This window comes from Lelliottia sp. SL45, assembly GCF_026672535.1.
Taxonomy (GTDB): domain Bacteria; phylum Pseudomonadota; class Gammaproteobacteria; order Enterobacterales; family Enterobacteriaceae; genus Enterobacter; species Enterobacter nimipressuralis.
Map to the genome: position 1 here is coordinate 1 of NZ_JAPPRH010000015.1, position 54,964 is coordinate 54,964.

Sequence of the window (54,964 nt, forward strand, 5' to 3'; positions counted from 1 at the left end):
GCCAGACGCCGTCGACTAATTGTCCCATTAATTCCTCCGTCGTTATTCCGTCTTCAAATAGCAAAAGCGAGGAGATATCTCCTCGCTTTTTTATTCAGTATAGCGTGCTTACCACTTCTTATTCAGAACACGGTCGATGCTGAAGGCGCCAGGACCGGTGATAGCCAGCAGCAGGAAACCGCCTGCGATGGTCAGGTTTTTCATGAACATCAGGGAGTTCATCCCTTCCGCAAAGTTGCTGTGGAAGATGAACGCGGTCAGCAGGGTGAAGCCTGCGGTGAACAGCGCCGTGGTACGCGTCAGGAAACAGAACAGAACCGCCAGACCGCCGCCAAACTCAAGCAGAATGGTCAGTGGCAGCAGGAACCCTGGGACGCCCATGGCTTCCATGTACTGTTGCGTACCTGCATAACCGGTGATTTTGCCCCAGCCCGCGGTGATAAACAGAATTGGCATCAGAATGCGTGCAACCAGTAAACCAACATCTTCTAATTTTTTCATTTTACTCTCCAGAAAACCACTTACGCGGCTGACGATTTTTTGTGTGCAAATCCGGGTGGATACCGCGTGTTTGCTGTCGATGGAGAGGATAATAAACGTGACGAATGACAATTGTTAGCAAGGAAAACTGTCAATCTTCTTCAAAGATATTGAGTGAGAGTTGCGAACGAAGGGAAGAGGGAAAATAGAAGCCGGGTAAGACGGAATCGCCACCCGGCATAAAGAGCAGTGGTGTCAGGAACGTAACTGCTGCTGACGTAGCGTTGATTTGACCAGACGCCATGCACTCCAGGCGCCAAAGCCACGTCTGGCCCAGCGGACCAGCATGCTGGGGTGACGAACGGACCAGACGGCCATCACGCTACTGCCTACCAGCACCCATGAGCGCAAGCTCAGCAACGTGTTCCAGCCATGATCGTACGAACGGGTCACTTCCAGCCAGTCGCGACGGCAGGCAGTCAGATCCAGCCGTTGCTGCTGGATCTGGCTTAGCAGATACGCTTTGCGCTTGCGACGCTCTGTTGTGCTACTCACGGCTTGTCATCCTCCAGCAGTGCGCGATCGTTGGCCAGCTCCTGACGGGTATGACGCAGCAGCGTAGAACTGCGCGCTTTATGCATCGTCCAGATCCCGCCAATCAGTGCGGCCACCAACAGCACAACCGTTGTGGCGATCATCGCGTTGAGGCGATACTGCGGATCGATCGCCCAGATGATTAACACCATCAGGCTCATCAGCCCAAATGCGGCGAAGAGCATGGTGAGCCCCAGCATCAGCAGCATCTGGAAGAGATTCGCTTTCTCCTCTTCCAGCTCCACCACTGCCAGTCGAACTCGCGTTTCGGCAATACCCACCAGCGTCGTCAAAATACGCTGGCCGATGCCGAGGACGTTTTTAGCCGGCCCTTGTGCGTGACGTGGATCGTCCATAATTAACGACGCGTCAGCAGAACGCCCAGAACCACGCCCACCGCGGCGCCAATACCTACGCCGGTCCATGGGTTATCGCGCACATACTCGTCAGCCTTCGCAGCGGCTTCACGGGTCTGTTTCGCCAGCGCATCACCGGTTTCACCCAGGCGATGACGGCTCTCTTTCAGCGCGCTTTCCGCTTTAGAGCGCAGCTTGCTCAGCTCTTCTTTGGATTTGTCCGTTGAAGAGTTCAGTACCTCTTCCAGGGTATCCGCCAGGGATTTCAACTCAGCGCGCAGATGTTCTGAAGTAGTATCTTTAGACATGATTTTCTCCTGTTGAGATTTCCGTTAACTCAATAATCGCGAGCTTCCAGGGCTTTCAGTTCTTCCTCGGCCTCTTTCAGCTTATCTTCACGCTTAGCAATCTTCTCCGCATCCCCTTTCTCTTTCGCTTCTTTCAGGTCTTGACGGCGTTCAGCAATCTCGTCCTTCTGTTCAGCGATTTTCTTTTGGTGATCGGCACGCAGCTTGCTATCCGAGCAGTTGGCTTTCACTTCGCTCAGCGCTTTTTTCAGACCGTCGATACGGTGCTGGTTGTTATGCTTTTCGGCATAACTGATTTCGCGCTGGATGTCCTTTTCTTTCTCCTGACAGAGAGTGTTCGCAAAGGACGCGGTGCTCAAAGACAAAAGGGCCAAAGCCAGAGTGATGCGGTATTTCATTGTAGAAACCTTCCATTGTGTTACGGCAGTCCGAAGAGTATGCCGCGTTTCCAGTGTCATGCGGAGAACATCTGAGGGGTGCTCCGCGTACTTAAGCATAGTAAGTAAACGGGGTTATCACCAAAGTGAGTGAAAAGATTCAGAATCCTGGTAATTATCCAAACCGGTGCGAGGTGTCTCGCAGGCGCGTTAACCACAATGCGGTCTGACTCTCATCGTCCTGCAGTGCAACGATATAACCCCGCGGCAGGGAGCGGTCGAGCACCTCTTTCGCGGCGGCGCTTTGAGCACTGGAGTCAAACTTAATCAGCAAAACGTCGTCCTGCGGCGTAATGCTTTTAAAACGAATTCCGTTGGCATCAAGGTGGTGCCAGACAGAAAAACCGTCCGGCACGCTGGCACCCTGGTTCATCGGGCGAATGGCCAGCGTCGATTCCTGATGCTGAACCGCCGTCCAGATAAGCACCATCGCGCTGAGGATCATCAGCGCGATCAGGGCGTAGGACAAACGGCGCAGGGAATGCGGCGAGATGACCATATTAATCCCTGGCCCCGTATTTTTTCTTCAGCAGCACGTATACCGAACCGAGCAGACCAAAGACCAGCAGCACCACCGGCAGCAGCATCAGGCAGGACATCAGCTGATCTTCATATTTCAGGAACACCGGCGTTTTGCCCAGCAGGTAGCCGAGGGTCGTCAGAATCAGCACCCACAGCAGGCCGCTCATCCAGTTGAAGAACTGGAAACGGGTGCTGCTCAGGCCAGAAAGCCCCGCGATGGTTGGCAACAGGGTACGGACGAAAGCGATGAAGCGCGCAATCAGCAGCGCGGAGAGGCCATGCTTGTGGAACAGATGGTGTGCGCGCTGGTGATAGTGGGCCGGCAGATGAGATAGCCAGTTCTGAACGATCCGCGTATTGCCAAGCCAGCGTCCCTGAATGTAGCTCAGCCAGCAGCCAAGGCTGGCTGCGATAGTGAGCAGTAACACCGTTTGCGGAAATGCCATGGCCCCTTTGGCGCATAATACGCCGACCAGCACCAGAAGGCTGTCACCCGGCAGAAAGGCGGCAGGAAGCAGTCCGTTCTCAAGGAACAGAATCATAAACAAGACGAAATAGAGCATGCCTATCATGGACGGATTGGCCAGGGTTTCGAAATCCTGAGCCCATAAGGCGTTCAGTAATTGGGTCAAAAGTTCCATTCAGTGTTCCTGGAAATCGGTTAACGTCTCGCCTGTTATTCGGGGTAAACAGCTCAGCGACATCGTTTATGATTTCATTATGGTCGCTCGCGGACACATTGTGGTGGCCAGAACTGATCCCTGTTTAATGGCTAGGTAAGCAAGCACTAACTAAAAAATGCAATTTGCATCCAATTGTAACAAAGCCCAACGTAATACGTCACAGATTTTGCGATCGGCCGGGGAAATGATTTTGGCCTATGGAGAGGAAGTGACGCGAGGGTATTTACACAGGCTGACACTATATATGTTTACTGACTCACAGCGAGCCGGAAGGCGCAGCGGTGCGCCTGCTAGCGATAAGGGGAACTATTTTGCCTGACTGGTTGCGGTATCGAGATGAACCACCGGATTATCGGCAAAAAGATAGCGGTCGGCATTAAATTCAAAGTCGTCGCTGGTTTCGTTGAACAGCATCAGCTTGGTGTTTTCCAGATGCTGCCACATCGCCAGTTTCGCCGCATGCGGGTCTTTACGAATCAGCGCTTTAAGGATCTGATCGTGATCGTCGCACCAGTTGTCGACGGTACGGGAATCAATGTGATCGTGTAATTTCTTCCAGTACGGGTTGTGAACGCGCTGAGTCCACATTTTTTCGACGATTGCTGCGAGGGCGGTATTTTGCGTCGCCAGCGCCACCTGAACGTGGAATTGCAGGTCCCATTCGGAGTCGCGGAAACATTTTTCTTTGCGCGCCTGATCCTGGATTTCCATCAGTTTCATGATGTCCTGCTTGGTCACCTGGGTCGCGGCAAATTCTGCAATGTTGCTTTCGATCAGCTGACGGGCCTGGAGCAGTTCAAACGGACCGTAGCTGGCGAACTCCAGACTTTCATCCGGCACCGGTGAATGTTTTGGCAGATTGGAAATCACATGAATGCCGGAGCCTTTGCGCACCTCAACGTAACCTTCTACCTCGAGCATGATGATCGCTTCACGCACCACGGTGCGGCTGACGCTCTTTTCATCAGCAATAAAGCGTTCGGCTGGCAGTTTATCACCGACGAGATAGACACCTTGCTCGATGCGATCTTTCAGCTCGGCAGCAAGTTGCTGATACAAACGACGTGATTCGGTGATTTCCATATGCGCTCCAGGCAGGGTACGGCGGATGATTTGTTATACCACTTTTGCGAGCCAGTCTCCAGATTTCCCCATGAAAAAGCCGCCCGGAGGCGGCTTTAGTTGATCTCAGATCAAACCCTAACTTTGTTCGGCGGGTCCACCCACCGAGCTATTGAGTAGCTCCTCGGCAGACTGGTTCTTCAGTACCGTCCAGATCACCACGGCACCCATCAGGTCGAAGATAGCCAGCACGGCGAACAGCGGGCTGAAGCCGATGGTGTCAGCCAGTGCACCGACCACCAGAGCAAACAGGGTGCTCGCAGTCCAGGCGGCCATCCCGGTCAGGCCGTTGGCGGTCGCCACTTCGTTGCGTCCAAAGACGTCAGAAGAGAGGGTAATCAGTGCGCCAGACAGAGACTGGTGCGCAAAGCCACCGATACACAGCAGGCCAATTGCCACGTATGGGCTGGTGAACAAGCCGATCATCCCAGGGCCAATCATCAGCAGTGCGCCCATGGTCACCACCATTTTACGGGACACGATCAGGTTCACGCCAAACCAACGCTGGAACAGCGGTGGCAGGTAGCCGCCGACGATACAGCCGAGGTCAGCAAACAGCATTGGCATCCAGGCGAACATCGCGATTTCTTTCAGGTTAAAGCCGTAGACTTTAAACATGAACAGCGGGATCCAGGCGTTAAATGTGCCCCAGGCCGGTTCTGCCAGGAAGCGCGGCAGTGCGATACCCCAGAACTGACGGGTACCCAGAATCTGCCAGACGGACATTTTTTTACCGTTGTTGGTCTGGTGATGGGATTCCTGACCACCAATGATGTAGTCGCGTTCTTCGTCAGACAGTTTCTTCTGATCGCGCGGGTGTTTGTAGAAGATCAGCCACGCCATCGCCCAGGCAAAGCTCAGCACACCGGAAATAATGAACGCTAACTGCCAGCTGTGCATCACAATCGCCCACACGACCAGCGGCGGAGCAATCATCGCACCGATAGAAGAACCGACGTTGAAGTAGCCTACAGCGATAGAACGCTCTTTTGCCGGGAACCACTCAGAGCTTGCTTTCAGACCCGCAGGGATCATCGCCGCTTCTGCCGCACCGACCGCACCACGTGCCAGTGCCAGTCCACCCCAGCTGCCTGCCAGCGCTGTCGCGCCGCAGAAGATAGCCCAGGTCACGGCGAAGAAGGCGTAGCCCACTTTGGTACCGAGGATATCGAGAAGGTAGCCCGCAACTGGCTGCATGATGGTATAAGCCGCGGAGTAGGCCGCGATAATGTAGGAATACTGCTGAGTGGAGATGTGCAGCTCTTCCATTAGCGTTGGCGCAGCCGCCGCTATGGTGTTACGCGTCAGGTAACCCAGCACGGTGCCGAGCGTCACCAGTGCAATCATGTACCAACGTAACCCTTTAATTTTACGCATGTAAAACCTCATCGTTATAGTATTGCCGCGCCGGGGCACGGTACATCTCGACCGTTGCCGGGAGCTGTCTTGTAACGGGAGGGCGTAACCGGGAGTGACTCCCGGAACGGCCCGAACCTTGCCAGTTGTAATCGTGCATAAGTCGGTATCCGTACCGCTAATTCCGATGATTTCACACCGGTAATGCATTCCGTCGGCTTATATGTTGCGACGGCAAAAAGATAACTTGTCATACAACTTTAAAAGGTGAGTGACATCACAAAAGTGTGAATCTTTGTAGGGACATTATTCACCCCACGCAAAGCCAAGAGTGGCGCGGGTTACGACGGGGTTTGCTCCTTTAGGGGTAATTTATTTGTCGACGTTTATTGATCTAACTCACGAAAAAAACATCGGTCTCTGGAAATTGGTGTGATAACTTTGCAGCATCTGAACATAAGCAATAGCTTTCTGACGCTCTCGTTATAGAGGAAGACGATAATGACGCCGTTTATGACCGAAGATTTCCTGTTAGATACCGAATTTGCCCGCCGTCTGTACCACGACTACGCAAAAGATCAGCCGATTTTCGACTACCACTGCCATTTACCACCGCAGCAGGTTGCCGAAAATTACCGTTTCAAAAACCTGTATGACATCTGGCTGAAGGGTGACCACTACAAATGGCGCGCGATGCGCACCAACGGCGTGGCCGAGCGCCTGTGTACCGGCGACGCCTCGGACCGCGAGAAGTTTGACGCCTGGGCCGCGACCGTGCCGCACACTATCGGCAACCCTCTCTACCACTGGACCCATCTGGAATTGCGTCGTCCGTTCGGTATCACCGGCAAACTGCTTTCGCCTTCAACTGCTGACGAGATCTGGAACCAGTGCAACGAGCTGCTGGCGCAGGATAAATTCTCCGCGCGCGGCATCATGAAGCAGATGAACGTGAAAATGGTCGGTACCACTGACGATCCGATTGATACGCTGGAACACCACGCGGTAGTCGCTAAAGACACCTCTTTTGATGTCAAAGTGCTGCCAAGCTGGCGCCCGGATAAAGCGTTCAACATTGAACAGGCGACCTTTGGCGACTACATGGCGAAGCTTGCCGAAGTGTCTGACACCGATATCCGTCGTTTCACCGATCTGCAAACGGCGCTCACCAAACGTCTGGACCACTTTGCGGCTCACGGCTGTAAAGTTTCTGACCATGCGCTCGACGTCGTGCTGTTTGCGGAAGCGAATGAATCTGAGCTGGACAGTATCCTGGCGCGTCGTCTGGCGGGTGAGTCCCTGAACGAACACGAAGTGGCTCAGTTCAAAACGGCCGTGCTGGTCTTCCTCGGCGCGGAATACGCGCGTCGCGGCTGGGTGCAGCAGTACCACATCGGTGCACTGCGCAACAACAACCAGCGCCAGTTCAAACTGCTGGGTGCCGACGTGGGCTTTGACTCCATCAACGACCGCCCGATGGCGGAAGAGCTGTCAAAACTGCTGAGCAAACAGAACGAACAAAACCTGCTGCCAAAAACCATTCTTTACTGCCTGAACCCGCGCGACAACGAAGTGCTGGGCACCATGATCGGTAACTTCCAGGGCGAAGGGATGCCAGGCAAGATGCAGTTTGGTTCCGGCTGGTGGTTCAACGATCAGAAAGACGGCATGGAACGTCAGATGACGCAGCTGGCGCAGCTGGGCCTGTTGAGCCGTTTCGTGGGGATGCTGACCGACAGCCGTAGTTTCCTCTCTTATACCCGCCATGAATATTTCCGCCGCATTCTGTGCCAGATGATTGGCCGCTGGGTGGCTGCGGGTGAAGCGCCAGCCGATATCCAGCTGCTGGGCGAAATGGTGAAAAACATCTGCTTTAACAATGCGCGCGACTACTTCGCCATTGAACTGAACTAAGGCCGTTTGAGGTTGATATGCAATACATCAAGATCCATTCGCTGGATAACGTTGCCGTAGCGCTGGCGGATCTGACCGAAGGCGCGGAAGTCACCGTGGAAAACCAGACCATCACCCTGCGTCAGGCGATTGTTCGCGGGCATAAATTTGCCGTGTTCCCCATCGCGAAAGGCGAGAATGTGGTGAAGTATGGTCTGCCGATCGGTCATGCGCTGGCGGATATTGCGCCGGGTGAACATATTCATTCCCACAATACCCGCACCAATCTCAGCGATCTGGACGAGTACAGCTATCAACCTGATTTTCAGGCTGAAGAAGGGCAGGGGGAGGATCGCGATGTTCAGATCTACCGCCGCGCCAGCGGAGAAGTCGGGATCCGCAACGAACTGTGGATCCTGCCAACCGTCGGCTGCGTAAATGGGATTGCGCGTCAAATACAGAATCGTTTTCTGAAAGAGACCAACAATGCCGAAGGCACCGACGGCGTGTTCCTGTTCAGCCACACTTACGGCTGCTCGCAGCTGGGCGACGACCACATTAACACCCGCACCATGCTGCAAAACATGGTGCGCCACCCGAATGCGGGTGCGGTGCTGGTGATTGGCCTTGGATGTGAAAACAACCAGGTCGACGCCTTCCGCGAAACGCTGGGGGATTTCGACCCAGAGCGCGTGCACTTTATGGTGTGCCAGCATCAGGATGACGAAGTGGAGGCGGGTCTCGAACAGCTGCATCAGCTGTATGAGGTAATGCGTCACGACACGCGCGAGCCGGGCAAACTGAGCGAGCTGAAGTTCGGTCTGGAGTGCGGCGGTTCCGACGGTCTGTCGGGCATCACCGCCAACCCGATGCTGGGCCGCTTCTCGGATTACATGATCACCAACGGTGGGACCACCGTGCTGACCGAAGTGCCGGAAATGTTCGGCGCGGAACGCATTCTGATGAGCCACTGCCGCGACGAAGCGACGTTTGAAAAAACTGTCACCATGGTGAACGACTTCAAACAGTATTTCATCGCGCACAACCAGCCGATTTACGAAAACCCATCACCGGGCAACAAAGCGGGCGGCATTACCACGCTCGAGGAGAAATCCCTAGGCTGTACGCAAAAAGCCGGTGCCAGCCAGGTTGTGGACGTGCTGCGCTATGGCGAACGCCTGAAAACGCACGGTCTGAATCTGCTCAGCGCGCCGGGGAACGACGCCGTCGCGACCAGTGCGCTTGCGGGCGCGGGCTGTCATATGGTGCTGTTCAGCACCGGACGCGGCACGCCGTACGGCGGTTTTGTGCCAACGGTTAAAATTGCCACCAACAGCGAGCTGGCGGCGAAGAAAAAGCACTGGATTGATTTTGACGCCGGGCAGCTGATTCACGGTAAAGCCATGCCGCAGCTGCTGAATGAGTTCATCGACACCATCGTGGAGTTTGCCAACGGCAAGCAGACCTGCAACGAGCGTAACGATTTCCGCGAGCTGGCGATTTTTAAAAGCGGCGTAACGCTGTAAGTCCATTAGCGTTAGCATAAGAAACGGCGCTTTCACTCTGAGGCGCCGTTTGTTTTTGTCTGAACAGGAAATTTTCATGACCACGTATTGGCTTGCCCAGGGCGTTGGGGTCATCGCCTTTCTGGTGGGAATCACCACCTTCATCAACCGCGACGAGCGGAAATTCAAAAAACAGCTTTCGGTCTACAGCGCCATTATCGGCGTGCATTTCTTTTTGATGGGTGCGTTTCCGGCCGGATCGAGCGCAATGCTCAACGCGGTACGAACGCTCATCACTCTGCGCACGCGTAGCCTGTGGGTTATGGCGATTTTTATCGTCCTGACCGCCGGACTGGGGCTGGCGAAATTCCATCATCCCATCGAGCTGCTGCCGGTGGCCGGCACGCTGGTGAGCACCTGGGCGCTGTTTCGCTGTAAAGGCCTGACCATGCGCTGCGTCATCTGGTGTTCAACCTGCTGTTGGGTGATCCACAATTTCTGGCTGGGCTCGATTGGCGGAACATTGATTGAGGGGAGTTTTCTGCTGATGAACGGTCTGAACATTATCCGCTTCTGGCGGATGCAGCGGCGGGGAATCGATCCGTTTAAAGTGGAAAAAGCGGTGCAGGAAGAGAGCCCCTCCGTCCGCTGACGGAAGGGCGAGGGCGCACTTACTGCGCCTGTTGTTTCTTATCGTTCTGGTGATTCACCCAGGCGTTAATGATCAGCGTCAGCGCCAGAATACCAAACACCACGCCCAGCGAGACGGCGATCGGGATATGGTAGAAATCGACGATCAGCATCTTGATACCGATAAACACCAGGATGATCGACAGCCCGTATTTCAGCATCGAGAAGCGCTCCGCCACACCGGCCAGCAGGAAGTACATCGCACGCAGACCGAGGATCGCAAACAGGTTAGACGTCAACACGATGAACGGGTCGGTGGTCACCGCGAAGATAGCCGGAATACTGTCGACCGCGAAGATCACGTCGCTCAGTTCAACCAGAATCAGCACCAGCAGCAGCGGCGTGGCAAACAGCAGGCCGTTCTTACGCACGAAGAAGTGCTCGTTGTCGATGGTGTCGGTCATGCGCAGATGCCCACGGATCCATTTCACCAGCGGCTTCTCGCCAATCCCCGTTTCATCCTCTTTCGCCAGCGCCATTTTCACACCGGTGAAGAGCAGGAACGCCCCGAAGACATACAGCAGCCATTCGAACTGCGTAATCAGCCAGCTACCGGCAAAGATCATCACCGTACGCAGAATAATCGCGCCCAGCACGCCGTAGACCAGCACGCGACGCTGCAACGCAGCAGGCACCGCAAAATAGCTGAACAGCATCAGCCAGACAAAGACGTTATCAACGGCGAGGGCTTTTTCAATCAGATAGCCCGTGAGGAAGGCCAGCGCCTGCGGGTCGGCCACCGCGCGGCCTTCCGTTGACGCCAGATACCACCAGAACGCGGCGCAGAACAGCAGAGAGAGCGTTACCCACACCAGCGACCAGGCCGCGGCCTGTTTCATGGTCATGCCATGTGCGCCGCGACGGCCCTGTAAAAAGAGGTCGATCGCCAGCATGATGACCACCACGACTGCGAAACCGCCCCATAACATTGGAGTGCCGACAGAGTGCATAGAGATTTTTCCTTCCATAAAAACAAAAACGGCCAACGTCAGAAGACGATAGCCGTTGCGTTATTTATGCAGGGACCTCGCCTTCCGGCAAGGTCTCACTTACAACCAAAAAGAACACGTTTCGTGACTCTTTTTCGTTGCCCGGCGACCGGATGCGGTATTGCACGCATCGTAATGACGACCCACCGGCAATGAAGTTACTCCCCTTTGCAGGTAACAAAATATGTCAGGACACGGTTTTCGTCAATGCCCTTAACGATTCTATTACACAGCTTTACGCGAGCGCTGTCGTGCTCACGTCATCCGCAGGGAACACCACGCCGGTTTGACGGCGGATTTCGGTCTGGAGTTTCGCCGTCGTGCGGCTTACGGCAAGCCCTGGGTGGTTCACTTCATTGGTCTCTACCAGACGTGCGAACACCTCTGCCTCATACAGCATAGTGTTAATATGCTGAGGTTGCGTAAGCTCCTGGGCCTTACCGCCACGCGGGATAAAGCTGACTTTCTGACACTCCGAGATCTTCTCAACCACCAGTGCGCCATTTTCGCCCTGAATCTCGCTCGGCAGCACAGAATCACTGACTTTGGAGTGCTGGAGCGTGACGCTGAAATCGCCGTAATCCAGCACCACGACGCCATGAGCATCGACACCGCTGTCGAGCAGGCTGGCGGTCGCGATCACGCCGTGCGGCTCGCCCCACAGGGCCACCGCAGAGGCCAGACAGTAAAAGCCAATATCCATAATCGAGCCGTTCGAGAAGGTCGGATTAAAGGTATTAGGGTTTTCGCCGTCGAGATAGCGCTGGTAGCGTGAGGAGTACTGGCAGTAATTGATAAAGGCTTTGCGCACTTTGCCAAGCTTCGGCAATGACTGCTGCAACAGCAGGAAGTTAGGCAGGCTGGCGGTTTTAAACGCTTCGAACAGCACCACCTGGTTTTCCCGCGCCAGTTGAATGGCAGCTTCCACTTCCTGAATATTGGACGCCAGTGGCTTCTCGCAAATCACATGTTTTTTGTGAGCGAGGAACTGCAGCGTTTGCGGGGAGTGAAGCGAATTCGGGCTGGCGATATACACCGCGTCAATGGCATCGCTCTGCGCCATCTCCTCAAGGGAGGTAAACAGATGCTCGACAGGGTAATCGTTAGCAAAAGTCTGCGCCTGTTCAAGGCTGCGGGAATAGACGGCGGTGAGTTTGAATTTGCCGGTTTCATGGGCGGCGTCGACGAACTGGCGCGTGATCCAGTTCGTGCCTATAACTGCGAAACGTATCATAAACGTTCACGTACTCCGTAACGGGGAACCTTTTGTCACTTTAGCACGCACACATGACAAAACCAGTGCGTTAACCCTCATTACTCTTTAACGATAAATGCGTAAGCCACAGGCGCGTATCAAACTCCAGCTGGTGGTATTGCGGTTCCATGTGGCAGCACAAGGCGTAGAAGGCTTTGTCGTGCTCTTTTTCTTTCAGATGCGCCAGCTCATGCACCACGATCATCCGCAAAAAAGCCTCCGGGGCATTGCGAAACACGGTGGCGACGCGGATCTCGGCTTTGGCCTTCAGCTTTCCGCCCTGCACGCGGGACACGGCGGTGTGCAAACCCAGCGCGTTTTTCAGCACGTGGATCTTGTTGTCATACATCACTTTATTGATGGGCGGGGCGTTACGCAGAAACTGACTTTTCAGATCCTGGGTGTACTGCCAAAGCGCTTTATCCGTCGCGAAGCTGTGTGTTCCTGGATAACGTTTTTCAAGAACGCTGCCCAGGCGCTGTTCGGCAATTAAGGTGCGGACCTGGGAAAGTAAATTCTCCGGATAGCCCTGGAGATAACTAAGATTGCTCATCAACGCTCCACCTGAATAATAAAAAGGGTATACTCACGCACCCTTTTCAGGGATAACGCCAAATTTTACCACTCAGGAGGGCCGATGAGCCACTTAGACAACGGTTTCCGTTCACTCAATCTTAAACGTTTCCCGGAAACGGACGACGTTAACCCGCTTCAGGCGTGGGAAGCGGCGGATGAATATCTGCTGCAACAGTTGGATGACACTGAAATTGTCGGCCCGGTTCTGATCCTGAATGACACCTTTGGTGCGCTGGGTTGCGCGCTGGCCGAACACACACCTTACAGCATCGGCGATTCCTATTTGAGCGAGCTTGCGACGCGTGAAAACCTGCGTCACAACGAGATTGCGGAATCGAGCGTTAAGTTCCTCGACAGCACGGCAGAGTACCCGCAAGCACCGGGCGTTGTGCTGATCAAGATCCCTAAAACGTTAGCGCTGCTGGAGCAGCAGCTGCGCGCGCTGCGTCATGTGCTGACACCGGAAACGCGGATTATTGCGGGCGCCAAAGCGCGTGATATTCACAACTCGACTCTTGAGCTGTTCGAAAAGGTTCTGGGTCCTACCACCACGACGCTGGCGTGGAAAAAAGCCCGTCTGATTAACTGCACATTCAGCAATCCTGAGCTGAAAGACGCGCCAGAAACCCTGAGCTGGAAGCTGGAAGGAACGAACTGGACCATTCACAACCATGCGAACGTCTTCTCGCGCACGGGGCTGGATATCGGCGCTCGCTTCTTCCTGGAACATCTGCCTGACAATCTGGAAGGCGAAATCGTCGATCTCGGCTGTGGTAACGGTGTTGTCGGCCTGACCCTGCTTGAGAAAAACCCGGAAGCCAGCGTTATCTTCACCGATGAATCGCCGATGGCCGTGGCCTCAAGCCGCCTGAATGTTGAAACCAACATGCCGGAAGCGTTGGATCGCTGCGAGTTTATGATCAACAACGCGCTGTCGGGCGTCGAGCCATTCCGCTTTAACGCGGTGGTGTGCAACCCGCCGTTTCACCAGAAACATGCCCTCACGGATAACGTGGCCTGGGAAATGTTCCACCACGCGCGTCGCTGCCTGAAAATTAACGGTGAGCTGTATATCGTGGCGAACCGCCACCTCGACTACTTCCACAAGCTGAAGAAGATCTTCGGTAACTGCTCTACGGTCGCCACCAATAACAAATTTGTGGTGCTGAAAGCCGTGAAACTGGGGCGTCGTCGCTAAGCTGGCTCTGCTGCGACGATTATGCCCGGTAGCGCTATGTTTACCGGGCGTACATGACCTAGATTTCCAGCGCCAGACGGGTTCCCTGCGCAATCGCGCGCCGGGCGTCCAGCTCCATCGCCACATCGCACCCGCCAATCAAATGCACCGTTTTCCCGGCCTCGCGCAGCGGATCGGCCAGATCGCGTTTCGGCTCCTGCCCGGCACATAAAATCACATGATCCACGCGTAGCACCTGCGGTTCACCGGCAAGGGTAATATGCAGCCCTTCATCGTCGATCTTCTGATAACTCACCGCCGGGATCATCTTCACGCCGCGTGAAAGCAGCGTCGCGCTATGGATCCAGCCGGTAGTTTTCCCCAGCCCATCGCCCGGTTTGCTGGCTTTGCGCTGGAGCATCACAATCTGGCGCGGGCTTTTCGGCAGCTGCGGCCCTTCCGGACGCAACCCGCCGGACTGTTTCAGGCTGGTGTCGATACCCCATTCCACGCAAAACTCGGCGATGTTCTGGCTGGTCGCTTCGCCCGGCTGGCTTAAATACATGGCCGTATCAAAGCCGATGCCGCCGCAGCCGATAATTGCCACCCGTTCGCCGACCGGAACTTTGTCGCGCAGCACGTCGAGATAACTCAACACTTTTGGATGATCGACCCCTTCGATCGCGGGTGTGCGTGGGGCGATCCCGCTGGCGAGGATCACTTCGTCATACGCCGCCAGATCCTCCGCGCGGACAAACTGATTAAGCCGCAGATCCACGCCCGTCAGGGCGATCATTCGGCGGTAATAGCGCAGGGTTTCATAAAACTCCTCTTTGCCGGGGATCTGTTTGGCGATATTAAACTGCCCGCCAATCTCCGCCAGCGCGTCAAACAGCGTCACCGAATGGCCGCGCGACGCGGCATTTACTGCGAACGCCAGTCCCGCAGGGCCTGCACCGACCACGGCCAGTCGTTTGGTTTTCACCGCAGGCACAATCGGCATTTTGGTTTCATGACAGGCGCGCGGATTGACGAGGCACGAGGTGACTTTACCGACGAAGATCTGATCCAGGCACGCCTGGTTACAGCCGATACAGGTATTGATCTCATCCGCGCGGCCGCTCTGCGCTTTGGAAAGCAGCTCGGCATCGGCGAGGAACGGACGCGCCATCGACACCATATCCGCATCGCCTTTTGCCAGCACATCATCTGCAACCTGCGGATCGTTAATACGGTTGGTGGTGACCAGCGGGATCGACACTTTGCCCTTCAGTTTGCGCGTTACCCAGCTAAACGCTGCGCGCGGGACCGGTGTGGCAATCGTAGGGATACGCGCCTCGTGCCAGCCGATGCCGGTGTTGATGATGGTCGCGCCTGCCGCTTCGATGGCCTGCGCCAGCTGGAGGGTCTCCTCGAATGTGCCACCGCCTTCGACCAGATCGAGCATCGACAGGCGGAACACGATAATAAAATCAGCCCCGGCGCGCTCGCGCACGGCGCGTACCACTTCCACGGCAAACCGCATCCGGCGGGGATAATCGCCGCCCCATTCGTCGTCGCGCTGGTTCGTACGGGCGGCCAGAAACTCGTTAATCAGATAGCCTTCGGAGCCCATGATCTCAACGCCATCGTAGCCTGCTTCACGCGCCAGCGCGGCGCAGCGGGCGAAGTCATCGATCAAGGCGAGGATCTCTTCGTGGGTGAGGGCGTGCGGCTTAAAGCGATTAATCGGCGCCTGTATGGCGGAAGGGGCCACCAGATGCGGCTGATAGCTGTAGCGCCCGGTGTGCAGGATCTGCAGGGCGATTTTACCGCCCTCTTTGTGCACCGCATCGGTGACAAGCCGGTGATGGGGCAACTGGCTGGCATCGTTCAACACCGCACCGCCTTCCATGCCAACACCCGAGGGGGCAGGGGCGACACCGCCGGTGACAATCAGCGCCACGCCGTGACGCGCACGTTCGGCGTAAAACGCCGCCAGACGCTCTGCGCCGTCAGGATGCTCCTCCAGACCGGTATGCATAGAGCCCATCAACACGCGGTTTTTGAGCGTAGTAAACCCCAGATCGAGGGGGGCAAAAAGCGACGGATAGCGGCTCATAATCTCTTCCAGTGTAAAATTATTGTTATGTGGTCGGATGAGTTACTAATTTAGCCACTCGCAGGCAAAAGAGGAAAAGAGGCGTGTGATGATTGTGATGGGATTCAAAGATTCGGAGTGCTGTTACTCATTCGGAAGTATTGTAACAACATACAAATGCACATTCAGAATGTGAGATTGGGTACTTTTTTTTTAGAAAAACGTGATTAAATGTACTTCATGTGATGGTGATAACTTGTTGTTATTCAAGGATGAAATCATAATGGAGTATCCATCAAAATTATCAATAGATTGTCCCTGTACTCTGTTTAAAACGATCAACCCATTTAATGATTATTCTGCGGATGATATGCAATGTGGGGATATGAATGAGCAGCAGTTAAGATCACTTGGGTTGCACGATATCTCAGGCCAGGTGGACCCCTATCGGCTAATTTGCTACGACGTTCCGAACGCTCCAACGATATTTGGTGGGTACACTACCCCCTCCGATGGAAGAAAAGTGTCTCACGAAGAATGCGTAAATATTTTATTCAATGAAATGACTGAACTTTCAAATGAATTTTCGCGCATAGGAGAATATCAGCATCTAATTAAAGAGATGATCTCTCATTTTAGATATGGTGATGGAAAACCTTTTTATAGCACATCTCTTAATGTTGCGTTCGAAAACCGTGTGAATGACCCAAAACCTAACAGTTCAATATCAATAATAAAGAGCACCATTGAGGATAAATCTGGTGCTGGTTTTTTCTGGAGTGCATATACACCACTCGAGGATAGTATTGCATTAGCACTTCATGATTCAATTTTACCAAAATTCAATCAAGTGCAAGACAACATTAATGGTCTTGAAATAACGGTGCATGATATCCATGCTCAGAAGATAACGCTTCTATTCATTGAAAAATATGCAATAGGATGGGAGGCTGAAATCCTCTTTGAGGCACAGGACCACTTTGGTCTTGATTGTATTGATATTAAAAGTGAATTTTATAGCCAGTTCCGTTTTTTTCGCATCTGGTTCTTTCTTCAACGGCACAAAGACTTCGCCTTTCGACCTTTCTTTACGAATTTTTCTGCGTTTGCAAGAATTGGAAGTTATCAATGAAAAACAAAAAAAAGCGATTAATTGGCATTTTTGTTATTATTGCAATGTGTAATCTTTGGTCGCTTCGACCAGTTAAAATATTACATGTTTATTCTGACTTCAATTCTTCGGTCTTCGTTGTAGTCGATCATTTACCATGGGCTGACAGTGATAAAATTGGTTGGTTTTTATCACGAAGGGAAAAATTAATGAATGATTATCCCTTAATCGATGGTATTCCTCATTCTTATTATATTATGGATGTAGGTGAAGGATTTACAAATTATAAAGAGAACCCGAAGGAAGATCTGTTGTGTTTTTCAATGGGAAAGAATGAGCATAATTGTATTATTAAAAATTATCCGATGGTTATGAGTGAACGGCCCTATGAAAATATTCATTTTCAAATATCTTCTGAATGGGCAGTTTATAATTATGAATTAACTCACGAAGGCAAAATTGAATATAGCCATAGAGAGAGGTAGGCCGGATAAGCGCATCGCCATCCGGCCCGTTTTTATGGTGCAACAGCCCGCACAAGCCCCGGAGCCTGCCACATTGACGTGGTCAGCCCGCTGTCGACCAGCCCTAGCTGGTCGGCGTACACCGCCTGCCATTTCTGCATCATGCCGTCGTACAGTTCGCGGTGTTCTGGGTTGGGGGTAAATTCCCGGCTCCAGCGCACCAGTTTTTCCCCCGTCGATGCCATATCGGCATACAACCCGGCACCGGTGCCTGCTGCAATGGCGCAGCCCAGCGCGGTCGCCTCTTTGACTTCCGGCACGCGCACCGGCAGTCCGGTGACGTCGCTTAAAATCTGGCTCCAGAGCGCGCCTTTTGCGCCGCCGCCTGCAAACACCAGGCTCTCAAACGTTACGCCGGAAAAGTGCGAAATCTGTGCAAGATTACAGGCGGAGACAATCGCCGCATTCTCTTCCAGCGCGCGGAACAGCGTGGCTTTATTGCATTTTTCCGGATCGATGGAGAGATTAATAAACGACGGTGCGGCGTGGTACCACTGCTTAAAATGCATCGCATCGGAAAAGATTGGCATCACGCCGTGCGATCCCGCCGGAACGCGGGCTGCCATCTCTTCAAGCAGGGCGTAAGTGTCCATCCCCATCCGCTCGGCAATGAGCTTCTCTTCGGCGCAAAACGCGTCGCGGAACCAGCGCATCGTCAGCCCGGTGAAGAAGCTGATGGATTCCGCCTGCGCCATACCGGGTATCACGTGCGGATTAACGCGAATATTCATCTCCGGATCGGTGCGCACCTGCGGCAAATTCACCACCTGCTGCCAGAAGGTCCCGCCCAGCACCGCGGTTTGCCCGGCGCGGACCACGCCCAGCCCCAGACAGCCCAGCTGCACGTCGCCACCGCCCATCACCACCGGCGTGCCTTCGCGCAGCCCACTCTGTTGCGCCGCTTCACGGGTCACCGCTCCCAGCACCGTACCCGTCTCTTTGACAGGGGAGAGAATATCGGCCCGCAGCCCGGCCATATCCAGCAGAGCAGGGCGCCAGTCGCGGCTGAAGAGATCGAGCATCCCGGTAGTGCCTGCATTGGAAGGATCCACCGCCAGCTCGCCCGAAAGCTTCGCCGCCAGCCAGTCGCTGATCATGGTGATGGTCGCCGCCTTGCGATAGATATCCGGACGATGGTGCGCCAGCCATAACAGGCGCGGCATGGCGCTCAGGGCCAGCGTCTGGCCGGAGACGTCATACACTTCGGATTCAAAACGATAGTCGTGGATCTCTTTGAGTTCAGCCACTTCCCGGCTGGCGCGGGCATCGACGTTAGCGCAGGCCCAGATGGCATCGCCGTTGCGGTCGTACAGCACGATCCCCTCGCGCATCGAACAGCAGGCGACGGACTGGATATCCGCTGCGTTCAGGTGCGCGCGCTCCAGCGCCTGGTGAATGCACTGGCAGGCCAGCCGCCAGTTGGTGTCGAGGTCGAACTCCATCGAGCCTGGCACGTTCTCCACGCTCAGGTGTTTCCACTCCGCCTGGCCGACGGCGACCTGGTTCCCCTGCAAATCAAATACAACGGCGCGAACGCTTCCCGTCCCTGCATCTAACGCTAAAAGGTAACTCATGAGCTTGCCTCGTGTTGGCACGGGGCACGTGGCTTATTTCGCCAGGGCAAGCACCGCGCGGGCTGTCGTCTCTTCCGTCACCAGGCCATTAATAAGGCGACCTTTCAGTGCGGCGTAAATCGCATCTGCTTTCTCTTCCCCTCCTGCCACGCCGACGATGGTTGGCAACTGCGCCAGTTCCTCGAGCGTGACGCCGAGCAATTCCTGATGAATCTCCAGGTCGGGCACCCGTTCGCCTGCGGCATTGAGGAAATAGCCGAGGATGTCGCCGACCGCGCCTTTGCGCGCATACATGAGCTGCTCGCCTTCGCTGATATAGCCCGAGCGCAAAATGGTGGCGTCACGGCGCTGATTCACGGAGCCAATACCCACCACGGCGGCGTCGGCGGCGGTGGCGGCGAGGATCACGTCCCGCACGCTGGCTTCGCGTTTTAAAATGCCGGCAACGTCTGCCGATGAAACCCGCAGCGGAGCCGGGATCATGCTGATGCTACAGGCCGCATCCAGCTGACCGATGCCGGTCATATAAGGGCCCACGCCGCCGGAAAGCGTCACCAGCCGCACCTGCTGTGAGCTAATAAAGCCGCTTAAGTGCTGAATGCAGCTCATGGTCGCTTCACCAAATCCCACCGCCAGCAGCTGTCCCGGTTCCAGTAACCCCATCAGCGACTGCGCTGCGCCAATCCCCAGCCGCACGTTCATCGGCGCAGTATTCAGGGCTGGCACCACGCGAACCATTTTCAGGTTAAAGCGCTGCTGCAGCTCAGTCTCCAGCGCCAGACACCCCTCATAGCGGGAATTTATCTGTACGCGGATCACCCCGGACTGACGCCCTTTTTCCAGTAAACGGGAGATCTTCAGGCGCGGCAGCCCTAAGCGCTCGCCAATATCGTTCTGCGTCAGGCCGTCGTGGTAGTAACACCACGCCACCCTGGCGACCAGTTCTTCCTCTGCCAGCGCCAGTCCGGCAAACCGACTCTCTTCGGCAGTGCGTTTATCGCCCATATTTGAACTCTTATAAAAATTTAGATCATATGTTCGCTCAGACGCGGGCAGAAAGTGTGAGCCACGCGGCAAAACGGATCTTTAAAGAAACAACGCAGAGTTATCAGGATCTGAATCGATAAAACTGTGATCCCTGCACGGTTGTAAATATAGTTCACCGTCTACGCTTTTGAACATTATTAAATCAAAAAATCATTTGTTCAATAGCGGAGCGATGATGACAGTCCTGATCGAAGCGCGTGATATCCACAAGCAGTTCTCCGGCGTACCGGTGCTGAAAGGCATTGATTTCACGCTGCTATCCGGTCAGGTCCATGCTCTGATGGGCGGCAACGGCGCGGGAAAATCGACGCTGATGAAAATAATCGCCGGGGTGGAAACGCCCGACTGCGGTGAACTTTATGTTGAAGGCAAGCCATTTGCGCGCCTCAAGCCCGGTCAGGCGCACCAGCTGGGGATCTACCTGGTGCCGCAGGAGCCGATGCTGTTTCCCAATCTCACCGTGCGCGAAAACATCCTCTTTCGTCTGCCGCGCGGAACGCAACACGAAAAACGCCTCGCCGACAAACTCCAGCAGTTGCAGTGTCAGCTGAATCTCGACGCCGCTGCCAGCACCCTCGAAGTAGCGGATCAGCAGATGGTGGAGATCCTGCGCGGATTAATGCGCGAGGCGAAGATCCTGATCCTCGATGAACCGACCGCCTCACTCACGCCGGGGGAGACGGAACGCCTGTTCCGCCAGATCCGCGCATTACAGGATCTCGGGGTCGGCATCGTGTTTATCTCTCATAAATTGCCGGAGATCCGCCAGCTCGCCAGCCATATCTCGGTGATGCGCGACGGGGCGGTGGTGTTGAGCGGCGAAACCTCGGCCTATGACGACAGCGCCTTAATCGCCGCCATGACGCCGGTCAGCCGCGAGCACGCCTTAAGCGACACGCAAAAACTGTGGCTGGCGCTGCCGGGCAATCGCCGCACGCAGGCGCAGGATTTCCCGGTGCTGCGGGTGGAAGATCTGACGGGCGAAGGCTTTATCGATCTCAATGTCGAGATCTACGCCGGGGAGATAGTCGGCCTCGCCGGGCTGGTGGGATCCGGGCGCACCGAATTCGCGGAGACGCTCTATGGGCTGCGGCCTGCACGCGGCGGGCGGATCTGGCTGGAGAACCAGGAGATCGGCGGCGACTCCGTCCTGTCGCGTCTCGCCAAAGGGCTGGTCTATCTTCCGGAGGACAGGCAGGTTTCCGGATTGTTTCTCGATGCGCCGATCCGCTGGAACACCGTGGCGCTGAACGAGCCGTCTCTCTGGCAGCAGCGCAAGCGGGAAGCGGCGGTGGTGGAGCGTTACCACCGGGCGCTCGGGATCAAGCTCAACCACCCGGATCAAACCGTGCGCACGCTCTCCGGCGGCAATCAGCAGAAGGTGCTGCTGGCCCGCTGTCTGGAAGCCAATCCGCTGCTGCTGATCGTGGATGAGCCGACGCGCGGCGTCGATGTTTCGGCGCGCGCGGACATTTATCAGCTGATCAAAAGCGTGGCGGCGCAGAACGTGGCGGTGCTGATGATCTCCAGCGATCTCGATGAATTTCCGGGTCTCGCCGACCGCGTGCTGGTGATGCATCAGGGCGTGCTCAGCGGTGAACTGCCGCGCCACGCCGTCAGCCTCGATCGGATGATGGCGCTGGCCTTTGGAGGACAATCATGAAGACGTTACTGAAGAACCGCGAGCTGAGCGCCTTTCTCGCCATTCTGGCGCTGTTCGGCGTGCTGGTGGCGCTCAATCCGGCGTATTTGAGCTTTCAAACGCTGGGGATGATTTTCGCCAGTTCGCAAATCCTGATCCTGCTGGCCCTCGGCGCGACGCTGGTGATGCTGACGCGCAACATTGATGTGTCGGTTGGCTCGACGGTCGGGCTGTGTGCGATCGCCGTCGGCGTGGCGCTTAACAACGACTACAGCCTGCCGGTGTCGATGCTTTTTGCAGTCGCCATTGGCGCGCTGGCCGGGGCCTTTAACGGCCTGCTGGTGGTTGGGCTGCGTATTCCGGCGATTGTCGCCACTCTCGGCACGCTGGGGCTATATCGCGGGGCGATGCTGTTGTGGACCGGCGGGAAGTGGATCGAAGGATTACCGTCGAGCCTGAAAGCCCTGTCGGAACCTGTCGCCGTCGGTGTTTCGCCGCTGGGTATGGTAGTGCTGTTTCTGGCGCTGATTGGCGCGTGGACATTATCACGCACCGCGTCTGGCCGTGATTTTTACGCCGTGGGCGATAACCTGGCCGCTGCGCGTCAGCTCGGTGTGGCGGTAAACCGCACCCGGATGATCGCGTTTACCCTCAACGGCGTGCTGGCCGCCTGCGCCGGGATCGTCTTTGCGTCGCAGATCGGTTTTGTACCGAACCAGACCGGCAGCGGGCTGGAGATGAAAGCCATCGCCGCCTGCGTGCTGGGCGGAATCTCCCTTCTGGGCGGAACCGGGACCCTGATTGGCGCGTTTCTCGGCGCCTTCTTCCTCACGCAAATCGACACCGTGCTGGTGCTGTTCAAGCTCCCGGCCTGGTGGAATGACTTTATCGCCGGGCTGGTCTTGCTCGGTGTGCTGGTCCTCGACGGGCGCCTGCGTCAGGCGCTGGCGCGTCATCAGCGCGCGCTGAAGTACAGCCGTTTCCAGCCCGGCAACAAAGGGGGAAAGCACGTCACCCCGTTTCCGAAACGCAAAAAAGAGGTGGCGTAAATGAAGCTTAACTGGGAAAGCGCGCTGCTGATTTTACTGGTGCTGGAGATCCTGCTGTTCGGGGCCATCAACCCACGGATGCTGGATATCAACATGCTGCTGTTCAGCACCAGCGATTTCATCTGCATCGGTATTGTGGCGCTGCCGCTGACGCTGGTGATCATCAGCGGCGGGATTGATATTTCGCTCGGATCGACCATTGGCCTGTGCGCGATTGCGCTGGGCGTGATGATGCAGGCCGGCTGGCCCATGACGCTGGCGATACCGCTCACGCTGGTACTCGGCCTGCTGTGTGGCCTGTTTAACGCGGCGCTGATCCACTACACCGGCATCAGCCCGCTGGTGATTACCCTCGGTACGCTCTACCTCTACGGCGGCGGGGCGCTGCTGCTCTCCGGCATGGCAGGCGCGACCGGCTACGAAGGCATCGGCGGCTTCCCGGACAGCTTTACCGCCTTCGCCAATCTGACGCTGTTCGGCCTGCCGATTCCGCTGGTGTTGTTCGCGGTGATTTCCTTCTTCTTCTGGCTGATCACCCATCGCGGGCGCTTTGGTCGGCACCTGTTTTTGATTGGGCAAAACCCGCGTGCGGCGCGCTACGCCGCCCTGTCGGTGAACGGGATGCCGTATGCGTTGTACGGGCTGGTGGGCGTGGCGTCGGCGATCGCCGCGCTGGTGATGGTCTCCTATTTCGGCTCGGCGCGCTCCGATCTGGGGCGCGATCTGCTGATGCCCGCGCTCACGGCGGCGGTGCTCGGCGGGGCGAATATTTATGGCGGTTCAGGTTCGGTTGTGGGTACAGCGCTGGCGGCATTGCTGGTGGGGTATCTGCAACAGGGTTTACAGATGGTCGGCATCCCCAACCAGGTGTCGAGCGCGCTGTCAGGGGCGCTGTTGGTTGTGGTGGTGATGGGACGTTCGCTGAGTCTGCACCGTGAATGGCTGCGCACTCTTCTCACAAAAAATACCCGGAGCGTAAGATGAAAACAAAACTGATAGTCCTGGCGATGGCGTTAAGCTTTGCCTCGGCGCAGGCCGCCGAACGGATTGCGTTCATTCCTAAACTGGTGGGCGTCGGCTTCTTTACCAGCGGCGGGAACGGCGCAAAAGAGGCGGGTAAAGATTTGGGCGTGGACGTTACCTACGATGGCCCGACCGAACCGAGCGTCTCCGGCCAGGTGCAGCTCATCAACAACTTCGTTAACCAGGGCTTCAACGCCATTATCGTCTCCGCCGTATCGCCGGACGGACTCTGCCCGGCGCTCAAACGCGCGATGCAGCGCGGCGTGAAAGTGCTGACCTGGGATTCCGACACTAAACCCGAATGCCGCAGCATCTATATCAATCAGGGTACGCCGGAGCAGCTCGGCAGCCTGCTGGTGGATATGGCCGGAAAACAGGTCACGAAACCGGACGCCAAAGTCGCGTTCTTCTACTCCAGCCCAACCGTGACGGACCAGAACCAGTGGGTGAAAGAGGCGAAAGCCAAAATCGAGAAAGACCACCCGCAGTGGCAAATCGTCACCACCCAGTTTGGCTATAACGACGCGACCAAATCCCTGCAAACCGCCGAGGGGATCTTAAAAGCTTACCCGGATCTGGATGCGATCATCGCGCCGGACGCTAACGCGCTGCCAGCGGCGGCGCAGGCGGCGGAGAACCTTAAGCGCGAAGGGGTGGCGATTGTCGGTTTTAGTACGCCGAACGTGATGCGTCCGTACGTCGAGCGCGGCACGGTAAAAGCCTTCGGCCTGTGGGATGTGGTCCAGCAGGGCAAAATTGCGGTCAATGTCGCCGATCATTTGCTGAAAAAAGGCGATCTTAACGTGGGCGACAGCGTGGATGTGAAAGGCATCGGCGTGCTGAAAGTCGAGCCTAACAGCGTGCAGGGTTATCAGTATGAGGCGAAGGGGAATGGCATCGTGCTGCTGCCGGAGCGCGTGGTGTTCACTAAAGAGAACATTGATAAATACGACTTCTGACGGGGGAGAACATGGCTGATTTAGATGACATCAAAGACGGAAAAGATTTCGGTATCGGCACGCCGCAGCAGAACGTGCCCTTTACCCTGAAGGGCTGCGGCGCGCTGGACTGGGGGATGCAGTCCCGGCTCGCGCGCATCTTCAACCCGAAAAGTAACCGCACCGTGATGCTCGCCTTCGACCACGGCTATTTCCAGGGGCCGACTACCGGGCTTGAGCGTATCGATCTGTCGATTGCTCCGCTGTTTGCCGAAACCGACGTGCTGATGTGTACCCGTGGGATTTTGCGAAGCACCGTTCCGCCAGCTACCAACAAACCGGTGGTGCTGCGCGCGTCGGGCGGTAACTCGATTCTGGGCGAGCTGTCGAACGAGTGCGTGGCGGTGGCAATGGAGGACGCGCTGCGCCTGAACGTCTGCGCGGTGGCGGCGCAGGTGTATATCGGCAGCGAGTTTGAGCACCAGTCTATCAATAACATTATCAAGCTGGTGGATGCGGGCAATCGCTACGGCATTCCGACCCTGGCAGTGACCGGCGTCGGGAAAGAGATGGCCCGTGACGCGCGCTATTTCTCGCTCGCCAGCCGAATTGCCGCCGAAATTGGCGCGCAGTTCGTCAAAACCTATTTCGTGGAAGAGGGCTTCGAAAAAGTCACCGCCAGCTGTCCGGTGCCGATTGTGATCGCCGGGGGGAAAAAATTGCCCGAACACGAAGCGCTGGAGATGTGTTTCCGCGCCATCGATCAGGGGGCGTCAGGCGTGGATATGGGGCGCAACATCTTCCAGTCCAGCGCGCCGCTGGCGATGCTGAAGGCAGTGAAGAAAGTGGTTCACGAGAACATGAGCGCCCGCGAGGCGTTCCAGTTCTGGCAGGAAGAGAAACAGGGAGAGGTGAAATGAATGTGACGTTAGTGGAAATCAATATTAAACCGGAGCGCGTGGATGAGTTTCTGGAGGTGTTTCGCGCCAATCATGAGGGCGCCATTCAGGAGCCGGGAAATCTGCGTTTTGACGTGCTACAGGACCCGCGCGTAAAAACCCGGTTCTTTATCTACGAGGCATACAAAGACGAAGAAGCGGTGCTGGCGCATAAGAAGACGCCACACTATCTGGCCTGCGTGGAGAAACTCGAAGCGCTGATGTCGGAGCCGAGGAAGAAGCGGAGTTTTGTCGGGTTAATGCCGGCGTAAAAATCGCCGGAGGCACTGCGATTTACCCGGCCTACCGATTGCGTAGGCCGGATAAGTGCAGCGCTATCCGGCGAGAGAGTGGTCGTTACGCCTCTTCCACACTCACCCTCATTGCCGCCAGCGCCTTGCGGGCCGCTTTTAATACGGCCTCGCACTGCTCAATGGTCAGCGTTAGCGGGGGTTCGATACGGATGGTTTTCGAGTTGTTCAACGTCCCGGCCACCAGCACGCGCTGGCGGAACATCTCGCTTGCAAAGTTGTAGCCGATTTCGTTATCCACAAACTCGATGGCCATCAGCATCCCTTTGCCGCGTGCATCCTGCACCAGATCCGGGTACTCACGCCCTAACTGCAGGAAACCGTCCAGCAACATATCGCCTTTCTGCTCCGCCTGCGCGGGCAGGTTCTGCTCCAGCAGCACGTTGATGGTGGCCAGCGCGGCCGCACAGGCCAGCGGGTTACCGCCAAAGGTGGTGGTATGCAGGAACGGATTATCGAACAGCACCGAGAACACCTCTTCGGTGGCAACGGTGGCACCAATCGGCATCACGCCGCCGCCGAGGGCTTTCGCCAGGCACAGGATGTCCGGCTGCACGTTCTCATGCTCGCAGGCAAACATCTTGCCGGTGCGCCCCATTCCGGTCTGCACTTCATCCAGAATCAGCAGCGCGCCAAACTCGTCGCACAGCTTACGTACCGCAGGCAGATAGCCCTGCGGTGGCAGGATCACTCCGCCTTCGCCCTGAATCGGCTCGAGGATCACCGCAGCCACGTCGTCGCCGGTTTTACGGCACTCGGAGAGCACGGTACGCATCGCGTTGATATCACCGAACGGCACGTGGCGGAAGCCCGGCAGCAGCGGCATAAAGGGTTTGCGGAATGTCGATTTTGCCGTTGCTGACAGTGCGCCCAGCGACTTGCCGTGGAACGCGCCCGTGGTTGCGATAAAGGTAAATTTCCCGCGCGGTGACTGGTACGCTTTGGCGAGTTTCAGCGCCGCTTCGACCGACTCCGTGCCGCTATTGCAGAAGAAGCTGTATTTCAGCTTGCCGGGCGTTAATGCTGCCAGCGTTTTCGCAAGCATGGCGCGAAGCGGGTCGAGCAGCTCCTGGCTATGAAGGGGTTGTTTCTCGAGTTGATTCTGTACGGCGGAAACCACAGTTGGATTACGGTGCCCCACGTTGAAAATTCCAAAACCACCCAGGCAATCTATAAACTCCTGTCCCTGGGTGTCGACAAGCGTATTTAGACTTCCCGCTTGCCACTCTACGGCTCCGTAATCCCCGCCAGCGGTAACAGATTTTCGGTACTCTAAAAATCCCGGATTCACATGTTCTTTAAAGTAATCAATCACCTCTCGATTAAGTTGTTTCATCTCCTCATGGTCAAGCGTTCGCTTTTCGATGAGATTCAGTGCGTGCGCGGTACAGGCGAGAGCCGAGGCGCTGGAAGGTAACCTGTTCAAAATGAGCTCCGGGGGATCGCGTATCACATGATACTGAATTAATTATTGCAGGGATTACGCCACTTCCCGTGACTTAACGAAAATCGGGATAAATGCCAGGTCAACATAATGTTGTGCAAAATTTAATCGTGCCGGACGAAAAGATACGCGCTTTGCCGCTGGGCTATCTGGCCTGGCGACTGCCATGGAATTCGTCTATTGCACCCTTGTAGTGCATGGTTTGCCACTTAAGGAGGCGTTAACGGGTGTGCCTTTGTGGGTAATTTCTTTGCGAAAGTATTTTAAATCAATCAATTAGAAATGCGTACAAAAAGTGCGGTTTAACTGCAATTTGCGATCTCGATCGGATTTAACAACTAAAGATAAATTATTTACCGCCGAAAAAAGATAAACCCACAAAATTAACATTCAAATAACCTGCAAGGGATGCCCATCATGTCCGCTCAACCGTATGTCACTCAGAATGAATATCCTCTGAACGACGATACCACCCTCATGTCCACCACCGATCTCCACAGCCACATGACCCACACCAACGACACTTTTGTGAAAGTGAGCGGCTACCAACTGGATGAACTGCTGGGCCAGCCGCACAATCTGGTGCGCCACCCGGATATGCCTAAAGCGGCCTTTGCCGATATGTGGTACACGCTGAAACAGGGCGAGCCATGGAGTGGAATTGTGAAAAACCGCCGTAAGAATGGCGACCACTACTGGGTGCGCGCCAACGCCGTGCCGATGGTGCGCGGCGGAGAGGTGACGGGCTACATGTCGATTCGCACCCGAGCCACGGCGGAGGAGATCGCCGCAGTCGAACCGCTGTATAAAGCCCTGAACGAAGGGCGCTGCAATAAACGTGTACATAAAGGGCTGGTGGTGAGTAAGGGCTGGCGCGGGAAATTACCGGCAATGCCGCTGCGCTGGCGGGTACGTGGTGTGATGGCTGGTCTGTTTGTGGCACTGGCTGCCACGCTTATTGCCACTCATGCGAGCTGGGCGGCACTGGGCGCGAGCGCGCTGGTGATGCTGCTGGGCACTCTCCTGTTCGAGCAGCAAATCGTGCGCCCGGTAGAGAATGTGGCGCGTCAGGCGCTCAAAGTGGCGACCGGCGAGCGTAACAGCGTTGACCATCTGAACCGCAGCGACGAGCTGGGGCTGACCCTGCGCGCGGTCGGACAGCTGGGGCTGATGTGCCGCTGGCTGATCAATGATGTTTCCAGCCAGGTGGTAAGTGTGCGCGATGGCAGCGACCGACTGGCGAAGGGCAATGAAGATCTCAACGATCGCACCCGCCAGACGGTCGAGAATGTGCAGCAGACCGTGACGACGATGAATCAGATGGCGGCGTCGGTGCAGAGCAACTCTGAAACCGCAGCGGCGGCCGATAAACTCTCGATAGTGGCGAGTGACGCGGCAGCGGAAGGGGGCCACGCGATGCAGACCGTGGTGAAAACCATGGATGATATTGCCGACAGCACCCAGCGCATTGGCTCCATCACCAAGCTAATCAACGATATTGCCTTCCAGACCAATATCCTGGCGCTGAATGCGGCGGTTGAAGCGGCGCGTGCGGGCGAGCAGGGTAAAGGCTTTGCCGTGGTGGCCGGAGAGGTGCGTCATCTGGCTAGCCGTAGCGCCAGCGCCGCCAACGATATTCGCAAGCTGATTGATGCCAGCGCCAGCAAGGTGCAGTCGGGCTCCGATCAGGTTCACGCCGCCGGGCGCACCATGGACGACATCGTGGAGCAGGTGCAAAACGTGACGCGCCTGATTGCCCAGATCAGCCACTCGACCTCCGAGCAGGCGACCGGTCTGTCTGATCTGACCCGTGCGGTTGCCGAACTGGATGACATCACGCAGAAAAACGCCGATCTGGTGGAAGAGAGCGCCCGCGTCTCGGCGATGGTGAAGCACCGCGCCGGACGTCTGGAAGATGCGGTCACGGTTCTTCATTGATTCAGTAACGTTCAAGAAAAAGCCCGCTTGTTTCAGCTGAAATAAGCGGGCTTTTTTATTCCCGGCGTTGTAATTATATTTACGCTGAAATGTTAATTTTATATTAAATAACTAAAGTAATTGGATCAGTTATTTATCCCCACCTAACTCAATTTACCCCAACGCTATTTCAAAAACCGCCTGTCTGACGGTTAAGTAACGATCGATGGCGCGTTATTAATAGATTCAGCCTATCCATTGCAGTGGTTATGAAATATAAAAACGATCAAAGTCATAAAGTTAGCGTGAAAGTTACCGATAACGCTGATCGTCTGAGAAATAATCACATCGATGGAGTATATATGTTCTTACATGACGTAAAGATCGGCACAAAATTATTTCTGGCCTTTGGATTCTTAATTGTTCTGATGGTGGTGAGTGCCAGCCTGTCGCTCCTGAGCCTTAATCGGGCAAATAACGGGATGCAAACCATCATTACCCACGATTACCCGACGACGGTAAAAGCCAATCAGTTGATTGATAACTTCCAGGAATTTGTTAGCACTCAACAGCTCATGCTGCTGGATGAGCAGGGCAAGTATGCTGCCCAGTCGCAGCAGCGGCTGAAAGCGATCAGCGAACAGATTACCGTCATTCTGACTGACCTGAATAACTCCCTGAAAGACGCAAAATCGCAACAGATCCTGACCGGCATCCGCGACGTGCGTCAGCAGTATCTCGACTCCCGCTATCGGATTTTGCAGGCCGTACAGAACAACGACCGCGCGGGGGCGATCCAGGAGATGATGACCCACACCGTGGATCTGCAACAGGCTTACAAGGCCAAAGTGCAGGAGCTGATCGCGGTGCAAAACAGCGAAATGCAAAGCGCCGGAAAGCAGGTGGACGGTGATTTCAACACCAACCGCTTGCTGCTGGTGATCCTCACCGCGTTTAGCGTGCTGATCGGCAGTACGATTGGCTGGTTCATCGTGCGATCCATTACCCGTCCGCTGGGCGAGGCGGTGGCGTTTGCTGAAGCCATTGCTGAAGGCGATTTAACCCGCAACATCACCACCCGCACGAAAGACGAAACAGGCTTGCTGCTGCATGCCCTGATGGAGATGAAAACCCGTTTACTGGAAATTGTGCAGCAGGTGCAGTCTGGCTCTGAAAATATCTCCAGCGCGGCGGCGCAGATTGTGGCGGGGAACCAGGATCTGGCGGCGCGTACCGAAGAGCAGGCCAGTTCTGTAGAACAAACCGCGGCTTCGATGGAGCAGATCACCGCTACGGTGAAAAATACTGCGGCCCATACGGGTGAGGCGACGAACCTCTCCGCTGATGCGGCGAGCGTGGTGAAAAACAACGGCGAGATGATGAAGCAGGTGACGCAGAAAATGCGCCTGATAAACGAAACCTCTAACCGCATGTCGGATATTATCAACCTGATCGATGCGATTGCCTTCCAGACGAATATTCTGGCGCTGAACGCGGCGGTTGAGGCGGCGCGTGCCGGTGAGCATGGACGCGGTTTTGCGGTGGTGGCCGGTGAAGTGCGCCAGCTGGCGCAGAAAAGCGCTTCGTCTGCCAGCGAGATCCGCCAGTTGATCGAAAGCTCAACCAGTCAGACCCAGGACGGGATGAACCTGGTGGAAAAAGCGAGCGGGCTGATTAACGGCATGGTCGGGAACGTGGAGGAGATGGACGTCATTCTGCGTGAGATCCGTCAGGCGAGCCACGAGCAGACGGAAGGCATCTCGCAAATTAACAGCGCGATTGGCCTGATTGACTCCACCACCCAGCAGAACTCTGCCCTGGTGGAGGAGTCGGTAGCGGCAGCGGCCTCGCTTAACGATCAGGCGATGCACCTGAAAGAGCTGGTAAAAGTGTTCCGCGTGCGCGAGGACGCGCTGGCTTAATCCAGCTGGGAGATCTCCAGCGCCGCGCGGTCGATCACGCCGATGATCTGTTTGAGCTGCGCGTCGCTGATCTCCCCCTGATTCACTCTCAGGTCGAGAACCGCTTTGAAATTATCCAGCGCCCGCTTCATCTGCGGGTTTTTACGCAGCTGGAAGCCCACGCAGCGCGCTTTAATACGTGCCTGAATGTGTTCCAGATGTTCCTGATTTTCGTCAAGCCATTGCTGCCCGGCAACGGTGATCGCAATCTTCCTGCGCCCGCCTTCCTCTTCCGAAATAGTAATAAACGCCTGATCCTGCAGGAAATCGAGGGTCGGATAGATCACACCCGGGCTGGGGGTGTAGTTCCCCTGAGTCATGCTCTCAATCTCTTTAATCAGTTCGTAGCCGTGGCTGGCGTTACGGGTCAGAATCTCCAGAATCACCAGGCGTAGCTCGCCGTGGCCGAAGAAGCGCTGACGTCGTCCACCGCCGCCGCCGTGATGGTCTGAGCCGCGGCCATGATGGTGATGGTCTCTGTCGAAATCGTCGTGGGAATGTCGCATCGGTTTTCTCCTTAATTTGATATATCTAATTTATATCTAAAGTTATCGGATTAGCAATGTTGTTTTCTGTGTTTGTGATATCTATATGAATTTATAGAATTTAATTATGAATTGGTGTAGCGAGAAATCCTTGTGATAGCTATATCAAAAAAAGACTTGCAATCTCGTTTGTTAGCAATCATTATCATTTAAAATTAATTTAGATATATCGTATTCACTTCACGAAGGCAGAAACATGACATCGACCCGCTACCCACAACGTGTACGCAATGAACTGCGCTTTCGCGAGCTGACCGTGCTCCGCGTTGAGCGTATAAGCGCTGGCTTTCAACGCATTGTCTTAGGCGGCGACGCGCTGGAGGGCTTTAGCTCAAAGGGTTTTGACGACCACACCAAAGTCTTTTTCCCGGCACCGGGCGCGACCTTTGTCCCGCCGGTAGTCACTGACGAAGGCATCGACTGGGGCGACGGTGTGCGTCCTATGGCGCGTGACTACACGCCGCTGTACGACGAAACACGCCACGAACTGGTGCTCGATTTCTTCGTACACGATGGCGGTGTCGCCAGCAACTGGGCGGTGCAGGCGCAAGAGGGCGATAAACTGACGATCGGCGGCCCGCGCGGATCGCTGGTTGTGCCTGAAGATTACGCCTGGCAGCTGTACGTGTGTGATGAGTCCGGAATGCCTGCGCTGCGTCGCCGTCTGGAGGCTATCGCACAGCTACCGGTTCGCCCGGAGATTCACGCAGTGGTGACCGTGGGTGACGAAGCGTATAAGGACTATCTGGCGCATCTGCGTGATTTCAACATCACCTGGATTGTCGGGCACAGCGAGCAGGCGGTGGCGGATCGGCTGGCGACATTGAACGTGCCTGCCGGGGATTACTTTATCTGGCTGACCGGGGAAGGGAAGGTGGTGAAAAACCTGAGCCGCCAGTTTGAGACCGACGCGATTGATCCACAGTTGGTGCGTGCCAGCGCGTACTGGCACGCGAAGTAATCAGGCCACTTCGTCGAGCTGCGCTGCGTTCACCTGATGTTCAAGCGCGGCGCGCACGTCGTGCAGCGCTTTCTCCTGCTGGGCAAAATAGGTCTCCATATTGCTCAGCGAGGAGACCAGCAGCCAGGACTCTTCTTTTTCCAGCTCTGCCAGTTCGTTCACTAATGTGTCGATTTGCTCGCGTACCTGCGCCATTTTTTTGCGAATACGTTCCAGATCGTTCAGGCGGTCGCTTGCCATTAGCGGCTCAAAGCCCTGCTGCAGACGCGCAACCAGCGAACGAATGGCTTTCACATCGCCGCGCTGTTTGGCCTGGTTGAGTTGCACCATCATGGAGTTAGCTTCTTCTTTCAGATCGTCCGCCACCAGATCCGGGTGGCAGAGCTTACTGGCCTGACGCCAGAGCCGTTTCAGCTCGTTCTGATCCTCTTCCGACAGATCTTTGCCTTTGCGCAGACGCACTTCAGCATCGTGGTGCTGCTCGCGATATTTCTCATACTCTTCGTTGGCCTCGTCCCGCGCCTGACGCGCTGGCTCCTCTTCGCGCGTTAAGCCCATTTCCAGCTCTTGCGCCTCGGCCAGCAGATTGGCAATCAGATCGCTTTGCTGCTGCAGATGCTTACGCGCCTCGGCGGCCTGCACGGAGTCGGCGGGCAGGGCGCGCCAGCGCTGAGTCAGCGTTGCCAGCACTTCTACGGCCTGCGCCATATATTGCTGGCAGCGGCGATAATCCTCTTCGCGACGACGCGCCTCCGCCTGCTGGCGGCGCAGGTTCAGCTCCGCCAGGGTTTTGCGCAGTTGCAGGATTTGTGACATCAGCGGGCCAAGGCGGGAGAAATAGAGATCGTTGAACTCGTCGAGCTGCTGCACGCGGGCGTTGCGGCGGTCAATCAGATCGCGCAGACGCTCTTCTAATGCTCTCAATTCGAGTTTGCTGGCAGCCACCTGCGGGTCGCGCCACTGGGTCAGTGAGCGCTGACTCTGCAACCAGGCAGTGATGGCAGCCATCGCTGCCGTGTAGTTCTTATTCTCAAGCGCCGCGACGATCGCCTGTAGCTCATCGTCAAACGCTTCACTTTTCAGCCGTGCCAGCTGACTGTAAATGATGTCGTCATCTTCCAGTTCAATGGCATTTTTTATGATTTCTAGCCGCTTGATCGGTGTGCTCATGATGCCTTTCGCTTTAGCGCTTAAGTATTTGAGTTAAGGTTAGTTGTGGTAAGAGCTACAGGAAATAATACACACGGATGATGATCGGCGCGACGAGGGATTTCTTTAGTTTTAGATGTTTGTGAGGGGGTTAATGGTTCGGGTGTGTGGATTGTGCAATGCTTTATGAATGTACCGGAGCGCTCAAGGGTAAGAGAGGTGTTTCCGGTACCGTGACAATCTCTTTGAATTTCCGATCAATTTCAGGCCCTGGTAAAGCGTCGTTACCAGATGGTTAATTTTAAGGATAAGAGTATGCCAACAGTCATTGAGAAAGCATTGGATTTCATTGGTGGTATGGACACTTCCGCGTCAGTGCCGCAGTCGATGGACGAAAGTACCGCGAAGGGAATATTCAAGTATTTGAAAGAGTTGGGTACACCAGCCAGCGCCGCTGATGTGATGGCGCGCGGCAGCCAGGAGGGATGGGATCCGGACTTCACCAAAAAAGTCGCCGGATGGGCTGAGAAAATTAACTCAACTGACCATGTCGTTATCAAGAACCCTGAATACTTTTCTGCGTATATGCAGGAGCAACTCCGGGAGCTCGTGTGAGTTATCCACGCCGCTGATTCATGAATCCTGAAAAAACTAAGGGCTTACGTTTTGGCGTAAGCCCTTTATGTTTGGTGGCCCCTGCTGGACTTGAACCAGCGACCAAGCGATTATGAGTTTTAGGTGATATATATCACTATTTCTCACTTTCATTGAAAAACAAGCATTTAGAGACTACGCCACTTCACCGAAATGACCTAAAATTACCCACTTTTACCCCTCCGAGGTATCCCCGAAGTATCCCCGGATTTTAGGTCAGAAAAAATCATGAGAACAATCAGGTTCACCAAATCGGCGTTGCTCGATCTCGAGATACCGGAAAACGGTAAACGCGTCGAATACTCTGACAGCCTCGTTAACGGGTTGAGGCTGCGCATTACCTCTAACGGCAATAAGAGCTTTTGCGTGGTCAGGAAGCGAGACGGGAAGTTTTTCCGGGTGACGCTGGGTAAGTTTCCGGATCTCACCGTTGACCAGGCGAGGGAACAGGCCGCCAGAACGCTGGGCGAGGTGGCGATAAGCCGAAACAATCCGAACGATCAGCGACGTGATGAAAAAAATAAATCCATCACGCTGGGTGACGCGCTGGCGGAGTACATCAAATCCCGCGCACACCGTATCAAGAAAACGACCGTTGACCAGTACCAGGGGATTATCAGCAACTTTTCCGGCGACTGGCTGCAAACGCCGCTGGCGTCCATTGACCGCGAAAGGGTGGAGGCCAGGCACAAGGCCATTACCGACGGCGGGATCTGGTTCGGGGATAAACACCAGCGGGCGGGCATCGCCACGGGCAGCAAATCCCAGGCGGATTTGTGGGCGCGGGTACTGCGGGCGGTGTACCGGTATTCACACGATCACTACCGTGATGGTGACGGCAATCGTCTGCTGCCCGACCCGCCAACCATGGTGCTGAGCACGAAACGGAAATGGCACGGTACGACGCGAAAGACTACCCGCATACGTAATAACGAGCTGTCACGCTGGCTGGATGCTGTGGAGGCCGTCCGGCAGCACTCAGCCAGCATAAGGGATGATTACGCCGTATCGGTCTGTGACGCGCTCGACGTTGCGTTATTTACGGGGTTACGCCGCTCAGAGGTTTTCGGCCTGGAGTGGCCGCGCGTAAATATGTCCGGTCGCTATTTCTGGATAGACGAAACGAAGAACGGCGACCCGCTGGAGCTGCCGATAACCGATACGCTTTACGCCATTTTTGAGCGCCGGCGGGCAGACAGTTGCAGCAATTACGTATTTCCGGCGGTGAAGGGCGGGATTATTTCCGATCCGCGCCGGGTGATAGACCGCATAAGCCAGGAGACGGCCAGAGATGGCAGACCAGCAATCGAATTCACCTGCCATGATGCCCGGCGCACGTTCGGCAGCGTGGCGGAGCTGGTGGGCGTTGGTTCGTACATCCTTAAGCGCTTGATGAACCACAAAACCATGCGCAGCGCTGACGTTACCCAGGGCTATTTGCATTTTTCCGCTGACGAGCTGTACGAGCCAGCACAAAAAATAGAAAGCGCCATTCTGGAGCACGCCGGGCGCAAAGAGAAAACCGGAAACCTCGACGCACAGCTGCTGGCCGTCATGGGTTCCATGAGCGACGAGGAAAAGCGCCGGATGCTTTTCGATATCCTCAACGTACAGGGCAGCGAGAAAAAAGCATGAACAGAGAACTGTTTGATTATTTAAATCAATACCACACAATCATTAATCAGCAATCTAAAGGGGCTTTAGACGTTACAAAGAATGTTTTTAGTGCATTTGTTGATGAAGGCATTAATGATTACCTTGATGCTGGTAATAAAATTTCAAAGTCTAAAACAATAGTTGCAATTTGCGTTGGTGATAAATCAAAAGCTTTTGAACTTATTAGGGAGAAAAATTACAAGGAGCTTGTCGGTTTCTTTGATTTTGTGTGCTCCGATGACTCTAAGGTCAAAGTTTTACTTAATACAAATAAAAATGCATTACAAAGCGCCATGGATATAATAATTTCCGATTATTTTTGTTATAAAGGATTTAAGGATTTTGAGTCTAATATCGAGAAGTTAATTATATCAAAAAGGCAAAAGGAAATATCTTCCAAGAGGAAAAAACATCGCTTTTATGATGAGGCAATTAGGAAAGCAACAATAACATGGCAGCATTTCCCCACTATAAGTTATGCCCGCATGGCTAAGGCGCTGGATAGTTATTTTGGCGAGGGTGTGAGCAGGGAGGCGATAGAGGGATGGCTTAAAGATGCTGCGTTGCGCCCTGAAGGTCCTGTGCGGAAAACAACATTCACATTAATGGGGTAGTATCCGGATAATCCCCATAATATCCGGATAACCCACTTTTTTTCTACTCAGCTAATTTCAATAATCCTCACCGTTGTTATCCATCAAACACGGTGAGGAACCATGAATACCAATCACTCTACAGATAAGAAATTCACCCGCCCGGAGGCCGCTGACTACATCGGCGTAGCCCCTCGCACACTGGCGAACTGGCACAGCTCAGGTCGCGTAAAAATACCCTTCTACAAGGTCGGACGTAAAAAGACGATCTACATGCAATCAGATCTCGATGCGTATCTGGCATCCGTCAGAACGTCAGCGTAATGGTGTCGGCCATTGGGCAAACAAAAAGCGCCCCATTGCTGGAGCGCCCTTGTGAACGTTTTTCTGTCACACCTGAGTTATTACTGCCTTTAACCACTAACGCCGCCGATTCTACCAGGGGTAAACGGCGTGCAGCAAGCGATTTGAGAGCACCCATTCAGCAGGATATTACGCTGAGAAATGTCAGTGGTCACTGTGACCTCCGGTAATGAAAACAATGATATACAGCAAAATTATATTTTTTCATCGCTGTTTGCTGGTGGTCGGCGGTAGCGACGGGGATCTGCCTTACTCCGGCTTTTTGCGGCGCTGGCGGCGTTTTATTTCGCCTTTCACGGCGGTGACAATAAATTGCGCTTTTGTCTCGCCTTCCTCGAGGTTGTTTTCTAACTCTTTGACAACTTCATGAGGGAATCTTGCATTAAGCTGCTGTGACTTGTTGTTTGTTGAACTAGTTGCCATTACTGGATCTCCTTATGGTTGGTGCGATTCAGTATACGCAAAAAAAACTTTATTGAAAGCACTTGAAGTGCGATTCACTTGAGGGTAGTTTATAAATCAATGGTGCGATTCACCAGTAAAGAGCGAAGCCCAGAAGTGTTACCAGCACTAACCGGGCTTCTAACCACAAACGCAATGGAGAGTAACGCAATGGCTACAGCCAATATTACCACAGACCAAAAGCCAGCATTTAGCTGGATCTTTCTGGGGCAGCCTAAGGGCGAGGAGTGGACGGGGCAACCTGTCACCCTGCGCACACAGGCAGACACCGAAGAGGCAGCGCGTGACGCGTTTCCGTCGTGGGATCTGACGTTCGCCGCGAAAATCAGGACGGCCAGCCCGCTGAATTATCATTTCATGGAAGGTAATTATCTCTGGTCGCTGATGGGCACCGATGCCCGCGATTCACTCAGAGAAATGGCGGGGGTACGCCATGCGTAAAACCTTCCATGTCGCCGGATACGGCGTAAACAAGCGCGGTCACACGGTAGGCATTCATTACACAATGACCAGCGCAAGCGCAGATGAAGCCAGGACAACAGCGCAGCAACTGGCGCAGGCAGCGGGCTATAAACACGTGCGTATCACTTTTATTCAGGGGGCGCAAAATGCGTGAGCCAATCAGCCTTGACCAGGCAGAATATAAAGCAACGTTGGCTGCCTCACTCTTCGAGATCATTCTGGATAAGGCTAATAAAGAATGCCATCCAGTGCTGATTGATTTGATTTCAATCGCCTGTGATTTTAACCAAGAAATTCGCCTGGCATTAATCGCCGAGCTGGGTATGGGTGAAACGAAATGAGACAGGTTCCTTTTGAAGTTCTGATCCAAGCTGAAAATGCGCTGGCTTACAGCGATCAGGCGCTGGCTATTCTGGAAATCTGGATGGAATGCCTCGGCAAAGGCGACGAACACGAATGTAACTGCGTGGCCGCCATACGCAGCCTGGTATATAAATCCAAAGAACACCTGCAAAAAGCAGTAGATATTAAAGAGGAATAAAAATCATGCTGAAAAAATTATTCCGGCTTTTTGCTGGCGGTCGCGCTCGACCTGAAATCGTGTTTACGTGCAGGGGAATAAATTCTGAGTTGGTTATCAATTTGACGGCTGAAAACATGTTTTCCCATCGCGGAGTTATTTATGTCTTCCCTGATTGTGTTACCCGTTCTGGTTTCAGGCGCTGGCAACTGAGGGTTGAAAGGAGCACTGCATTTTTAGCTGTAGTACACAACAATATTCTGAAAGATAGAGGTCTTCTGAAATGACGGGGGTTGCAATTAAGCCGGAAGAAATTTCCGACGCGCTGTTTTCCTGCGTGTATTCCTGGGTGCATGGTCACTCTATTGATAAAAAAGGTGCAGACGCAGCGGTAGCCCGTCACCGTGATAAGACCTCACCTTATGGGGTACTGGCGCGACGCTTGCTTGAGTTCGTCGCTGGAAATGGTCCAAGCTATGAGGAATTGTGCGATCAAGGTCTGGTATTGACTGACACCAAAAAGCAGAAAGAAAACCGTACTGCGCTGGTGGCCGCGATTATTGGCGACGAGGTGAAGGAGCTTCTTTGCGATGCAGAGCGAATCAACCGGGTATTTCCGCAGCCGAAGCCGGAGAAGAAAAAGCGCGTTACGGACGCGGCTACGTCCTCGCTTAACCAGATGGGGCCAAGCCAGCGCGGTGAGGTATTGCTGGATCACTATGATGGCCTGCTGGCGCTGCATCAAGAGTCTGACACCGTTCACCATTACAACGGTGTGATCTGGTCGCCCGTCACTGATAAGGCACTGACTCGCCAGATGGCGGCGATATTCATTGAAGCCGATGCGCCTTACTCCATGACCGCGATGAAGAACGCCGTGGACACCATGAAGCTGAGCCTGCCACAGATGGGGGAAACAGCCCGGCACCTTATCGGGTTCCGTAATGGCGTATTTGACAGCAGTAAGGGTGAGTTTCGCGCGCACCAGCGGGAGGACTGGTTACTGATCGCCAGTGAGGTGGATTTTGTGGCGGCCGAGAACGGCGAGAGCCTGGAGAACAACGCGCCAAACTTCTGGCGCTGGCTGCAGCACTCTACCGCCGCGAACGGCAAAAAGGCGGAGCGCCTGCTGGCGGCCCTGTATATGGTGATGGCGAACCGGTACGACTGGCAGCTATTCCTTGAAGTAACGGGGCCGGGTGGAAGTGGGAAAAGCGTCATGGCGGAGATCTGCACCATGCTGGCAGGGAAGGGAAACACCGTATCGGCGAGTATGGATGCGCTGGAAAAGCCGCGAGAGCGTGCACTGGTGGTCGGCTACTCCCTGATCATCATGCCGGATATGACCCGCTATGCTGGCGATGGGGCAGGGATTAAGGCCATTACGGGCGGTGACCGGGTATCAATTGACCCGAAGCACAAAGCGCCATATTCGGTACGGATCCCGGCGGTAGTGCTGGCAGTGAATAACCATGCCATGACATTCAGCGACCGCAGCGGCGGAATTTCCCGGCGTCGGGTGATATTCAATTTTTCAGAGGTGGTGAGCGAGGAGAAGCGCGATCCGATGCTGGTGGAGAAAATTGAGGCTGAATTGCCCGTGATTATCCGCCACCTGATGGCCCGGTTTGCCCGGCAGGACGAAGCGCGGCAGCTTCTGGCAGAGCAGCGCAAATCAGAGGAGGCGTTGAGCGTGAAGCGTGAGGGTGATTCCCTGCTGGACTTCTGCGGCTACCTTATGACGCTGGTTGAGTGTGACGGGATGGTAATAGGCAATGCAGAGATAACGCCATTCAGCCCACGGCGCTACCTGTATCACGCATATCTGGCCTATATGGCGGCGCATGGTCTGAACAAGACTATGTCGCTTACCAGTTTCGGCAGGGATATGCCTGGAATGATGGCAGAGTACGGGGAAGAGTACCTACGCAAGCAGAGAACCAGAAACCCTGACAAGGGCCGGATTGCCTCCAATGTGGTGCTGAAGGATGAAGCAGACGAATGGCTACCCGCAGCGACGGGAGGTGGCGAGCAGGAATGATAAACAGAGGCGGCTTAACGGTCGCCTTTTTTACGTCCTGATGTTGGGAGGAAAATTATTTTAATATGAAAACTGTCTACTACTGTCTACCAGTATAAAAATATGGTTAAAAAGCTTTATTTATTAGTTGGTTAGTTGGGTAGACAGTTTCACCAATAACTGTCTACTACTCTCGACTACTGTCTACCTTTTGTTGTTATTTTATACAATGGTAGAGACTTGGGTAGAGAGTTAAGGTCAACTGTCTACCAACTATCGACCACTTAAGTTAATGAAATTAATAAATAATTTTCAAGGTAGACAGTGGTAGACAGTTTTCCCCTATATTTTAATTTTTCTTAGTTTCAGCAACACTAATTTTAAGTTCGGACGTAATACGTACGGACCTCCCTGAAGAGGCGGCTTAACGGTCGCCTTTTTTACGTCCTGATGTTGGGAGGAAAATTATTTTAATATGAAAACTGTCTACTACTGTCTACCAGTATAAAAATATGGTTAAAAAGCTTTATTTATTAGTTGGTTAGTTGGGTAGACAGTTTCACCAATAACTGTCTACTACTCTCGACTACTGTCTACCTTTTGTTGTTATTTTATACAATGGTAGAGACTTGGGTAGAGAGTTAAGGTCAACTGTCTACCAACTATCGACCACTTAAGTTAATGAAATTAATAAATAATTTTCAAGGTAGACAGTGGTAGACAGTTTTCCCCTATATTTTAATTTTTCTTAGTTTCAGCAACACTAATTTTAAGTTCGGACGTAATACGTACGGACCTCCCTGAAGAGGCGGCTTAACGGTCGCCCCAACCCCCCCCTCCGAAAAGGTACTTTCCAGCACTTGAGAGCACCGAGGGTGAAAAACTCGCACGGGTTCGCTATTTATGAAAATTTTTAAGGGGGTGGTTGTTGTTTTGTCATTTCACTCCAGCCCTTGCCCTGTGCGGACTTCAAAAATAAATACAACAACCTGAGGTGCTTTTATGGCAGTTCTGCATCAGAATTTTTTTCTGACACCTGTCGTTGCATTTTATGAAACGAAGTTGCCTTTCATTTCATTTTGATCAACACTGTTTTTTCATACAGTTTAGATTTTCACCCAAGAGACCCAACATGAAAGAAGATAAAACACAGGTAGACAGACTTCACGAAGCGCTAGATATCACCCTTGACCGACGCCGTAATGGGCGCTCTGTTTACATTGACGGCGATTTAGTCACCAAAATTGAGGAACTGCTTGAAATCGACAGAGAAAAGCGCGAGGCGCTGGGCGTTGATTCGCCTTCTGTGGGGCATTTTGTCCGCCGCCTGGTTCGCAATGCGTTGAAAGGGGAAAAGTAATGCCTTTCGAAAATGTGCAGCCAATGGAAATGATGAAGCTGGTAGATGACCCTGCGAATATCCGCTTTAAGTTTAGACCGCTGTTCACAGAGCTGTTTTTTCCCAAGGTCGTTTTGTTTTCGACGCCTGAAATCATGCTTGATCGTCTGGATGAACAGAAGGTAGTCATGAGTCCGTTTTGTTCCCCGATGGTTGGTGCCAGCGTTCAGCGTGACAAAGGTTTCAGCACGCACAGCTTTAAGCCGGGCTATCAGAAGCCTAAGCACGCGATCGACCCGTCAAAAGAGTTTTCCAGAATGGCCGGTGAGCCGATTGGTTTGGCTGCATCACCGTCTTACCGCCGCACAAAGCACATCAATAATTCTCTGGCCAATCAAACGAACGCTATCAAAGCCCGCGCCGAATGGCTGGCGGTGAATGCCATTACCACGGGTAAGAACATCATCGAGGGCGATGGCATCGAGCGCTACGAAATTGATTGGGCTATCGGTGACATGAACATCATCACCCAGGCCGGTAGTGCAGCGTGGTCAGTGCAGGACGCGGAAACCTTTGATCCGTACCACGACCTCGAATTGTATGGAGAAAGCGCCAACGGTCCGATTAACGTCATTGTCATGGGTAAAGAGGTTTGGCGGCTTTTGCGTTCGTTCAAGAAGTTTCGCGAGTATCTGGACACGCGTCGAGGCTCAAACTCTGAATTGGAGCTGGCGCTTAAAAACGTGGGTGAGGTCGTCTCACTCAAGGGGTATTACGGCGACGTTGCGATTATTGTTTACAGCGGCCTGTATGCTGAATCCGAGTCCAGCGAAGAAAAGCCGTACCTTGATCCGAATATGATGGTATTCGGCCACACGAAAAACACTGGCGTAATGGCCTACGGTGCCATTCAGGATCAGCACGCAGTCCGTGAAGGGCTTACTCAGGTGCAGTATTACATCCGAAACTGGACGGAAACGGGCGACCCGGGCATGGAGTTTGTGCAAACGCATTCTTGCCCGCAGCCGGTGCCCGTGAATATCAACCGATTCGTTACTGTCATCGTCGCATAAGGGGAAAAAATGGGCGTTCCATACTCAGAACTTTACTCAGGAACGGCAGAGGTTAGTACGACGCTGGCCTGCCTGCTTAACACGGGTAATATCCCGGCGTTTACGCCGCTGATGGTCGAGCCGACCAGCGGCCTTGTTACGCCATGGGACGGTGTTAACGCTGGCGCTGCTGTGTATCTGACAAGCTTTGCTATCGACACGGCCAACCAGCGCCGTGCACAGGTGTATAAAACCGGAACGTTTAACGCCGATATCGTCAACTGGCCGGAAAATGTCACCACGTTCGAGAAAAAACTATCTGCGTTTGCTGGTTCCGCGCTCTCTGTTCAGCCCCTGGCTGGCTAAGTGAGGTTTTATGTCTCGTAATTTGGCGCACATTGCCAGTACGGCGTTTAACGAACCCCTGATGTTAGAACCCGCCTACGCGCGGGTTTTCTTTTCGGCACTGGGTAAAGAGATTGGCACTGAAAGCCTCATTATCCCGCAGGAAAACGCCCTTCTGAGTGCGCAGGACATGGAGGCGGTAACAGCGTCGTTTATGTCAGGCGATCGCAAGGCTGCGCGGTTCTACGAAGTACGCAACGGTATCGCCGTGCTACCGGTGTCAGGGACGTTGGTTCACAAGCTGGGGGCAATGCGCCCCTTCTCTGGTATGACCGGCTACGATGGAATTATCGCGCGTCTGGATCAGGCGATGGCTGATCCGGAGGTGCGTGGCGTCATGCTGGATATCGACAGCCCTGGCGGTCAGGTGGCGGGTGCTTTTGACTGTGCCGACATGATAGCCAGAATGCGCCAGCAAAAGCCTATTTGGGCGCTTGCGAATGATATGGCCTGTTCTGCTGCTATGTTGCTGGCATCGGCCTGTACGCGGCGACTGACGACGCAGACGGGGCGCATGGGTTCAATCGGCGTGCTTATGGCACACGCTAACCGTTCAGAGCAGATGAAAAACGTCGGGGTGGATATCACGCTGATCTACTCAGGCGATCACAAGGTGGACGGCAACCCGTACAGCGCACTACCTGATAGCGTCAGGGCTGATTTTTCTAAGAAGATGAATGCAGCAAGGCAGGTTTTCGCCGAAAAAGTGGCAAGTTATACCGGGCTTTCTGTGGCTAAAATTCTGGCAACAGAAGCGGCGGTGTATGACGGGAAGGAATCCGTTGATATTGGACTGGCTCATGAGCTGGTGAACGGCATGGATGCAATCGGAATAATGAGTGAACAATTTAAAGGAAGGGTTAATAGAGTGGAGATGAACGATGAAAAGGCGCGTATCGCGTCAATCATGACGTGCGAGGCAGCACGCGGTAACGTGCAGTTAGCCAATGCTCTGGCGCTGTTCACAGACGCCAGTGTCGATCAGGCTATGGCGGTTATGCAGGCTGTATCATCTGAAGGTCAGCGCGTTCCGGACGGAATTACTTCAAACGCGATTATCTCAAGCGATGCGGCGAAAGGACGCGAGGCACTGGCGGCAGCGCTTTCCACACAGCCAGGCATGACGCAAGAGCGAGCTGTAGAGCTGCTTTCTCTCGCACCAGCGCCGAACGGCAGCGGCGTGCTGGCGGCCAGCTTTGAGCGCTTTATGGCCTCCGACGCTGCCCCTTGTGCGGGGAATGATGTTGCCGGTGGGGATGAAGATGAAAGCGAGACGCTTCGTGACCTGCGTCGAATGGCCAGAGACGGGAGCCGATAGTGTGCGAGGAGGGGATACCCCCCTCCGAAAAGGTACTTTCCAGCACTTGAGAGCACCGAGGGTGAATTATCCGCATGGATTCGCTATTTATGAAAATTTTCCACGGAAAAAAGCGTGTCGGTACTAAATGGATTTAAGTTTATGTTTTAATTGGATTTTATTTTTTAAAGAACCGACATGCGTAGCATCGTTTTTGGCTCATTTCATTCATTTCATGTCGGAACTCATTTTTTAATCAAAGGTATTGCATGAACGTTAATAAAAAACAGCTTGCAGCGGCCTTTCTGTCCGGTACTGATACCGGATCAGCGGTTGACGCTGTATCGTCGTTTGAGCGCCGGGAGATGATACGCCTCATCAACAGCCACACTGCCAACCGTGAACGATTCATGCAGAAACTCAGATCGCCCGCCTACCAGTGGAAGAAGCCAGCGCCACGGCGCTAATCCAATCGCTCGCACTCCCCATCAATCGCGCTATCAGCGCCGCCAGTATCGCGCGTTACAGCGCACCTGCCGGGCAGCCCGTAGCGCACGACAGTAGCGCTAGTCTCGCCTCCGCTACGCACCTGACGCGATTCATGTACCGTCACCCGCTCAAGTAGCCCACCAGCAACCATTGTTTCCAGCGTGCGCCTGGTGGATTCGAGCTGATGCCGGGTGTCGAACGACGCCATGCCGTGGAGCAGGTAGGCAATGCCGGACACGTCGAGCGGAGGCGAACCAATCTCACCTCTAACCCATTCGAGGTTCTCCGGATCGAAGTAACTGAGTATCTCTTTTTTACGGCTGGTCATTCTCATGGCTGGCTGATTCCTTATTGTGGGATAGCACTATCATACAATAAGAAAACGGCTGAGCATGGCGCTGAGGGGGGGCGTTAATTGATGGCGGCAACTACGAAATTTTCGCAGTTCAAAAAGCGAGCTAAAAAGAAGATCACTTTGATTTTCCGTGCTGAAAATAAAATTTTTTCCTGAGGTGTTTTTTTTCGGTCAAAAACTCACCATGGAACACCATGAATCCCGCCTGAAAGTATCCCCGAAGTATCCCCGGAAAAAACAAAGGGCCAGCGCGTTAAGCGCCAGCCCTTGCGGTGTCTGGTGGCCCCTGCTGGACTTGAACCAGCGACCAAGCGATTATGAGTCGCCTGCTCTAACCACTGAGCTAAGGGGCCGTGGCGGTGAATTATAAAGTAACTCCCTGCTGCAATCCAGCCATTCCCTCCTGCCTGCTGTTTTTATAAACAACGCATTATCAATCCTTTATACTAACTACAAGATACATTCATCGGGGAGTGAGATGATCAACGATATTCTGGCACCGGGGCTGCGGGTGGTGTTCTGCGGGATCAACCCAGGCAAGTCTTCCGCCCATACAGGTTTTCACTTTGCCCATCCGGGAAATCGTTTCTGGAAGGTCATTCATCAGGCAGGATTCACCGATCGGCTGCTGAAGCCTGAAGAGGAGCAGCATCTGCTGGATACTCGCTGCGGCATTACCATGCTGGTGGAGCGCCCGACAGTCCAGGCTACAGAGGTGAATCTGCATGAGCTGCGCAGCGGCGGGCGGGAACTGGTGAAGAAAATAGAAGATTACCAGCCTTCGGCGCTGGCGATCCTTGGCAAGCAGGCGTACGAGCAGGCCTTTAGCCAGCGCGGGGCGCAGTGGGGAAAACAGAGGATTACGATTGGCATGACGCAGGTGTGGGTGCTGCCAAATCCGAGTGGGCTGAACAGGGCGACGCTCGACAAGCTGGTCGAAGCCTATCGCGAACTCGATGAGGCGTTGATGGTGCGAGGGCGCTAGGGGGTTGTGGTTCTGCTGTGCTGAAAAAGGACGAAAAAAAAGCTCCCGGTTGGGAGCTTTTTACTTTTCAGAGCCGATTAATCGTCGAGGAAGCTACGCAGAACTTCAGAACGGCTCGGGTGGCGCAGTTTGCGCAGGGCCTTCGCTTCGATCTGACGAATACGTTCGCGGGTAACGTCGAACTGTTTACCCACTTCTTCCAGCGTGTGGTCGGTATTCATATCGATACCGAAACGCATACGCAGGACTTTCGCTTCACGCGCGGTGAGGCCCGCCAGAACGTCGTGAGTGGCAGCACGCAGGCTCTCGGTAGTCGCAGAGTCCAGCGGAAGCTCGAGGGTAGTATCCTCGATGAAATCACCCAGATGCGAATCTTCATCGTCGCCGATTGGCGTTTCCATGGAGATAGGCTCTTTGGCGATTTTCAGCACCTTACGGATCTTATCTTCTGGCATCAGCATGCGCTCAGCCAGCTCTTCTGGCGTCGGTTCGCGGCCCATCTCTTGCAGCATCTGACGGGAGATACGATTGAGTTTGTTAATCGTCTCAATCATATGCACCGGGATACGGATGGTGCGCGCCTGATCCGCGATAGAGCGGGTGATCGCCTGACGGATCCACCAGGTTGCGTAGGTGGAGAACTTGTAACCACGGCGGTATTCAAACTTATCAACCGCTTTCATCAGACCGATGTTACCTTCCTGGATCAGATCCAGGAACTGCAGACCACGGTTGGTGTATTTCTTCGCGATAGAAATAACCAGACGTAAGTTAGCTTCAACCATCTCTTTCTTCGCACGACGGGCTTTCGCTTCGCCGATGGACATGCGACGGTTGATATCTTTAACCTGCTCGATAGTCAGGCCGGTCTCTTCTTCGATTTGACGCAGTTTCTGCAGGCCGCGCTGAACATCATCAGCCACGTCGTGCAGTTTTTCAGACCAGGGTTTGTTCATCGCGATAGCCGCGTTGAACCAGGTTTCGCTGGTTTCGTTGCCGGTGAACAGAGTGATGAAGTTCTTTTTCGGCATTTTGCACTGTTCAACGCACAGCTTCATGATGATACGTTCCTGAGTACGAACGCGGTCCATCATGACGCGCATGCTGTTCACCAGGTAGTCGAACTGTTTCGGCACCAGGCGGAACTGTTTGAAGACTTCAGACAGTTTCTGAATCTCGGCCTGAGCGGCGGCATGGCTGCGGCCTTTGGCTTTGATGGTGTCGCGAGCCAGTTCGTACTGGGTACGCAGTTCGCCAAACTTCTCGCGCGCCAGCTCAGGATCGATGCTGTTGTCGTCATCGCTGCTGTCATCGTCGCCGTCTTCTTCCTCTTCGTCTTCGTCATCATCCATCTCTTCCTGAGACAGTTCAGAACCGACGTGGGTCGCGGTTGGCGCCAGATCTTCTTCAGCATTCGGATCGACAAAACCGGTGATCAGGTCAGAAAGACGCGCTTCTTCGGCTTCGACGCGATCGTACTGCTCAAGCAGATAGGTGATCGCTTCAGGGTATTCCGCAACGGAGCACTGAACCTGGTTGATCCCATCTTCGATGCGTTTCGCGATGTCGATTTCGCCTTCGCGGGTCAACAGTTCAACGGTGCCCATTTCGCGCATGTACATGCGCACCGGGTCAGTGGTACGCCCGATTTCAGACTCAACGCTGGACAACACCTGTGCAGCGGCTTCTTCTGCATCTTCGTCGGTGTTGTTGGAGTTTTCAGCCAGCAACAGATCATCGGCATCCGGTGCTTCTTCCATCACCTGAATGCCCATGTCGTTGATCATTTGGATGATGTCTTCGATTTGATCTGAATCGACGATATCTTCCGGCAGATGGTCATTGACCTCGGCATAGGTCAGATAGCCTTGCTCCTTACCACGTTGGACAAGAAGTTTCAGCTGTGACTGCGGGTTTTGCTCCATAAGACGGTATCCACACTTAATTCGTTTAATTGGTGTCGGCGGTGTCGCTGCCAACCTTTGAAGCGAGGGCGTACTTATATTTTTGCCGCTGCCTCTCAGTGCGGCTGCCGGGGGCTTCCCGATCGATATTCGGCACTTAAGCCGTTAAATGCTGCATCCTTCACGTTGTCTCTGCTTTGATACAACGTGAACGGTTTTTGTTCAGTTTATTTCTTCGCCAGTTCCTGATTTAACATCCAGAGTTCCCGGCGCTCTTCGCTGCTTAAGCCATGTGTACGCTCGCGAGCAATCAGCTCTTCCTGGCGCAGTTCAAGCATCGAATCAAACATATGGTTGAGTGAGTCGGTGAACGTTTTTTCTGCAATGTCCTTATCAGCTATATCGTCCCACATCGACAGTTTTTCAAGGGTGGCGGCCTCTTTTGTGCCGCGATAGTGCTCTAACAGTTGGCCGGTAGTCAGACCTGGTTGCGACAGACACGTGTTGACCAGTTCTGAAAATAAGCCAAGTCCTGGCAGCTTTTCATGGTTCAACCCCGCGAGCGGCGGCACTTGCGGCGCCAGCTCAGGGTTTTGCACCAGTAACCCTATCAGTATACGCATGGTTGTGCGTTTTAGCTGTGGCGCGGGGCGAACCGCACCGCTTTCAGCCAGTTTAGGCATTAAACGTTCAAGCTGACTGTCATCCAGAATGCCGAGCTTGTTGCCGAGCTCCTGGCGCAGGTAAATGCGCAGCGTTTCGCCCGGAACCTGAGAAATCAGCGGCAGTGCCAGCGTGCTCAGCTGGGCGCGTCCGTCTGGCGTGCTCAAATCCACCTGCGGCATCAGGCTGTTAAACAGAAACGTGGAGAGTGGCTGAGCCTGCTCCATCCGCGCTTCAAACGCCGCTTTGCCCTCTTTACGTACCAGCGTATCCGGGTCTTCACCGTCGGGCAGGAACATAAAGCGCAGCTGGCGCCCGTCGGTCATATAAGGTAGTGCAGTTTCCAGCGCACGCCAGGCGGCATCGCGTCCGGCACGGTCACCGTCATAACAACAGATGACATTGTTCGTCGCCCGGAACAGGAGCTGAATGTGGTCGGCGGTGGTGGACGTTCCCAACGACGCAACCGCGTAGTTGATGTCGTACTGCGCCAGCGCGACCACGTCCATATAGCCTTCGACCACCAGTAAACGCCGGGGTTCAGCGTTATCCTGCTGGGCTTCATAAAGGCCATACAGCTGGCGACCTTTGTGGAAAATATCGGTTTCCGGGGAGTTGAGGTATTTCGGCATGCCGTCACCCAGCACGCGTCCACCAAAACCAATTACCCGGCCTCGTTTGTCGCGAATGGGGAACATCACCCGCTCGCGGAAACGGTCATAGCTTCGTCCCTGATCGTTTGTCACCAGCATGCCGGCATCGATCAGAGATTTACGATCTTCGCTATTGCCACCAAAACGCTTTAATACGTTGTCCCAGCCGGGCGGGGCGTAACCAATAGCGAAACGCGCAATCACATCGTCGCTCAATCCGCGCTGTGTCAGATACTGACGCGCAGGTTCAGCTGCATGTTGCTTAAGAGACTGTTGGTAAAACGAATTCAGACCGTCCATCAGCTGGTAAAGCGTTTGTCGTTGATGGCGTTCTATCTGACTCGGACCGCTGCCTGCTTCGTAAGGCACTTCAAGGTTGTGCATCGCCGCCAGTTCTTCGACGGTTTCCACGAACTCGAGCTTGTCGTAGTTCATCAGGAAATCGACAGCATTCCCGTGGGCGCCACAGCCAAAGCAGTGGTAAAACTGTTTTTCACCGTTTACGGTGAAAGAGGGGGTTTTTTCGTTATGGAACGGACAGCACGCATGGTAGTTCTTGCCCTGCTTTTTGAGCTTTACCCGCGCGTCGATAAGATCGACGATGTCGGTTCTGGCCAGCAGGTCATTGATAAATACGCGTGGAATTCGTCCAGCCATAGGCCCCGTAAAATTACACCTTATCCCTCAAGCTGCTTCTGCGTTGGCTGCGCTCGTTAACCCTGTCACTTACTGATGTAAGCGCTGAGGATTCACTCCCTTGCCGCCGTGATGCGTCTTGAATGATTTTGTGTATTTGCTAACGCATAAACGAAAATAAGCCGCGCATTCCTTCCGGAAGCACGGCCTTACGACTATAACTCAGTCTGACCATTGAGGGCGTGTGCCCTCAACAGATTAGTACAGACGAGTACGGCGTGCGTTTTCGCGAGCCAGTTTCTTCGCGTGACGTTTCACAGCAGAAGCTTTAGCGCGTTTACGTTCGGTAGTCGGTTTTTCATAGAACTCACGACGACGAACTTCCGCCAGAACACCTGCTTTCTCGCATGAACGCTTGAAGCGACGCAGTGCTACGTCGAACGGCTCGTTTTCACGTACTTTAATTACCGGCATGTAACTCTCACCTTTGATAAATTCGGTTTGCCGCTGGCATCGGCGCCAGCTTATTTCAAAATGGTGCGGAATTTTACTGCAACTCATGCTGCTTTGTAAAGCACCAATGCCGTTTTTGAACGGGACTTTTGTAAGGGGTAAGAGTATACACGAACTCACCCCTCAGGGTATACATCGACCCGCATTCGCCCTACACTGCGCGGTACAGAAAAGAGGTAAATTAAGCCATGCGTGTACTGGGTATTGAAACATCCTGCGATGAAACCGGCATCGCCATTTACGACGACGAAAAAGGTCTGTTAGCCAACCAACTGTATAGTCAGGTGAAATTACACGCTGATTACGGCGGAGTGGTGCCGGAGCTGGCGTCGCGCGACCACGTGCGTAAAACAGTTCCCCTGATTCAGGCGGCGCTGAAAGAGTCCGGTTTGACCCCAAAAGATATCGATGCGGTTGCCTATACTGCAGGCCCGGGTCTGGTCGGTGCGCTGCTGGTTGGTGCCACCGTAGGGCGTTCGCTGGCGTTTGCGTGGGATGTTCCGGCGATTGCGGTTCACCACATGGAAGGGCACCTTCTGGCACCGATGCTGGAAGAGAATCCGCCTGAGTTTCCGTTTGTGGCGCTGCTGGTCTCCGGCGGTCATACCCAGTTGATCAGCGTGACCGGTATAGGCGAGTACGAACTGCTGGGCGAGTCCATTGATGATGCCGCCGGTGAAGCTTTCGATAAAACCGCCAAACTGCTGGGCCTGGATTATCCGGGTGGCCCAATGTTGTCGAAACTGGCGTCTCAGGGCGTTGAAAAACGTTTTGTTTTCCCGCGTCCGATGACCGATCGCCCTGGGCTGGATTTCAGCTTCTCAGGCCTGAAAACGTTTGCGGCGAATACCATTCGCAACAATGAAAATGACGATCAGACTCGCGCTGACATCGCTCGCGCCTTCGAAGATGCAGTGGTGGATACCCTGATGATCAAGTGCAAACGCGCGCTGGATCAGACTGGCTTTAAGCGCCTGGTGATGGCGGGGGGCGTGAGCGCTAACCGTACGCTGCGCGCGAAGCTGGCGGAGATGATGCAAAAACGTCGCGGCGAAGTGTTTTACGCGCGTCCGGAATTTTGCACCGATAACGGCGCGATGATCGCTTACGCGGGCATGGTGCGTGCGAAAGCAGGCGCGACGGCGGATTTGAGCGTTTCTGTGCGCCCACGCTGGCCGCTGGCGGAGCTGCCTGCGGCGTAAGTGTCTGTCTTGCCCGGTGGCGCAACGCTCACCGGGCCAACAAATATGCGGCCTGCAATGCCTGCGAATCCCGCTTAAACCTTCAGCATCCCTTTCACTTCTAAAAAATCTATAATCTTCGCTAACCCGTCGCCTGCTTTCAGGTTGGTAAAGGTCCACGGGCGTTCACCGCGCATCCGGTTTGTGTCGCGCTCCATCACCTCAAGAGACGCCCCGACGTACGGCGCCAGATCCGTTTTATTGATCACCAGGAAATCCGATTTGGTGATCCCCGGCCCCCCCTTGCGCGGGATCTTTTCCCCCTCGGCAACGTCAATCACATAGATCGTCAGATCCGCCAGCTCCGGGCTAAAGGTGGCGCTCAGGTTATCGCCGCCGCTTTCAACAAAAATCAGATCCAGATTGCCAAACTTCTCGCTCAAGGCCTCAACGGCGGCGAGATTCATGGAGGCATCCTCGCGGATCGCGGTATGCGGGCAGCCGCCAGTCTCCACGCCGACAATGCGATCCGGCTCCAGCGCCCCGGCTTCCGTCAGGATGCGCTGATCCTCTTTGGTGTAGATATCGTTAGTCACAACGGCGAGCTGGTAGGTGTCGCGCATCGCTTTGCACAGGGATTCCAGCAGAGCGGTTTTACCCGACCCGACCGGGCCACCCACGCCCACGCGCAGGGGATGTTTGTATTCAGCCATAAAAAATCCTCAGGATCGGAATAACCGTGAATATTGTGTTTCGTGACGCGCAGAGGCGATGGCCGAGAGCGGCGTCGCCGCCCCCAGCTCGTCATCGCTGCGCTCCCACGCCTGACCGAGCTTTGCAGCAAAATGGTCGCTCAATTCGATAATCAACTGCTGCGCGGCCTGCTGTCCGAACGGCACCAGTTTTACGCCCGCCATGACGGCGCTCTCCATCCAGCTGTAGCCAAGGCTCAACGCTAACGCCTGGACGTCAATGTCCCAGCGCACACCGAGCCACGCCATGCCGCACAGCTGGCTGCTGGAAAACAGCGGTAACCACTCGGGCGGGCAATCCGGCTCCCAGCTCTTAATCAGCCGGGTAAAGGCCGCGCCGCGATTGCGCTCTTCCTCACGCAGCTCACGCGTTTCGCGGCAGGCGAGCAAATACGCCGTCCAGCGTTTTGCGGCGGCAATGTCGTGCTGCTCACAGGCGCGATACAGACGGATAAACAGCGGCAAATCGACGCACAAAAAATTTCGCTCCATCTGCTGAATTTGCCACTGCCTGAACTCAGCCGCGGTGGAAATCCAGCCCGCTTCCACCGCCCACTCCAGCCCCTGGGACCAGGTGAAAGAGCCGACCGGCAGACTGCTGCTGGAGAGCTGCATCAGGCGTAACTGCTGGCGGTTGTGCTCCATTCCTTCATAGCACCTTAATGGGAATGCGCATGCGCATGACCGTGGGTTTCGCTGGCATAGGCCCCGGCTTCCGGTTCAAACGGCAGATGAGCAAAGGTCACGTCGAGATCGAACTGGCGCAACATGTCATCGAGGACGTGATCGTGGTGGTAGCGCAGCTCGCCGGGCATGATTTGCAGCGGAACGTGGCGGTTGCCGAGGTGATAACAGGCGCGCGCGAGCAGATAGGGATCGGCGCAGCGCACTACCGACACCGACTCCGGCGCGGCAATCACTTCGATCACTTCCAGACCGTCGTCGGTGGTGAGCAGATCGCCGCCTCGCAGCAGCAGCCCGCGTGGCAGCATCAGCCCCGCTTCGCGCCCGTCGTTCAGCGCCACGCGGGCGCGGCTTTTCACCCGCACATCAATGGGCAGCGTGACGCTCGCGGTGACCGGGTGCGGGTGATCAAGGCGTTGGGTTAAGTAGATCATCATCTCTCCTCAGAACAGGAAATAGCGTTGCGCCATCGGCAGGACGTCTGCCGGTTCGCTGGTTATCAGTTCACCGTCCACACGCACCTCGTAGGTTTGCGCATCCACGGTGATATTCGGCTGCAGGCTGTTGTGGATCATGTCGGCCTTTTTCACCGTCCGGCAGCCTTTCACCACGGCGATGGCGCTTTGTAAGTTAAGTTGCTGCGGGATGCCGCCGGACGCTGCGGCCTGGGAGACAAACGTCAGCCGCGTGGCGTGGCGTGCGGCGCCCAGCGAGCCAAACATCGGGCGATAGTGCACCGGTTGCGGCGTGGGAATTGATGCGTTGATATCCCCCATCGGCGCACAGGCGATCATTCCGCCTTTAACGATGGTGGCGGGTTTAACGCCAAAAAACGCGGGTGACCAGACCACCAGATCCGCCAGTTTTCCCGCTTCAATCGAACCGACCTCGTGGGCGATCCCATGGGTCAGTGCCGGGTTAATGGTGTACTTGGCGACATAGCGTTTGACGCGGAAGTTGTCGTTTTCCCCGGACTCTTCCGCCAGCGGCCCGCGCTGCACTTTCATGCGGTGCGCTACCTGCCAGGTCCGAATAATCACTTCGCCCACGCGGCCCATCGCCTGGGAGTCTGAAGAGGTCAGCGAGAAAGCGCCGATATCGTGCAACACATCTTCGGCGGCTATGGTTTCCCGGCGGATACGTGATTCGGCAAAAGCCACGTCCTCGGC

59 protein-coding genes and 1 tRNA gene (1 of these 60 cut by a window edge) are annotated in these 54,964 nt (G+C 54.6%); 32 read left to right on the forward strand and 28 right to left on the reverse strand.

Features of this window, described 5'->3' with window-relative positions; all coding sequences use genetic code 11:
- Positions 1 to 108: 108 nt before the first annotated feature.
- From OVA10_RS25195 to OVA10_RS25235, 9 genes are all read right to left on the reverse strand, one after another.
- Positions 109 to 501 (reverse strand): DoxX family protein, encoded by a 393-nt coding sequence (locus OVA10_RS25195; RefSeq protein WP_268197201.1) that lies wholly within the window; start codon positions 499 to 501, stop codon positions 109 to 111.
- Positions 502 to 735: 234 nt separating this feature from the next.
- Entirely contained in the window at positions 736 to 1,035 is a 300-nt protein-coding gene (locus OVA10_RS25200) for a YqjK-like family protein (RefSeq protein ID WP_100778806.1), read from the reverse strand.
- Positions 1,032 to 1,430 carry a phage holin family protein gene (locus OVA10_RS25205; RefSeq protein ID WP_100778807.1) on the reverse strand — a complete coding sequence of 133 codons (399 nt, stop codon included), beginning with the start codon at positions 1,428 to 1,430 and terminating at the stop codon, positions 1,032 to 1,034. Before OVA10_RS25205 ends, OVA10_RS25200 begins: the two co-directional genes overlap by 4 nt.
- Positions 1,431 to 1,432: 2 nt before the next feature.
- Positions 1,433 to 1,738, reverse strand: coding sequence for a DUF883 family protein (locus OVA10_RS25210; RefSeq protein ID WP_100778808.1), 306 nt, complete (start codon positions 1,736 to 1,738; stop codon positions 1,433 to 1,435).
- 29 nt (positions 1,739 to 1,767) lie between these two features.
- Entirely contained in the window at positions 1,768 to 2,136 is a 369-nt protein-coding gene (locus OVA10_RS25215) for a DUF1090 domain-containing protein (protein WP_100778809.1), read from the reverse strand.
- Positions 2,137 to 2,290: 154 nt separating this feature from the next.
- The gene (mzrA, locus tag OVA10_RS25220) at positions 2,291 to 2,674 is read right to left on the reverse strand and encodes an EnvZ/OmpR regulon moderator MzrA (protein ID WP_100778810.1); all 384 of its coding nucleotides are present in this window, start codon (positions 2,672 to 2,674) and stop codon (positions 2,291 to 2,293) included.
- A gap of 1 nt (position 2,675) precedes the next feature.
- Complete coding sequence (gene yqjA, locus OVA10_RS25225) at positions 2,676 to 3,338, reverse strand: DedA family general envelope maintenance protein YqjA (protein ID WP_100778811.1); 663 nt, start codon at positions 3,336 to 3,338, stop codon at positions 2,676 to 2,678.
- Positions 3,339 to 3,686: 348 nt separating this feature from the next.
- The gene (exuR, locus tag OVA10_RS25230; protein ID WP_100778812.1) at positions 3,687 to 4,463 is read right to left on the reverse strand and encodes a transcriptional regulator ExuR; all 777 of its coding nucleotides are present in this window, start codon (positions 4,461 to 4,463) and stop codon (positions 3,687 to 3,689) included.
- Between the two features lie 117 nt (positions 4,464 to 4,580).
- Positions 4,581 to 5,879 carry an MFS transporter gene (locus OVA10_RS25235; RefSeq protein WP_100778813.1) on the reverse strand — a complete coding sequence of 433 codons (1,299 nt, stop codon included), beginning with the start codon at positions 5,877 to 5,879 and terminating at the stop codon, positions 4,581 to 4,583.
- A gap of 480 nt (positions 5,880 to 6,359) precedes the next feature.
- Between OVA10_RS25235 and uxaC the strand changes: the two genes are divergently transcribed.
- From uxaC to OVA10_RS25250, 3 genes are all read left to right on the forward strand, one after another.
- A complete protein-coding gene (gene uxaC / locus OVA10_RS25240; protein WP_102104844.1) occupies positions 6,360 to 7,772 on the forward strand; it encodes a glucuronate isomerase in 1,413 nt (470 codons plus the stop codon).
- A 17-nt stretch (positions 7,773 to 7,789) separates the two neighbouring features.
- Complete coding sequence (locus OVA10_RS25245) at positions 7,790 to 9,277, forward strand: UxaA family hydrolase (protein ID WP_100778815.1); 1,488 nt, start codon at positions 7,790 to 7,792, stop codon at positions 9,275 to 9,277.
- Between the two features lie 76 nt (positions 9,278 to 9,353).
- Positions 9,354 to 9,908: a YgjV family protein gene (locus OVA10_RS25250; RefSeq protein ID WP_102104842.1), complete on the forward strand. Its 555-nt coding sequence runs from the start codon at positions 9,354 to 9,356 to the stop codon at positions 9,906 to 9,908.
- 19 nt (positions 9,909 to 9,927) lie between these two features.
- Here OVA10_RS25250 and OVA10_RS25255 read toward each other — a convergent pair whose 3' ends face one another.
- The 3 genes from OVA10_RS25255 to OVA10_RS25265 all read right to left on the reverse strand — a co-directional run bounded on the left by OVA10_RS25255 (position 9,928) and on the right by OVA10_RS25265 (position 12,743).
- Positions 9,928 to 10,896, reverse strand: coding sequence for a TerC family protein (locus OVA10_RS25255; protein ID WP_100778817.1), 969 nt, complete (start codon positions 10,894 to 10,896; stop codon positions 9,928 to 9,930).
- 274 nt (positions 10,897 to 11,170) lie between these two features.
- Positions 11,171 to 12,169, reverse strand: a complete 999-nt coding sequence (locus OVA10_RS25260) for a Gfo/Idh/MocA family protein (RefSeq protein WP_100778818.1) — start codon at positions 12,167 to 12,169, stop codon at positions 11,171 to 11,173.
- 70 nt (positions 12,170 to 12,239) lie between these two features.
- Complete coding sequence (locus tag OVA10_RS25265) at positions 12,240 to 12,743, reverse strand: M48 metallopeptidase family protein (RefSeq protein ID WP_107702789.1); 504 nt, start codon at positions 12,741 to 12,743, stop codon at positions 12,240 to 12,242.
- 84 nt (positions 12,744 to 12,827) lie between these two features.
- Between OVA10_RS25265 and rlmG the strand changes: the two genes are divergently transcribed.
- The gene (gene rlmG, locus OVA10_RS25270; protein WP_268197202.1) at positions 12,828 to 13,964 is read left to right on the forward strand and encodes a 23S rRNA (guanine(1835)-N(2))-methyltransferase RlmG; all 1,137 of its coding nucleotides are present in this window, start codon (positions 12,828 to 12,830) and stop codon (positions 13,962 to 13,964) included.
- 58 nt (positions 13,965 to 14,022) lie between these two features.
- Here rlmG and OVA10_RS25275 read toward each other — a convergent pair whose 3' ends face one another.
- Positions 14,023 to 16,044 (reverse strand): NADPH-dependent 2,4-dienoyl-CoA reductase, encoded by a 2,022-nt coding sequence (locus tag OVA10_RS25275; protein WP_268197203.1) that lies wholly within the window; start codon positions 16,042 to 16,044, stop codon positions 14,023 to 14,025.
- A 262-nt stretch (positions 16,045 to 16,306) separates the two neighbouring features.
- Here OVA10_RS25275 and OVA10_RS25280 point away from each other — a divergent pair, with 262 nt between their 5' ends.
- Entirely contained in the window at positions 16,307 to 17,155 is an 849-nt protein-coding gene (locus OVA10_RS25280; RefSeq protein WP_268197204.1) for a YPO3983 family protein, read from the forward strand.
- Positions 17,152 to 17,619, forward strand: a complete 468-nt coding sequence (locus tag OVA10_RS25285; protein WP_268197205.1) for a DUF943 family protein — start codon at positions 17,152 to 17,154, stop codon at positions 17,617 to 17,619. Before OVA10_RS25280 ends, OVA10_RS25285 begins: the two co-directional genes overlap by 4 nt.
- A 32-nt stretch (positions 17,620 to 17,651) precedes the next feature.
- Here OVA10_RS25285 and lsrK read toward each other — a convergent pair whose 3' ends face one another.
- Both lsrK and lsrR read right to left on the reverse strand, forming a co-directional pair.
- On the reverse strand, positions 17,652 to 19,232 hold the full coding sequence (gene lsrK / locus OVA10_RS25290) for an autoinducer-2 kinase (RefSeq protein WP_268197206.1): 1,581 nt from the start codon (positions 19,230 to 19,232) through the stop codon (positions 17,652 to 17,654).
- A gap of 33 nt (positions 19,233 to 19,265) precedes the next feature.
- Positions 19,266 to 20,237 carry a transcriptional regulator LsrR gene (lsrR, locus tag OVA10_RS25295; RefSeq protein WP_102104835.1) on the reverse strand — a complete coding sequence of 324 codons (972 nt, stop codon included), beginning with the start codon at positions 20,235 to 20,237 and terminating at the stop codon, positions 19,266 to 19,268.
- A 217-nt stretch (positions 20,238 to 20,454) separates the two neighbouring features.
- On the opposite strand from lsrR, the gene lsrA reads away from it, so the two are divergent.
- Genes lsrA through lsrG form a run of 6 tightly spaced genes read left to right on the forward strand, consistent with a single transcriptional unit; the run spans position 20,455 to position 26,141 of the window.
- Entirely contained in the window at positions 20,455 to 21,942 is a 1,488-nt protein-coding gene (gene lsrA / locus OVA10_RS25300; RefSeq protein WP_268197263.1) for an autoinducer 2 ABC transporter ATP-binding protein LsrA, read from the forward strand.
- Complete coding sequence (gene lsrC, locus OVA10_RS25305; RefSeq protein ID WP_123428302.1) at positions 21,939 to 22,970, forward strand: autoinducer 2 ABC transporter permease LsrC; 1,032 nt, start codon at positions 21,939 to 21,941, stop codon at positions 22,968 to 22,970. The genes lsrA and lsrC overlap by 4 nt, the downstream gene beginning before the upstream one ends.
- Positions 22,971 to 23,954, forward strand: a complete 984-nt coding sequence (lsrD, locus tag OVA10_RS25310) for an autoinducer 2 ABC transporter permease LsrD (protein WP_268197207.1) — start codon at positions 22,971 to 22,973, stop codon at positions 23,952 to 23,954.
- On the forward strand, positions 23,951 to 24,952 hold the full coding sequence (gene lsrB / locus OVA10_RS25315) for an autoinducer 2 ABC transporter substrate-binding protein LsrB (protein ID WP_100778829.1): 1,002 nt from the start codon (positions 23,951 to 23,953) through the stop codon (positions 24,950 to 24,952). The genes lsrD and lsrB overlap by 4 nt, the downstream gene beginning before the upstream one ends.
- 11 nt (positions 24,953 to 24,963) lie before the next feature.
- On the forward strand, positions 24,964 to 25,851 hold the full coding sequence (lsrF, locus tag OVA10_RS25320; RefSeq protein ID WP_100778830.1) for a 3-hydroxy-5-phosphonooxypentane-2,4-dione thiolase: 888 nt from the start codon (positions 24,964 to 24,966) through the stop codon (positions 25,849 to 25,851).
- Positions 25,848 to 26,141 (forward strand): (4S)-4-hydroxy-5-phosphonooxypentane-2,3-dione isomerase, encoded by a 294-nt coding sequence (gene lsrG, locus OVA10_RS25325; protein WP_100778831.1) that lies wholly within the window; start codon positions 25,848 to 25,850, stop codon positions 26,139 to 26,141. Before lsrF ends, lsrG begins: the two co-directional genes overlap by 4 nt.
- Positions 26,142 to 26,226: 85 nt before the next feature.
- Here the strand turns inward: lsrG and ygjG are convergent, their stop codons facing one another.
- Positions 26,227 to 27,606 (reverse strand): putrescine aminotransferase, encoded by a 1,380-nt coding sequence (gene ygjG / locus OVA10_RS25330; protein ID WP_181826894.1) that lies wholly within the window; start codon positions 27,604 to 27,606, stop codon positions 26,227 to 26,229.
- Positions 27,607 to 28,041: 435 nt separating this feature from the next.
- On the opposite strand from ygjG, the gene OVA10_RS25335 reads away from it, so the two are divergent.
- Together OVA10_RS25335 and OVA10_RS25340 are read left to right on the forward strand one after the other, a co-directional pair.
- Positions 28,042 to 29,562, forward strand: a complete 1,521-nt coding sequence (locus tag OVA10_RS25335; protein ID WP_102104830.1) for a methyl-accepting chemotaxis protein — start codon at positions 28,042 to 28,044, stop codon at positions 29,560 to 29,562.
- Positions 29,563 to 29,903: 341 nt separating this feature from the next.
- Entirely contained in the window at positions 29,904 to 31,463 is a 1,560-nt protein-coding gene (locus tag OVA10_RS25340) for a methyl-accepting chemotaxis protein (RefSeq protein WP_181826893.1), read from the forward strand.
- On the opposite strand, the gene OVA10_RS25345 is transcribed toward OVA10_RS25340, so the two are convergent.
- On the reverse strand, positions 31,460 to 32,008 hold the full coding sequence (locus tag OVA10_RS25345; RefSeq protein WP_231275955.1) for a PadR family transcriptional regulator: 549 nt from the start codon (positions 32,006 to 32,008) through the stop codon (positions 31,460 to 31,462). The genes OVA10_RS25340 and OVA10_RS25345 overlap by 4 nt on opposite strands.
- A 235-nt stretch (positions 32,009 to 32,243) precedes the next feature.
- Between OVA10_RS25345 and OVA10_RS25350 the strand changes: the two genes are divergently transcribed.
- Positions 32,244 to 33,008: a siderophore-interacting protein gene (locus tag OVA10_RS25350; protein ID WP_268197208.1), complete on the forward strand. Its 765-nt coding sequence runs from the start codon at positions 32,244 to 32,246 to the stop codon at positions 33,006 to 33,008.
- Here the strand turns inward: OVA10_RS25350 and OVA10_RS25355 are convergent, their stop codons facing one another.
- Positions 33,009 to 34,178: a DNA repair protein gene (locus OVA10_RS25355; RefSeq protein WP_268197209.1), complete on the reverse strand. Its 1,170-nt coding sequence runs from the start codon at positions 34,176 to 34,178 to the stop codon at positions 33,009 to 33,011. It abuts the gene before it with no gap.
- 270 nt (positions 34,179 to 34,448) lie between these two features.
- Between OVA10_RS25355 and OVA10_RS25360 the strand changes: the two genes are divergently transcribed.
- The 4 genes from OVA10_RS25360 (at position 34,449) to OVA10_RS25375 (ending at position 37,384) form a co-directional block, all read left to right on the forward strand.
- Positions 34,449 to 34,772: a DUF1889 family protein gene (locus OVA10_RS25360; protein WP_100778837.1), complete on the forward strand. Its 324-nt coding sequence runs from the start codon at positions 34,449 to 34,451 to the stop codon at positions 34,770 to 34,772.
- Between the two features lie 267 nt (positions 34,773 to 35,039).
- Positions 35,040 to 36,446, forward strand: a complete 1,407-nt coding sequence (locus OVA10_RS25365; protein ID WP_268197210.1) for a tyrosine-type recombinase/integrase — start codon at positions 35,040 to 35,042, stop codon at positions 36,444 to 36,446.
- Positions 36,443 to 37,081, forward strand: coding sequence for a hypothetical protein (locus OVA10_RS25370; RefSeq protein WP_268197211.1), 639 nt, complete (start codon positions 36,443 to 36,445; stop codon positions 37,079 to 37,081). The genes OVA10_RS25365 and OVA10_RS25370 overlap by 4 nt, the downstream gene beginning before the upstream one ends.
- 102 nt (positions 37,082 to 37,183) lie before the next feature.
- Positions 37,184 to 37,384, forward strand: a complete 201-nt coding sequence (locus OVA10_RS25375) for a helix-turn-helix domain-containing protein (protein ID WP_202666257.1) — start codon at positions 37,184 to 37,186, stop codon at positions 37,382 to 37,384.
- Between the two features lie 288 nt (positions 37,385 to 37,672).
- Here the strand turns inward: OVA10_RS25375 and OVA10_RS25380 are convergent, their stop codons facing one another.
- Positions 37,673 to 37,846: a YlcI/YnfO family protein gene (locus OVA10_RS25380; protein WP_202773700.1), complete on the reverse strand. Its 174-nt coding sequence runs from the start codon at positions 37,844 to 37,846 to the stop codon at positions 37,673 to 37,675.
- A gap of 189 nt (positions 37,847 to 38,035) precedes the next feature.
- Here OVA10_RS25380 and OVA10_RS25385 point away from each other — a divergent pair, with 189 nt between their 5' ends.
- From OVA10_RS25385 to OVA10_RS25435, 11 genes are all read left to right on the forward strand, one after another.
- Positions 38,036 to 38,326 (forward strand): host cell division inhibitor Icd-like protein, encoded by a 291-nt coding sequence (locus OVA10_RS25385; RefSeq protein WP_268194915.1) that lies wholly within the window; start codon positions 38,036 to 38,038, stop codon positions 38,324 to 38,326.
- Positions 38,319 to 38,501 (forward strand): hypothetical protein, encoded by a 183-nt coding sequence (locus OVA10_RS25390; protein WP_174339210.1) that lies wholly within the window; start codon positions 38,319 to 38,321, stop codon positions 38,499 to 38,501. Before OVA10_RS25385 ends, OVA10_RS25390 begins: the two co-directional genes overlap by 8 nt.
- Entirely contained in the window at positions 38,494 to 38,688 is a 195-nt protein-coding gene (locus tag OVA10_RS25395; RefSeq protein WP_268194911.1) for a hypothetical protein, read from the forward strand. The genes OVA10_RS25390 and OVA10_RS25395 overlap by 8 nt, the downstream gene beginning before the upstream one ends.
- Positions 38,685 to 38,888 (forward strand): hypothetical protein, encoded by a 204-nt coding sequence (locus tag OVA10_RS25400; protein WP_268194908.1) that lies wholly within the window; start codon positions 38,685 to 38,687, stop codon positions 38,886 to 38,888. Before OVA10_RS25395 ends, OVA10_RS25400 begins: the two co-directional genes overlap by 4 nt.
- Before the next feature lie 5 nt (positions 38,889 to 38,893).
- The gene (locus tag OVA10_RS25405) at positions 38,894 to 39,154 is read left to right on the forward strand and encodes a hypothetical protein (RefSeq protein WP_202713304.1); all 261 of its coding nucleotides are present in this window, start codon (positions 38,894 to 38,896) and stop codon (positions 39,152 to 39,154) included.
- Positions 39,151 to 40,908: a DNA primase family protein gene (locus OVA10_RS25410; protein WP_268197212.1), complete on the forward strand. Its 1,758-nt coding sequence runs from the start codon at positions 39,151 to 39,153 to the stop codon at positions 40,906 to 40,908. The genes OVA10_RS25405 and OVA10_RS25410 overlap by 4 nt, the downstream gene beginning before the upstream one ends.
- Before the next feature lie 1,111 nt (positions 40,909 to 42,019).
- The gene (locus tag OVA10_RS25415; RefSeq protein ID WP_268194901.1) at positions 42,020 to 42,247 is read left to right on the forward strand and encodes a hypothetical protein; all 228 of its coding nucleotides are present in this window, start codon (positions 42,020 to 42,022) and stop codon (positions 42,245 to 42,247) included.
- 23 nt (positions 42,248 to 42,270) lie between these two features.
- The gene (locus OVA10_RS25420) at positions 42,271 to 43,299 is read left to right on the forward strand and encodes a major capsid protein (protein ID WP_268197264.1); all 1,029 of its coding nucleotides are present in this window, start codon (positions 42,271 to 42,273) and stop codon (positions 43,297 to 43,299) included.
- A gap of 9 nt (positions 43,300 to 43,308) precedes the next feature.
- Complete coding sequence (locus OVA10_RS25425) at positions 43,309 to 43,644, forward strand: head decoration protein (protein ID WP_268197213.1); 336 nt, start codon at positions 43,309 to 43,311, stop codon at positions 43,642 to 43,644.
- A 10-nt stretch (positions 43,645 to 43,654) separates the two neighbouring features.
- The gene (locus OVA10_RS25430) at positions 43,655 to 45,001 is read left to right on the forward strand and encodes a S49 family peptidase (RefSeq protein ID WP_268197214.1); all 1,347 of its coding nucleotides are present in this window, start codon (positions 43,655 to 43,657) and stop codon (positions 44,999 to 45,001) included.
- 248 nt (positions 45,002 to 45,249) lie between these two features.
- Entirely contained in the window at positions 45,250 to 45,447 is a 198-nt protein-coding gene (locus OVA10_RS25435; protein WP_202713399.1) for a hypothetical protein, read from the forward strand.
- Here OVA10_RS25435 and OVA10_RS25440 read toward each other — a convergent pair.
- Positions 45,444 to 45,803: a hypothetical protein gene (locus OVA10_RS25440; RefSeq protein ID WP_268197216.1), complete on the reverse strand. Its 360-nt coding sequence runs from the start codon at positions 45,801 to 45,803 to the stop codon at positions 45,444 to 45,446. The genes OVA10_RS25435 and OVA10_RS25440 overlap by 4 nt on opposite strands.
- Before the next feature lie 298 nt (positions 45,804 to 46,101).
- Positions 46,102 to 46,177 (reverse strand) — tRNA-Ile (locus OVA10_RS25445).
- A 125-nt stretch (positions 46,178 to 46,302) separates the two neighbouring features.
- Between OVA10_RS25445 and mug the strand changes: the two genes are divergently transcribed.
- Positions 46,303 to 46,809, forward strand: a complete 507-nt coding sequence (gene mug, locus OVA10_RS25450; protein WP_100778871.1) for a G/U mismatch-specific DNA glycosylase — start codon at positions 46,303 to 46,305, stop codon at positions 46,807 to 46,809.
- 77 nt (positions 46,810 to 46,886) lie between these two features.
- Here mug and rpoD read toward each other — a convergent pair whose 3' ends face one another.
- From rpoD to rpsU, 3 genes are all read right to left on the reverse strand, one after another.
- Positions 46,887 to 48,734 (reverse strand): RNA polymerase sigma factor RpoD, encoded by a 1,848-nt coding sequence (gene rpoD, locus OVA10_RS25455; RefSeq protein ID WP_100778872.1) that lies wholly within the window; start codon positions 48,732 to 48,734, stop codon positions 46,887 to 46,889.
- Between the two features lie 206 nt (positions 48,735 to 48,940).
- Entirely contained in the window at positions 48,941 to 50,686 is a 1,746-nt protein-coding gene (gene dnaG, locus OVA10_RS25460) for a DNA primase (protein ID WP_100778873.1), read from the reverse strand.
- A gap of 237 nt (positions 50,687 to 50,923) precedes the next feature.
- The gene (rpsU, locus tag OVA10_RS25465) at positions 50,924 to 51,139 is read right to left on the reverse strand and encodes a 30S ribosomal protein S21 (RefSeq protein ID WP_001144069.1); all 216 of its coding nucleotides are present in this window, start codon (positions 51,137 to 51,139) and stop codon (positions 50,924 to 50,926) included.
- 227 nt (positions 51,140 to 51,366) lie between these two features.
- Here rpsU and tsaD point away from each other — a divergent pair, with 227 nt between their 5' ends.
- Complete coding sequence (tsaD, locus tag OVA10_RS25470) at positions 51,367 to 52,380, forward strand: tRNA (adenosine(37)-N6)-threonylcarbamoyltransferase complex transferase subunit TsaD (RefSeq protein ID WP_100778874.1); 1,014 nt, start codon at positions 51,367 to 51,369, stop codon at positions 52,378 to 52,380.
- Between the two features lie 74 nt (positions 52,381 to 52,454).
- Here the strand turns inward: tsaD and ureG are convergent, their stop codons facing one another.
- The 4 genes in view from ureG to ureC are tightly spaced (at most 14 nt apart) and all read right to left on the reverse strand, a layout consistent with a single transcriptional unit that may run on beyond the window.
- On the reverse strand, positions 52,455 to 53,072 hold the full coding sequence (ureG, locus tag OVA10_RS25475) for an urease accessory protein UreG (protein WP_102104800.1): 618 nt from the start codon (positions 53,070 to 53,072) through the stop codon (positions 52,455 to 52,457).
- Between the two features lie 9 nt (positions 53,073 to 53,081).
- Positions 53,082 to 53,756 (reverse strand): urease accessory protein UreF, encoded by a 675-nt coding sequence (locus tag OVA10_RS25480; protein ID WP_268197217.1) that lies wholly within the window; start codon positions 53,754 to 53,756, stop codon positions 53,082 to 53,084.
- 14 nt (positions 53,757 to 53,770) lie between these two features.
- Positions 53,771 to 54,229: an urease accessory protein UreE gene (ureE, locus tag OVA10_RS25485; RefSeq protein WP_100778877.1), complete on the reverse strand. Its 459-nt coding sequence runs from the start codon at positions 54,227 to 54,229 to the stop codon at positions 53,771 to 53,773.
- A gap of 9 nt (positions 54,230 to 54,238) precedes the next feature.
- Positions 54,239 to 54,964, reverse strand: the 3' portion of a protein-coding gene (ureC, locus tag OVA10_RS25490; protein WP_268197218.1) for an urease subunit alpha. 978 nt of this gene lie beyond the right edge of the window; only the last 726 of its 1,704 coding nucleotides appear in the window; its start codon lies off the right edge, out of view — the gene reads right to left on this strand; the stop codon is at positions 54,239 to 54,241.

What these genes read in the sequence shown, in the direction of transcription:
- OVA10_RS25195 (WP_268197201.1), bottom strand. Translation starts at nt 501, where the DNA reads ATGAAAAAATTAGAAGATGTTGGTTTACTGGTTGCACGCATTCTGATG.
- OVA10_RS25205 (WP_100778807.1), bottom strand. Translation starts at nt 1,430, where the DNA reads ATGGACGATCCACGTCACGCACAAGGGCCGGCTAAAAACGTCCTCGGC.
- OVA10_RS25210 (WP_100778808.1), bottom strand. Translation starts at nt 1,738, where the DNA reads ATGTCTAAAGATACTACTTCAGAACATCTGCGCGCTGAGTTGAAATCC.
- OVA10_RS25215 (WP_100778809.1), bottom strand. Translation starts at nt 2,136, where the DNA reads ATGAAATACCGCATCACTCTGGCTTTGGCCCTTTTGTCTTTGAGCACC.
- mzrA (WP_100778810.1), bottom strand. Translation starts at nt 2,674, where the DNA reads ATGGTCATCTCGCCGCATTCCCTGCGCCGTTTGTCCTACGCCCTGATC.
- yqjA (WP_100778811.1), bottom strand. Translation starts at nt 3,338, where the DNA reads ATGGAACTTTTGACCCAATTACTGAACGCCTTATGGGCTCAGGATTTC.
- exuR (WP_100778812.1), bottom strand. Translation starts at nt 4,463, where the DNA reads ATGGAAATCACCGAATCACGTCGTTTGTATCAGCAACTTGCTGCCGAG.
- OVA10_RS25235 (WP_100778813.1), bottom strand. Translation starts at nt 5,879, where the DNA reads ATGCGTAAAATTAAAGGGTTACGTTGGTACATGATTGCACTGGTGACG.
- uxaC (WP_102104844.1), top strand. Translation starts at nt 6,360, where the DNA reads ATGACGCCGTTTATGACCGAAGATTTCCTGTTAGATACCGAATTTGCC.
- OVA10_RS25245 (WP_100778815.1), top strand. Translation starts at nt 7,790, where the DNA reads ATGCAATACATCAAGATCCATTCGCTGGATAACGTTGCCGTAGCGCTG.
- OVA10_RS25250 (WP_102104842.1), top strand. Translation starts at nt 9,354, where the DNA reads ATGACCACGTATTGGCTTGCCCAGGGCGTTGGGGTCATCGCCTTTCTG.
- OVA10_RS25255 (WP_100778817.1), bottom strand. Translation starts at nt 10,896, where the DNA reads ATGCACTCTGTCGGCACTCCAATGTTATGGGGCGGTTTCGCAGTCGTG.
- OVA10_RS25260 (WP_100778818.1), bottom strand. Translation starts at nt 12,169, where the DNA reads ATGATACGTTTCGCAGTTATAGGCACGAACTGGATCACGCGCCAGTTC.
- OVA10_RS25265 (WP_107702789.1), bottom strand. Translation starts at nt 12,743, where the DNA reads ATGAGCAATCTTAGTTATCTCCAGGGCTATCCGGAGAATTTACTTTCC.
- rlmG (WP_268197202.1), top strand. Translation starts at nt 12,828, where the DNA reads ATGAGCCACTTAGACAACGGTTTCCGTTCACTCAATCTTAAACGTTTC.
- OVA10_RS25275 (WP_268197203.1), bottom strand. Translation starts at nt 16,044, where the DNA reads ATGAGCCGCTATCCGTCGCTTTTTGCCCCCCTCGATCTGGGGTTTACT.
- OVA10_RS25280 (WP_268197204.1), top strand. Translation starts at nt 16,307, where the DNA reads ATGGAGTATCCATCAAAATTATCAATAGATTGTCCCTGTACTCTGTTT.
- OVA10_RS25285 (WP_268197205.1), top strand. Translation starts at nt 17,152, where the DNA reads ATGAAAAACAAAAAAAAGCGATTAATTGGCATTTTTGTTATTATTGCA.
- lsrK (WP_268197206.1), bottom strand. Translation starts at nt 19,232, where the DNA reads ATGAGTTACCTTTTAGCGTTAGATGCAGGGACGGGAAGCGTTCGCGCC.
- lsrR (WP_102104835.1), bottom strand. Translation starts at nt 20,237, where the DNA reads ATGGGCGATAAACGCACTGCCGAAGAGAGTCGGTTTGCCGGACTGGCG.
- lsrA (WP_268197263.1), top strand. Translation starts at nt 20,455, where the DNA reads ATGACAGTCCTGATCGAAGCGCGTGATATCCACAAGCAGTTCTCCGGC.
- lsrC (WP_123428302.1), top strand. Translation starts at nt 21,939, where the DNA reads ATGAAGACGTTACTGAAGAACCGCGAGCTGAGCGCCTTTCTCGCCATT.
- lsrD (WP_268197207.1), top strand. Translation starts at nt 22,971, where the DNA reads ATGAAGCTTAACTGGGAAAGCGCGCTGCTGATTTTACTGGTGCTGGAG.
- lsrB (WP_100778829.1), top strand. Translation starts at nt 23,951, where the DNA reads ATGAAAACAAAACTGATAGTCCTGGCGATGGCGTTAAGCTTTGCCTCG.
- lsrF (WP_100778830.1), top strand. Translation starts at nt 24,964, where the DNA reads ATGGCTGATTTAGATGACATCAAAGACGGAAAAGATTTCGGTATCGGC.
- lsrG (WP_100778831.1), top strand. Translation starts at nt 25,848, where the DNA reads ATGAATGTGACGTTAGTGGAAATCAATATTAAACCGGAGCGCGTGGAT.
- OVA10_RS25335 (WP_102104830.1), top strand. Translation starts at nt 28,042, where the DNA reads ATGTCCGCTCAACCGTATGTCACTCAGAATGAATATCCTCTGAACGAC.
- OVA10_RS25340 (WP_181826893.1), top strand. Translation starts at nt 29,904, where the DNA reads ATGTTCTTACATGACGTAAAGATCGGCACAAAATTATTTCTGGCCTTT.
- OVA10_RS25345 (WP_231275955.1), bottom strand. Translation starts at nt 32,008, where the DNA reads ATGCGACATTCCCACGACGATTTCGACAGAGACCATCACCATCATGGC.
- OVA10_RS25350 (WP_268197208.1), top strand. Translation starts at nt 32,244, where the DNA reads ATGACATCGACCCGCTACCCACAACGTGTACGCAATGAACTGCGCTTT.
- OVA10_RS25355 (WP_268197209.1), bottom strand. Translation starts at nt 34,178, where the DNA reads ATGAGCACACCGATCAAGCGGCTAGAAATCATAAAAAATGCCATTGAA.
- OVA10_RS25360 (WP_100778837.1), top strand. Translation starts at nt 34,449, where the DNA reads ATGGTTAATTTTAAGGATAAGAGTATGCCAACAGTCATTGAGAAAGCA.
- OVA10_RS25365 (WP_268197210.1), top strand. Translation starts at nt 35,040, where the DNA reads ATGAGAACAATCAGGTTCACCAAATCGGCGTTGCTCGATCTCGAGATA.
- OVA10_RS25370 (WP_268197211.1), top strand. Translation starts at nt 36,443, where the DNA reads ATGAACAGAGAACTGTTTGATTATTTAAATCAATACCACACAATCATT.
- OVA10_RS25375 (WP_202666257.1), top strand. Translation starts at nt 37,184, where the DNA reads ATGAATACCAATCACTCTACAGATAAGAAATTCACCCGCCCGGAGGCC.
- OVA10_RS25380 (WP_202773700.1), bottom strand. Translation starts at nt 37,846, where the DNA reads ATGGCAACTAGTTCAACAAACAACAAGTCACAGCAGCTTAATGCAAGA.
- OVA10_RS25385 (WP_268194915.1), top strand. Translation starts at nt 38,036, where the DNA reads ATGGCTACAGCCAATATTACCACAGACCAAAAGCCAGCATTTAGCTGG.
- OVA10_RS25390 (WP_174339210.1), top strand. Translation starts at nt 38,319, where the DNA reads ATGCGTAAAACCTTCCATGTCGCCGGATACGGCGTAAACAAGCGCGGT.
- OVA10_RS25395 (WP_268194911.1), top strand. Translation starts at nt 38,494, where the DNA reads ATGCGTGAGCCAATCAGCCTTGACCAGGCAGAATATAAAGCAACGTTG.
- OVA10_RS25400 (WP_268194908.1), top strand. Translation starts at nt 38,685, where the DNA reads ATGAGACAGGTTCCTTTTGAAGTTCTGATCCAAGCTGAAAATGCGCTG.
- OVA10_RS25405 (WP_202713304.1), top strand. Translation starts at nt 38,894, where the DNA reads ATGCTGAAAAAATTATTCCGGCTTTTTGCTGGCGGTCGCGCTCGACCT.
- OVA10_RS25410 (WP_268197212.1), top strand. Translation starts at nt 39,151, where the DNA reads ATGACGGGGGTTGCAATTAAGCCGGAAGAAATTTCCGACGCGCTGTTT.
- OVA10_RS25415 (WP_268194901.1), top strand. Translation starts at nt 42,020, where the DNA reads ATGAAAGAAGATAAAACACAGGTAGACAGACTTCACGAAGCGCTAGAT.
- OVA10_RS25420 (WP_268197264.1), top strand. Translation starts at nt 42,271, where the DNA reads ATGGAAATGATGAAGCTGGTAGATGACCCTGCGAATATCCGCTTTAAG.
- OVA10_RS25425 (WP_268197213.1), top strand. Translation starts at nt 43,309, where the DNA reads ATGGGCGTTCCATACTCAGAACTTTACTCAGGAACGGCAGAGGTTAGT.
- OVA10_RS25430 (WP_268197214.1), top strand. Translation starts at nt 43,655, where the DNA reads ATGTCTCGTAATTTGGCGCACATTGCCAGTACGGCGTTTAACGAACCC.
- OVA10_RS25435 (WP_202713399.1), top strand. Translation starts at nt 45,250, where the DNA reads ATGAACGTTAATAAAAAACAGCTTGCAGCGGCCTTTCTGTCCGGTACT.
- OVA10_RS25440 (WP_268197216.1), bottom strand. Translation starts at nt 45,803, where the DNA reads ATGAGAATGACCAGCCGTAAAAAAGAGATACTCAGTTACTTCGATCCG.
- mug (WP_100778871.1), top strand. Translation starts at nt 46,303, where the DNA reads ATGATCAACGATATTCTGGCACCGGGGCTGCGGGTGGTGTTCTGCGGG.
- rpoD (WP_100778872.1), bottom strand. Translation starts at nt 48,734, where the DNA reads ATGGAGCAAAACCCGCAGTCACAGCTGAAACTTCTTGTCCAACGTGGT.
- dnaG (WP_100778873.1), bottom strand. Translation starts at nt 50,686, where the DNA reads ATGGCTGGACGAATTCCACGCGTATTTATCAATGACCTGCTGGCCAGA.
- rpsU (WP_001144069.1), bottom strand. Translation starts at nt 51,139, where the DNA reads ATGCCGGTAATTAAAGTACGTGAAAACGAGCCGTTCGACGTAGCACTG.
- tsaD (WP_100778874.1), top strand. Translation starts at nt 51,367, where the DNA reads ATGCGTGTACTGGGTATTGAAACATCCTGCGATGAAACCGGCATCGCC.
- ureG (WP_102104800.1), bottom strand. Translation starts at nt 53,072, where the DNA reads ATGGCTGAATACAAACATCCCCTGCGCGTGGGCGTGGGTGGCCCGGTC.
- OVA10_RS25480 (WP_268197217.1), bottom strand. Translation starts at nt 53,756, where the DNA reads ATGGAGCACAACCGCCAGCAGTTACGCCTGATGCAGCTCTCCAGCAGC.
- ureE (WP_100778877.1), bottom strand. Translation starts at nt 54,229, where the DNA reads ATGATCTACTTAACCCAACGCCTTGATCACCCGCACCCGGTCACCGCG.